The 57,113-nt window shown below is 59.2% G+C and carries 51 protein-coding genes and 3 rRNA genes (1 of these 54 only partly in view); 29 read left to right on the top strand and 25 right to left on the bottom strand.

Features of this window, described 5'->3' with window-relative positions; all coding sequences use genetic code 11:
- Positions 1-132: 132 nt before the first annotated feature.
- Positions 133-1,800, top strand: coding sequence for a methyl-accepting chemotaxis protein (locus R5M92_RS00525; protein ID WP_346797067.1), 1,668 nt, complete (start codon positions 133-135; stop codon positions 1,798-1,800).
- Between the two features lie 221 nt (positions 1,801-2,021).
- Entirely contained in the window at positions 2,022-2,390 is a 369-nt protein-coding gene (locus R5M92_RS00520) for a flagellar protein FlaG (RefSeq protein WP_346797066.1), read from the top strand.
- Between the two features lie 15 nt (positions 2,391-2,405).
- Here the strand turns inward: R5M92_RS00520 and fliE are convergent, their stop codons facing one another.
- Entirely contained in the window at positions 2,406-2,735 is a 330-nt protein-coding gene (gene fliE / locus R5M92_RS00515; protein WP_346797065.1) for a flagellar hook-basal body complex protein FliE, read from the bottom strand.
- A gap of 256 nt (positions 2,736-2,991) precedes the next feature.
- Here fliE and fliF point away from each other — a divergent pair, with 256 nt between their 5' ends.
- The 13 genes from fliF (at position 2,992) to fliR (ending at position 14,435) form a co-directional block, all read left to right on the top strand.
- A complete protein-coding gene (gene fliF / locus R5M92_RS00510) occupies positions 2,992-4,773 on the top strand; it encodes a flagellar basal-body MS-ring/collar protein FliF (RefSeq protein ID WP_346797064.1) in 1,782 nt (593 codons plus the stop codon).
- A gap of 6 nt (positions 4,774-4,779) precedes the next feature.
- Entirely contained in the window at positions 4,780-5,787 is a 1,008-nt protein-coding gene (gene fliG / locus R5M92_RS00505) for a flagellar motor switch protein FliG (protein WP_346797063.1), read from the top strand.
- Positions 5,780-6,544, top strand: a complete 765-nt coding sequence (locus R5M92_RS00500; protein ID WP_346797062.1) for a flagellar assembly protein FliH — start codon at positions 5,780-5,782, stop codon at positions 6,542-6,544. The genes fliG and R5M92_RS00500 overlap by 8 nt, the downstream gene beginning before the upstream one ends.
- A 16-nt stretch (positions 6,545-6,560) precedes the next feature.
- Positions 6,561-7,955 (top strand): flagellar protein export ATPase FliI, encoded by a 1,395-nt coding sequence (gene fliI / locus R5M92_RS00495; RefSeq protein ID WP_346797061.1) that lies wholly within the window; start codon positions 6,561-6,563, stop codon positions 7,953-7,955.
- Positions 7,952-8,407: a flagellar export protein FliJ gene (fliJ, locus tag R5M92_RS00490; RefSeq protein ID WP_346797060.1), complete on the top strand. Its 456-nt coding sequence runs from the start codon at positions 7,952-7,954 to the stop codon at positions 8,405-8,407. Before fliI ends, fliJ begins: the two co-directional genes overlap by 4 nt.
- Before the next feature lie 17 nt (positions 8,408-8,424).
- Positions 8,425-9,816, top strand: coding sequence for a flagellar hook-length control protein FliK (locus tag R5M92_RS00485; RefSeq protein ID WP_346797059.1), 1,392 nt, complete (start codon positions 8,425-8,427; stop codon positions 9,814-9,816).
- Positions 9,817-9,960: 144 nt separating this feature from the next.
- A complete protein-coding gene (gene fliL / locus R5M92_RS00480; RefSeq protein WP_346797058.1) occupies positions 9,961-10,437 on the top strand; it encodes a flagellar basal body-associated protein FliL in 477 nt (158 codons plus the stop codon).
- A gap of 20 nt (positions 10,438-10,457) precedes the next feature.
- Positions 10,458-11,516 (top strand): flagellar motor switch protein FliM, encoded by a 1,059-nt coding sequence (gene fliM, locus R5M92_RS00475; RefSeq protein ID WP_346797057.1) that lies wholly within the window; start codon positions 10,458-10,460, stop codon positions 11,514-11,516.
- Positions 11,509-12,036, top strand: coding sequence for a flagellar motor switch protein FliN (fliN, locus tag R5M92_RS00470; protein ID WP_346797056.1), 528 nt, complete (start codon positions 11,509-11,511; stop codon positions 12,034-12,036). The genes fliM and fliN overlap by 8 nt, the downstream gene beginning before the upstream one ends.
- Positions 12,033-12,554, top strand: coding sequence for a flagellar biosynthetic protein FliO (gene fliO / locus R5M92_RS00465; RefSeq protein WP_346797055.1), 522 nt, complete (start codon positions 12,033-12,035; stop codon positions 12,552-12,554). Before fliN ends, fliO begins: the two co-directional genes overlap by 4 nt.
- A gap of 8 nt (positions 12,555-12,562) precedes the next feature.
- Entirely contained in the window at positions 12,563-13,342 is a 780-nt protein-coding gene (gene fliP, locus R5M92_RS00460) for a flagellar type III secretion system pore protein FliP (RefSeq protein WP_346797054.1), read from the top strand.
- A gap of 28 nt (positions 13,343-13,370) precedes the next feature.
- The gene (fliQ, locus tag R5M92_RS00455) at positions 13,371-13,640 is read left to right on the top strand and encodes a flagellar biosynthesis protein FliQ (RefSeq protein WP_346797053.1); all 270 of its coding nucleotides are present in this window, start codon (positions 13,371-13,373) and stop codon (positions 13,638-13,640) included.
- A 3-nt stretch (positions 13,641-13,643) separates the two neighbouring features.
- A complete protein-coding gene (gene fliR, locus R5M92_RS00450) occupies positions 13,644-14,435 on the top strand; it encodes a flagellar biosynthetic protein FliR (protein WP_346797052.1) in 792 nt (263 codons plus the stop codon).
- Positions 14,436-14,513: 78 nt separating this feature from the next.
- Here the strand turns inward: fliR and flgL are convergent, their stop codons facing one another.
- From flgL to flgB, 11 genes are all read right to left on the bottom strand, one after another.
- Entirely contained in the window at positions 14,514-15,803 is a 1,290-nt protein-coding gene (flgL, locus tag R5M92_RS00445) for a flagellar hook-associated protein FlgL (protein WP_346797051.1), read from the bottom strand.
- An 18-nt stretch (positions 15,804-15,821) separates the two neighbouring features.
- A complete protein-coding gene (gene flgK / locus R5M92_RS00440; RefSeq protein WP_346797049.1) occupies positions 15,822-17,717 on the bottom strand; it encodes a flagellar hook-associated protein FlgK in 1,896 nt (631 codons plus the stop codon).
- A 70-nt stretch (positions 17,718-17,787) separates the two neighbouring features.
- Complete coding sequence (gene flgJ / locus R5M92_RS00435) at positions 17,788-18,828, bottom strand: flagellar assembly peptidoglycan hydrolase FlgJ (RefSeq protein WP_346797048.1); 1,041 nt, start codon at positions 18,826-18,828, stop codon at positions 17,788-17,790.
- On the bottom strand, positions 18,828-19,958 hold the full coding sequence (locus tag R5M92_RS00430) for a flagellar basal body P-ring protein FlgI (RefSeq protein ID WP_346797047.1): 1,131 nt from the start codon (positions 19,956-19,958) through the stop codon (positions 18,828-18,830). Before R5M92_RS00430 ends, flgJ begins: the two co-directional genes overlap by 1 nt.
- Before the next feature lie 17 nt (positions 19,959-19,975).
- Positions 19,976-20,665 carry a flagellar basal body L-ring protein FlgH gene (locus R5M92_RS00425; protein WP_346797046.1) on the bottom strand — a complete coding sequence of 230 codons (690 nt, stop codon included), beginning with the start codon at positions 20,663-20,665 and terminating at the stop codon, positions 19,976-19,978.
- A 25-nt stretch (positions 20,666-20,690) separates the two neighbouring features.
- Positions 20,691-21,473 carry a flagellar basal-body rod protein FlgG gene (gene flgG / locus R5M92_RS00420; protein WP_346797045.1) on the bottom strand — a complete coding sequence of 261 codons (783 nt, stop codon included), beginning with the start codon at positions 21,471-21,473 and terminating at the stop codon, positions 20,691-20,693.
- Positions 21,474-21,506: 33 nt separating this feature from the next.
- Positions 21,507-22,265: a flagellar basal body rod protein FlgF gene (locus tag R5M92_RS00415; RefSeq protein ID WP_346797044.1), complete on the bottom strand. Its 759-nt coding sequence runs from the start codon at positions 22,263-22,265 to the stop codon at positions 21,507-21,509.
- Between the two features lie 25 nt (positions 22,266-22,290).
- Positions 22,291-23,610: a flagellar hook protein FlgE gene (gene flgE, locus R5M92_RS00410; protein ID WP_346797043.1), complete on the bottom strand. Its 1,320-nt coding sequence runs from the start codon at positions 23,608-23,610 to the stop codon at positions 22,291-22,293.
- Between the two features lie 55 nt (positions 23,611-23,665).
- On the bottom strand, positions 23,666-24,355 hold the full coding sequence (locus R5M92_RS00405; protein WP_346797042.1) for a flagellar hook assembly protein FlgD: 690 nt from the start codon (positions 24,353-24,355) through the stop codon (positions 23,666-23,668).
- A 3-nt stretch (positions 24,356-24,358) separates the two neighbouring features.
- Positions 24,359-24,766 (bottom strand): flagellar basal body rod protein FlgC, encoded by a 408-nt coding sequence (gene flgC, locus R5M92_RS00400; RefSeq protein ID WP_346797041.1) that lies wholly within the window; start codon positions 24,764-24,766, stop codon positions 24,359-24,361.
- A gap of 15 nt (positions 24,767-24,781) precedes the next feature.
- Positions 24,782-25,207, bottom strand: a complete 426-nt coding sequence (gene flgB, locus R5M92_RS00395) for a flagellar basal body rod protein FlgB (RefSeq protein ID WP_346797040.1) — start codon at positions 25,205-25,207, stop codon at positions 24,782-24,784.
- A 257-nt stretch (positions 25,208-25,464) separates the two neighbouring features.
- On the opposite strand from flgB, the gene flgA reads away from it, so the two are divergent.
- The 3 genes from flgA (at position 25,465) to R5M92_RS00380 (ending at position 26,935) form a co-directional block, all read left to right on the top strand.
- Positions 25,465-26,118, top strand: coding sequence for a flagellar basal body P-ring formation chaperone FlgA (flgA, locus tag R5M92_RS00390; protein WP_346797039.1), 654 nt, complete (start codon positions 25,465-25,467; stop codon positions 26,116-26,118).
- An 86-nt stretch (positions 26,119-26,204) separates the two neighbouring features.
- Positions 26,205-26,489, top strand: coding sequence for a flagellar biosynthesis anti-sigma factor FlgM (flgM, locus tag R5M92_RS00385; protein WP_346797038.1), 285 nt, complete (start codon positions 26,205-26,207; stop codon positions 26,487-26,489).
- A complete protein-coding gene (locus R5M92_RS00380) occupies positions 26,486-26,935 on the top strand; it encodes a flagella synthesis protein FlgN (RefSeq protein ID WP_346797037.1) in 450 nt (149 codons plus the stop codon). Before flgM ends, R5M92_RS00380 begins: the two co-directional genes overlap by 4 nt.
- Positions 26,936-27,274: 339 nt before the next feature.
- On the opposite strand, the gene rrf is transcribed toward R5M92_RS00380, so the two are convergent.
- From rrf to R5M92_RS00350, 6 genes are all read right to left on the bottom strand, one after another.
- Positions 27,275-27,390: ribosomal RNA gene (gene rrf / locus R5M92_RS00375) — 5S ribosomal RNA — on the bottom strand.
- Between the two features lie 172 nt (positions 27,391-27,562).
- Positions 27,563-30,453 (bottom strand): 23S ribosomal RNA (locus R5M92_RS00370).
- A gap of 309 nt (positions 30,454-30,762) precedes the next feature.
- Positions 30,763-32,295 (bottom strand): 16S ribosomal RNA (locus R5M92_RS00365).
- The 16S, 23S and 5S rRNA genes sit together here, the layout of an rRNA operon.
- A gap of 457 nt (positions 32,296-32,752) precedes the next feature.
- On the bottom strand, positions 32,753-33,406 hold the full coding sequence (locus R5M92_RS00360; RefSeq protein ID WP_346797036.1) for a lactate utilization protein C: 654 nt from the start codon (positions 33,404-33,406) through the stop codon (positions 32,753-32,755).
- A complete protein-coding gene (locus R5M92_RS00355; protein ID WP_346797035.1) occupies positions 33,403-34,827 on the bottom strand; it encodes a LutB/LldF family L-lactate oxidation iron-sulfur protein in 1,425 nt (474 codons plus the stop codon). The genes R5M92_RS00360 and R5M92_RS00355 overlap by 4 nt, the downstream gene beginning before the upstream one ends.
- A complete protein-coding gene (locus R5M92_RS00350; RefSeq protein WP_346797034.1) occupies positions 34,824-35,579 on the bottom strand; it encodes a (Fe-S)-binding protein in 756 nt (251 codons plus the stop codon). The genes R5M92_RS00355 and R5M92_RS00350 overlap by 4 nt, the downstream gene beginning before the upstream one ends.
- A 278-nt stretch (positions 35,580-35,857) precedes the next feature.
- Here R5M92_RS00350 and R5M92_RS00345 point away from each other — a divergent pair, with 278 nt between their 5' ends.
- From R5M92_RS00345 to R5M92_RS00335, 3 genes are read left to right on the top strand one after another with little or no spacing between them, the layout of a single operon-like run.
- A complete protein-coding gene (locus tag R5M92_RS00345) occupies positions 35,858-36,625 on the top strand; it encodes a GntR family transcriptional regulator (RefSeq protein ID WP_346797033.1) in 768 nt (255 codons plus the stop codon).
- Positions 36,622-38,574 carry a sensor histidine kinase gene (locus R5M92_RS00340; RefSeq protein WP_346797032.1) on the top strand — a complete coding sequence of 651 codons (1,953 nt, stop codon included), beginning with the start codon at positions 36,622-36,624 and terminating at the stop codon, positions 38,572-38,574. The genes R5M92_RS00345 and R5M92_RS00340 overlap by 4 nt, the downstream gene beginning before the upstream one ends.
- Positions 38,567-39,949 (top strand): sigma-54 dependent transcriptional regulator, encoded by a 1,383-nt coding sequence (locus tag R5M92_RS00335; RefSeq protein WP_346797031.1) that lies wholly within the window; start codon positions 38,567-38,569, stop codon positions 39,947-39,949. Before R5M92_RS00340 ends, R5M92_RS00335 begins: the two co-directional genes overlap by 8 nt.
- Here the strand turns inward: R5M92_RS00335 and R5M92_RS00330 are convergent.
- The 3 genes from R5M92_RS00330 to R5M92_RS00320 all read right to left on the bottom strand — a co-directional run bounded on the left by R5M92_RS00330 (position 39,925) and on the right by R5M92_RS00320 (position 42,617).
- The gene (locus tag R5M92_RS00330) at positions 39,925-40,596 is read right to left on the bottom strand and encodes a metal-dependent hydrolase (protein ID WP_346797030.1); all 672 of its coding nucleotides are present in this window, start codon (positions 40,594-40,596) and stop codon (positions 39,925-39,927) included. The genes R5M92_RS00335 and R5M92_RS00330 overlap by 25 nt on opposite strands.
- Positions 40,597-40,687: 91 nt before the next feature.
- Positions 40,688-41,236, bottom strand: a complete 549-nt coding sequence (locus R5M92_RS00325; protein ID WP_346797029.1) for a gamma carbonic anhydrase family protein — start codon at positions 41,234-41,236, stop codon at positions 40,688-40,690.
- A 40-nt stretch (positions 41,237-41,276) separates the two neighbouring features.
- The gene (locus tag R5M92_RS00320) at positions 41,277-42,617 is read right to left on the bottom strand and encodes a sodium-dependent transporter (protein ID WP_346797028.1); all 1,341 of its coding nucleotides are present in this window, start codon (positions 42,615-42,617) and stop codon (positions 41,277-41,279) included.
- A gap of 187 nt (positions 42,618-42,804) precedes the next feature.
- Between R5M92_RS00320 and prlC the strand changes: the two genes are divergently transcribed.
- The 4 genes from prlC to R5M92_RS00300 all read left to right on the top strand — a co-directional run bounded on the left by prlC (position 42,805) and on the right by R5M92_RS00300 (position 48,715).
- Entirely contained in the window at positions 42,805-44,853 is a 2,049-nt protein-coding gene (gene prlC / locus R5M92_RS00315) for an oligopeptidase A (RefSeq protein ID WP_346797027.1), read from the top strand.
- Positions 44,854-44,961: 108 nt separating this feature from the next.
- Positions 44,962-45,213 (top strand): YheV family putative zinc ribbon protein, encoded by a 252-nt coding sequence (locus R5M92_RS00310; RefSeq protein WP_346797026.1) that lies wholly within the window; start codon positions 44,962-44,964, stop codon positions 45,211-45,213.
- A gap of 235 nt (positions 45,214-45,448) precedes the next feature.
- Complete coding sequence (locus tag R5M92_RS00305) at positions 45,449-46,429, top strand: TAXI family TRAP transporter solute-binding subunit (protein WP_346797025.1); 981 nt, start codon at positions 45,449-45,451, stop codon at positions 46,427-46,429.
- Positions 46,430-46,522: 93 nt separating this feature from the next.
- On the top strand, positions 46,523-48,715 hold the full coding sequence (locus R5M92_RS00300) for a TRAP transporter permease (protein ID WP_346797024.1): 2,193 nt from the start codon (positions 46,523-46,525) through the stop codon (positions 48,713-48,715).
- Between the two features lie 121 nt (positions 48,716-48,836).
- Here the strand turns inward: R5M92_RS00300 and sodC are convergent, their stop codons facing one another.
- Positions 48,837-49,373 carry a superoxide dismutase [Cu-Zn] SodC gene (gene sodC, locus R5M92_RS00295; protein ID WP_346797023.1) on the bottom strand — a complete coding sequence of 179 codons (537 nt, stop codon included), beginning with the start codon at positions 49,371-49,373 and terminating at the stop codon, positions 48,837-48,839.
- 73 nt (positions 49,374-49,446) lie between these two features.
- A complete protein-coding gene (gene metF, locus R5M92_RS00290; protein ID WP_346797022.1) occupies positions 49,447-50,286 on the bottom strand; it encodes a methylenetetrahydrofolate reductase [NAD(P)H] in 840 nt (279 codons plus the stop codon).
- Positions 50,287-50,428: 142 nt separating this feature from the next.
- On the opposite strand from metF, the gene R5M92_RS00285 reads away from it, so the two are divergent.
- Positions 50,429-51,367 (top strand): AEC family transporter, encoded by a 939-nt coding sequence (locus R5M92_RS00285; RefSeq protein WP_346797021.1) that lies wholly within the window; start codon positions 50,429-50,431, stop codon positions 51,365-51,367.
- 7 nt (positions 51,368-51,374) lie between these two features.
- Here R5M92_RS00285 and ligB read toward each other — a convergent pair whose 3' ends face one another.
- Positions 51,375-53,060, bottom strand: coding sequence for an NAD-dependent DNA ligase LigB (gene ligB, locus R5M92_RS00280; RefSeq protein ID WP_346797020.1), 1,686 nt, complete (start codon positions 53,058-53,060; stop codon positions 51,375-51,377).
- A gap of 158 nt (positions 53,061-53,218) precedes the next feature.
- On the bottom strand, positions 53,219-54,439 hold the full coding sequence (metK, locus tag R5M92_RS00275; protein WP_346797019.1) for a methionine adenosyltransferase: 1,221 nt from the start codon (positions 54,437-54,439) through the stop codon (positions 53,219-53,221).
- Between the two features lie 225 nt (positions 54,440-54,664).
- Between metK and tkt the strand changes: the two genes are divergently transcribed.
- The 3 genes in view from tkt to R5M92_RS00260 are tightly spaced (at most 2 nt apart) and all read left to right on the top strand, a layout consistent with a single transcriptional unit that may run on beyond the window.
- On the top strand, positions 54,665-56,653 hold the full coding sequence (tkt, locus tag R5M92_RS00270; protein ID WP_346797018.1) for a transketolase: 1,989 nt from the start codon (positions 54,665-54,667) through the stop codon (positions 56,651-56,653).
- 2 nt (positions 56,654-56,655) lie between these two features.
- Positions 56,656-57,012: a CidA/LrgA family protein gene (locus R5M92_RS00265; protein ID WP_346797017.1), complete on the top strand. Its 357-nt coding sequence runs from the start codon at positions 56,656-56,658 to the stop codon at positions 57,010-57,012.
- Positions 56,999-57,113, top strand: the 5' portion of a protein-coding gene (locus R5M92_RS00260) for an LrgB family protein (protein ID WP_346797016.1). The gene runs 644 nt beyond the window's last position; 115 of the gene's 759 nt are visible here — the first part of the coding sequence; its start codon is at positions 56,999-57,001; its stop codon lies beyond the right edge, outside the window. Before R5M92_RS00265 ends, R5M92_RS00260 begins: the two co-directional genes overlap by 14 nt.

Raw genomic sequence — 57,113 nt, 5'->3', positions numbered from 1 at the left:
CCACGTTTTTTTGCGCATAATTACTTAATAGTTACTATCTAATGCTTGCCGACACTCACGGCTAAGCCTGTTTTCTTTCCGTTACCCACAACATGCCAGCATCAGCTTGGCGGCTATCAGGATGGTTCGCTCATGCCACGTAACGACCAGGACACCTTTTCGCTGCGGGAATTGCGCGACGATGACGTACTGATATCCAAGACGGACCTACAAAGCCGGATCACCTATGCCAACCAGCGTTTCATAGAGATCAGCGGCTACAGTTATCAGGAACTTCACGGCTCTCTGCACAATATCGTGCGTCACCCCGACATGCCCAAGATGGCGTTCGAGGACATGTGGAGAGACCTGGAATCGGGTAAATACTGGTCGGGACTGGTAAAGAACCGACGCAAGGATGGTAGCCACTACTGGGTAAGAGCCAATGTGGTGCCGGTTCGAGAGAACAATCGAACTACCGGCTACGTTTCGATACGCGTCAAGCCCGATGCCCACGCCGTGGCGCAAACGGAGAAGGTGTACCGCAGCCTGCAGAATGGGGAACAGCGCTATCGTATTCGCCACGGCAGCGCTTACCGCCGCGGCATGATCCATCGTCTGCTACAGGCTTCCGGGGGGAATCAGCATGCCCGCGCCGCCCTGGCCAGCCTGACGATCGTCTCGTTGGTGACTGCCATAGGGACAGGCAGCAGCCTCACGACACTCACCAGCCAGGGGAGCTTGGCCTTCGCGGGGCTTGGCCTGCTGACGGGAGGCCTGCTCGGCTACAATCACTGGCATCAGCACAAGCGGCTACAGCGACTGCTTCACCTGACTACCGATTTCTCTCTCCAGTTGGCGGCCGGTAATCTGGCGGCCCAGCCCCAGCAGGCTGGAAGAAAAGCGACCCGACACACCTTCGCCACGATGGGGTTCATGCGCCAATCGCTGGAGGCGTTGATCAGTAACATCAGTCATCGAGTCGATGTCGTCAGGCCATCAGTGGAAGCGCTAGTGGCAAGCAACGCCGCCATGGCGGCCCGTATAGAGCAGCAGGCTTCTGCCGTGCAGCAGACTGCGGCCAGCACGGAGCAGATATCATCGACCGTCGCCCAGAGCGCCGATAATGCGCAATTGGCCAGCCAGGCCTCGCTGAACAACGTGCAAGAAGTGGATCATGCCAATCGCATCATTCAGCAGCTGACCTTGTCGATGGAAAGCATTACTCAACACACCGACAACATGTCCGGCATCATCAGCACGATCGACGATATTGCCTTTCAAACCAACATCCTGGCCTTGAATGCTTCGGTGGAAGCGGCACGTGCCGGAGAGCATGGTCGCGGCTTTGCCGTGGTCGCCCAGGAGGTGCGCAAGCTGGCAGAGCAATCGGCCCAGGCGGCACAACAGGTTCAGCAGTTGATACTGCAATCGCAGCAAGGAGTACATACCGGCAGGGAAAATGCCCAGGAGGCGGAGCAGGCCATGAACAGCATTCGCCAAGCCAGTCACCGGGTCAATGATCTGATGGGAGAGATCAGCGCCGCCGCCAGAGAACAGAGCGAAGGCATCGCTCAGATAAGCCAGGCCATCACGGAAATCGATCGCGCCACTCAGGATAGCGCTCTCAGCATGCAGGGATACAACCGTGCGGCCCGGTCGCTGCGAGACGAGATCAATGGCCTCGCTCACAGCACCTTCGCTTTCCTGCCGGGAGAAAAGCTCCTTGATGCACACTCCTTGCTGGCACCTCCCCCGCACCGTCGCGCCATGGCTCCACCGTCACTTCCCGCCGCTGACACAACCGAACAAGATTTCTAAAGCTTTTTCCTGAGGCGCCGAAATAATTAGAAGAGGTCCGCCAAAAGCGATAGGCGGCGACTTCGATCCGATAATGAAACCGGCTGAAGACTAGTACACAGACAACAGCTGAATGAGACACAAACACAAGCTGATGGCCTGGACAAGAATGGTAAGAGTCGTTTCGCGTAGCTGGTTTCTCCCCATCCGCTAAAGTAAAAATTAAAATAGGGAATACCACCATGAGTTCACCTTTGACCGATGCGACATCCAACCTGGCGTCATCCGCTCTGCACGACCTGTCACCCCGCCAGCGACTGGAAAGTGCACTGGAAAAACTTCCGGCTCCCGGCAGCGTATTGGGCCAGGCGCAGGGCAACACCAAGGCAGTTACCCCTGGCGAACTGGTCGAGCCCATTCAGCGTATCAATGAAGTCATGCGCAAGCATGGTATCGAGTTCGACATGAGCGAGGGTTCCTCGCGAGTGATAACGCGTATCGTGGATCGCGACTCGGGTGATGTGATTCGCCAGATTCCCGCCGAGGAAGTACTGCGAGTGGCGGAACATCTCGATGAGCTCCAAGGCCGGCTGCTTCATCTCCAGGCCTGAACAGAACCGGTAGGCTTACACCTGCATGTTCATTACGTCCCGGTAAGACGTCACGAGGCGGTTACGCACTTGTAAGCCCATCTGGAACGCGACGCTGGATTTTTGCATATCCACCATCAGGTCATTCAGCTCGATATTGGGATCGCCAGCCTGGAAAGCCTCGGCCTTGGCGTTTGCGCTTTTCTGCAACTGGTTGATGCGCTGAATGGAAGCCTGAAGTTCGCTACCGAACCCTCCTTGCCCCACCGCAGCGGCCGAATGCGCCCCATTTAGCTGCTGTCCCGCCGCCTGCGAGGCCAATCCTTGCATTTGTTGCAGTGCCGCCTGAATTGCGGGTGAGCTCATTTGCATGCCTCAGTAGCAGAAAAATGAAATAATGGCAGAAGATTAACATTAGAAAGCTAAGCCCCATACGCGCAAATACGTGTAGAAAGCCAAGCTTTTCTTTCCTTTAGGGTGGACTCAGCAACGGATAATGGCGTCCATCATAATTCCGCCTCATCCTTTTGGCGGACAACCGCGATTGACGGATGCAGCCTATGCCTTCTTTGTTGATGTGCCTGGGCCGCCTGCTCGCTTGTAATACCCCCGGGAGGGCTGCATGAGCGAGGCCAGCGCGGCGACGGGCCGTCAGAGTAGCACGACCAATATCCCCCCCAGAGATGGGGCGAATGATAGCGACAAGAACACTGCCGGCTTCAACCGTTTTTCCCAACAGTTACGCGGCAATCCATTAGTCGCCCTGTTGATAGCAGGGGCGGCGAGCATCGCTATCGTAGCCGCCCTGTTCATGTGGGCGAGCAGTCCCGATTATCGCGTGCTCTACAGCAATCTGGACGAAGCTGACGGTGGCCGGATCATTACCGAGCTGGACAGCCGGGCCATCCCCTATCGCTTCAGCGAAGGGGGACAGGCGCTGCTGGTGCCCAGCGAGCACGTCCATACGCTGCGCTTGCAACTTGCCGAGCAGGGGCTTCCCCGTGGCGGAAATGTCGGTTTCGAGCTGATGCAGGATCAAGCCTTCGGCATCAGCCAGTTCGCCGAACAGGTCAATTTTCAGCGCGCCCTGGAAGGGGAGCTGTCTCGTTCCATCGAATCCCTGGGGCCGGTGGAGCGCGCTCGCGTCCATCTATCGATGGCCAAGCCATCGGTATTCGTGCGCGACCGCGAACCCGCCAAGGCGTCCGTGGTGCTGACCATGCGATCCGGCCGAGTACTAGGAGAAGGCCAGGTCAGCGCCATGGTCCACATGGTGTCCAGCAGCGTACCTGAACTGGCTGCGGAAGACGTCACCATCGTCGACCAGGATGGTCGCCTGCTGTCCACCAGCTCCAGAGGCAACAACGACCTGGATGGCTCCCAGCTGGAGTACATCGCCGAAGTCGAACGCTCTTATCAGCGGCGCATCGAACACATTCTGACTCCCATCCTGGGAAGAGATAACGTGCGAGCGCAGGTTGCGGCACAAATCGACTTTTCGCGTCGCGAAGCCACATCCGAGCGCTATGGCCCCAACCAGCCACCCAATGAAGCGGCCGTTCGTAGCCGTCAGTCCAGCCTCTCCTATGATGGTGAAGACCCGACCGGCATGGGCATTCCCGGCGCCCTGAGCAATACACCGCCGGGCAGCGCCCTTTCCATGATCAACCTTCCCGGCGCGGAAGCAGAGGAGGGAGAGGAAGGCGAGAGCGAAAACAATGCCCAGCAAGACAACCTGGAAACCCTGCGCAACCTCCGTCAGGACGATGTCATCAACTACGAGGTAGATCGCAGCATCGAGCATGTCCAGCACCGGCTGGGCCAGGTCGAACGCCTGACCGCCGCCGTCGTGGTCAACTTCCGCGATGAAATCAATGAAGAGGGCGAGTGGGAGCGCATCCCCTTGAGCGAGCTGGAAATCCAGCAGATCGAAAGCTTGACCCGCCAGGCCATGGGCTTTTCACCCGGGCGGGGCGATGCGGTGGAAGTGGTCAACAGTCCCTTTACCCGGGACGAGGAAGAAGCGCCTGTGGAGTGGTGGGAGCGCCAGGACGTTCTCGAACTGGCCGCCACCCTGGGACGCTACTTGCTCGTGGCGCTGGCCGTTCTGCTCCTGTATCTGCTGATCCTGCGCCCGCTGATCAAGCGCTACACCCAGCAACCGGTGATAGCGACCGCCCCTGTCGGCAGTTTCAAGGCTAGTGTGGGCGATGAGACCAACGAGGAAAGCGAACGTGCCGGCGAAGGGGAAGAAAGCGGCGATGAGACCTATACCAAGCCGCCGCGTCGTCGCCGCAAGACCTCGCTGTACGAACATAATCTCAATGATCTGCGCGAAATGGCACAAGAAGACCCACGCATGGTCGCGATGATCATTCGCAGCTGGATGGGCAAGAATGAGTAATCAAGCATGAGTAGCTCGATCGCGGAAATGAGCGGCGTACGCAAGAGCGCCATCCTTCTGTTGGCACTGGATGAAGACAGCGCCGCCGAAGTCTTCAAATACCTGGGCGCCAATGAAGTCCAGGAAATCAGTATGGAAATGGCGCGACTGCAGCAGGTCTCCCACGAGGAGATGAAGAAGGTTCTCGAAGCGTTCCATAACGAAACCGAGGAATTCGTGGCGCTCAATCTCAATTCCAGCGACCACATTCGTTCGGTGTTGACCAAGGCCCTGGGCAGCGAGCGCGCCACCAGCCTGATCGAGGATATTCTCGAGACCACCGGCAGCAACTCCGGCATCGACGCGCTGAATCTGATGGAAGCGTCAATGGTGTCGGAGCTGATACGCGACGAACACCCACAGATCATCGCCACGATCCTGGTCCACCTCGAGCGCCATCAAGCTGCCAATATCCTGGAGCTGTTCGACGACAAACTGCGTAACGACGTGGTGCTTAGGGTGGCGACCTTCAGCGGGGTCCAGCCGGCGGCATTGCAGGAACTTACCGAAGTCCTGTCCAGCATGCTCGAAGGCCAGAACCTCAAGCGCAGCAAGATGGGTGGCGTGAGAACCGCGGCCGAAATCCTCAACCTGATGAATTCCAGTCAGGAAGAAGTGGCGATCGAGACAGTCCGGGCACACAGCGAAGACCTGGCCCAGCGCATCATCGACGAGATGTTCCTGTTCGAGAACCTGCTCGACCTGGACAACCGTGCGATTCAGCTGGTGCTGCAGGAAGTGGATACCAACTCCCTGGTAATCGCCCTCAAGGGAGCCCAGGACGCGCTCGTCGACAAGTTCCTGCGCAACATGTCCCAACGTGCCGCCGATCTGGTGCGCGAAGACATGGAAGCCCGCGGTCCGATCCGGGTTTCACAGGTCGAGACGGAACAGAAGACCATCCTCCAGGTGGTGCGCCGCCTGGCCGATGCCGGCGAGATAGTGTTGGCCGGTGGAGACGATGCTTATGTCTGAGACGCGCTCACCCAGCTTCGATCGCCGCAACGACTGGCGCCGCTGGCAGATGGAGGAATTACCGCGCTCGGAGTCGGGACGCAATCCGGATGCTGCGGAAAGCCCGACGGCCCAGCAGCGCAAGGCCCAGGCCGCCAAGAAAGCCGCCGAGCAGGCCCGCCAGCGCGAACAGCAGGAGCTGCGCAAGCGCTACGACGAGATACGCCGCGAGGCGCAGGAGAAAGGCTATCACGACGGCTTTTCCCAGGGTCACGGCGAAGGATTGAATCAAGGACTCGAAGAGGGGCGCCAGCAAGCCAGGAAAGAATTGGATGCTCAGATGAAGGCGGCGCTGGCTCCTATCGAGGCCTTGGCAAAACATTTCTCTCAAGCACTGGAAAAGCTCGACGAAGAAATTGCCCATGACCTGGTGGAACTGGCGTTGGCAACGGGGCGCCAACTGGCCGAAGACGCACTCGAGGCGTCGCCGGAGCACATCCTGGACGTCGTGCAAAAGCTGCTGCACACCGATCCCCCCTTGACCGGCCAGCAACGGCTCTGGCTCAACCCCGAGGATTGCCAGCGAGTGGCCGAGCATCTGGGCCAGGAACTTGAAGCCGCAGGCTGGAAACTGCAGCCCGATGCCCAGCTGGGGCGTGGAGGATGTCGTATAACCAACGCCAATGGCGAATTGGATGCCACCTTCGAGAGTCGTTGGCAGGCCGTGAAATCGCAGGCACGGCAACGTCCTCCTGCCGTCTCATCGGCCAGCTCCTAGCCTCATGGAAACGCTCATGCCGGATATGTCCTCAAGCTTTCACCATCAGCGTTGGCAACAAGCACTGCGCCGCACGCGCCAGCGGGTGGCCGGCCTGCCTGGCCACCAGGTCAGCGGGCGGGTCATCCGGGCTACCGGCATGGTGATCGAAGTCGTCGGTCTGCGGGTTGCCGTAGGCAGCGCCTGTCGCATCGAGCTGCCACACACCGAAACCGTGGCTAGTCACGCAGTGTATGCCGAGGCCGAAGTGGTGGGGTTTGCCGGTGAGAAGCTGTTCCTGATGCCCCTGGAGGAGATCTCGGGGCTGATGCCCGGTGCGCGAGTGACGCCGCTCAGCGAAGGCAGCGGGCTCAGCGCCCGACGCTTTCCGCTCGGCGAAGCATTGCTGGGAAGAGTGCTGGATGGCAACGGTAACCCTCTCGATGACCGCGAAAGCGTGGAGGAGTGTCCGCGGGCAACACTGACGACCGCTCCCTTGAATCCCCTTTCGCGGGCTCCTATCGAGGATCAGATCGATGTCGGCATACGCGCCATCAATGCCTTGTTGAGCGTTGGTCGTGGGCAGCGCATGGGGCTTTTCGCCGGTTCCGGGGTGGGTAAATCGGTGTTGCTGGGGATGATGGCACGCTATACCCAGGCGGATGTCATCGTCGTCGGGTTAATCGGCGAACGCGGCCGCGAAGTGCAGGATTTCATCGATAATATTCTTGGCCCCGAAGGTCGTCGGCGCGCCGTGGTAGTTGCCGCACCGGCGGACACGTCGCCACTGCAACGCCTGCAAGGGGCCTCTTATGCCACGCGCCTGGCGGAGGGTTTTCGCGACGAAGGCCGCAACGTGCTGTTGATCATGGATTCGCTGACGCGCTACGCCATGGCCCAACGTGAAATCGCCCTGGCCATCGGCGAGCCTCCCGCCACCAAGGGCTATCCGCCCTCGGTCTTCGCCAAGCTGCCGGGCCTGGTGGAGCGGGCCGGCAATGCCGAGCGCGGCGGCGGCTCCATTACCGCCTTCTATACGGTTCTTACCGAAGGGGACGATCAGCAGGACCCGATAGCGGACTCGGCCCGCGCCATTCTCGATGGCCATATCGTGCTTTCCCGCACCCTGGCCGAAGCCGGACACTACCCGGCAATCGATATCGAGGCGTCCATCAGCCGTGCCATGACCGCCATCACCGATACGGACCAGCAGCGCTGGTCCCAAGTATTCAAGCGTCTGTTTTCCCGCTACCAGCGCAATCGCGACTTGATCAGCGTGGGTGCCTACTCCCCGGGGCACGATCCCCAACTGGATGAGGCCGTGCAACGCTTTCCGGCGCTGGAAAGCTTCCTTCAACAAGGCATGGAAGAATGTGCGACCATGCAGGAGTCGCGTCAAGCTCTGGCAGCCGTCGTCGGAGGACATAAATGAGTACATCGCAACTTGACATGTTGATTGGCCTTGCCCGTGATGCCCGTGACCAGGCTGGGCAAGCCTTGGCCAGCGAAAGGCTCACGGAGAAACAGACCCTTTCGCAGCTGGACTCGCTGGGACGTTACCGACAGGAATATGCGCAACGCCTGCAGTCGGCCATGAGCCAGGGAATCGACCCGGCGAGCATGTACAATTACCAGCAATTTCTCGCCTCGCTGGATGCCGCCCTGGTTCGTGCGCGCCAGGCCCTGGCATCCCAGCAGCAACGCGTCTCCCAGAGTCAGAATCAGTGGCGTCAGGAGCAGCAACGCCTCTCCTCCTACGATACACTGGCGACAAGACGCGCCTGGCAAGAGCAGCATCGCGAAAACAAGCTTGAGCAGAAAACCAACGATGATCTGGTCAACAGCCGTTTGGCACGTCATCGCACCCACTCCAACGACCATTAATGCGCCAGGGGACTGACATGGATATTCAACAGTTGCTTTCAGCCACCCAAGGTCATACCAAGACCCTGGCCTCTCGCAATGGGAGCGGTGAACCTGCGGGACAGTTCTCGCAGGCGCTGAGTCAAGCCTCACGGGTTGGCAGCCAGGCCGAGCCTCAAGTACTGGGCTACATTCGCCTGGGCGAGGCGACCGAGGGTATCGATCAAGCTTCGGTAACGCTTGGCGCGGACGAGCTGGCCGCTCATCTCGAGTCCCTGGGGCTCAAGCTCAGTGAAAAGCAACTGCAGGCACTGCTCGAACAGCCGGTCCAGTCCCTGGAAAACCCGGTGCTCGAATCCTCGGCCGCCGTTGACGAAGTACGCACGGCCTTGGCTGAAACCGCTTCACGATTGAACTTGCTGGCGCAATTCAGCGAGCTGGAAGCGAATCCAGAAGCCTTGCCGGTCTCTCTGGAAGAGCTTGCTCTCTTGGCTTCCCAGATGAAAGAAGCTTCTGCTGCGGAAGGCACCCGGATCGACTTGCCAAGCGCTGGTGATGCGGCGGAAACGACAATGATGGCGCTACAGCCTCTGGTTCAGCAGCTCTCGGGGCAGACGCTTGCCGCCACGTCCGCCGATACAGCGAGCACGCTGAATGTTCCAGCGTCATCCGCCAACCCGGCCCAGCGTCTCGCCTCGATGCTGGAATCTCTCGCGGCGACGCAGAGAGGCAACGCCAACGATGGCAAGGCAGCCCAGGCCAGCGCTCCGCTCGAATGGCAGAACACGCCACTGCTCCGCCCCGGCAGCGAGCCCATGACGGCATCCGTCGCCGCGGCCCTGACGGGCAACTCTTCATTGCCTGGCAGTGGTCCGGGAGCAAACAGCACGGCCAGTAGCGGGTCCGCAGGAGAAGGCTCGCTGCTGCCAGGCGCTGCGCCATTGGCCTCTGCTCCGAGCGCCACGTCGCCAGCCTTGGCCACAACCGCCACGCTTTCCACCCCTGTGAATCAACAAGGCTGGTCCCAGCAGCTAGGCCAGCAGTTGGTGCAGTTCGCTCAACGCGGGGGTGAGCAACAGATCAAGATGCAGCTGCACCCGGCAGAACTGGGTCCGCTTTCGATCTCCTTGAAGATGAGTGAACAGGGCGCGCAGGCGCATTTCGTCTCCGCTCATGCCCAGGTGCGTCAAGTGCTTGAACAGGCCATACCTCACCTACGTGAGGCCTTGGCCGAACAAGGCATCTCGCTGGGAGAGACATCCGTGGGCGACCAATCCGGCGAGCAGGCGCAGTCTTTCGCCGAACAGCACAAGCTGGCCCAGGGAAGTGCTAGCGCAGGCAATGGCGGCACGGTCGAGCTGGAAAACCCGCCCCGGCCACCCTCCATGGCAAATGTGGCTCTGGATGGTCGCGTGGATCTCTATGCCTAAGCCGAGTGCAAGCGAACCATTAAAGATATGTAGTTAAAACTTGAGATAGGCTGGCCCCTCCGGCCTGTTCGTTTCATCATCAACAATTTTATTCGGCATAATGCGCCCTCTTAAGCGCCGCTTGTGCAGCAACGGGAACAGCAAATGGCAGATACAAGTACTGGGTCCAAAAAGCTTCTCTGGGTAATGATCATACTGGTACTGCTGTCTTCAGCGGGCGCCGCTGCAGCCATCTATATGGTGATGAACCAGAACGGTGCCGGCGAGTCAGGTGGCTCGAGCCAGCAGATGGTCGAGCATCAATCCCCCATATTCCTGCGCATCGAGCCATTTACGGTCAATCTTGCCGATGACTCCCATGGCTCACGCCTGCTCTATGCGGGGTTGACCCTGCGCGTCGGCAACGAGGAGACCAAGGGAATCCTGGAGGAGCATATGCCCCAGGTACGTAGCCGTCTGCTGATGCTGTTTTCCGGCAAGCAGGCGCGCGAGCTGACGTCTCCCGAAGGGAAGCAGCTGCTGACCCAGGAGGTCATCAGCAGCCTCGATACGCCGATGACGGAAAATCAGCCAGAGCTGGATTTACGTGATGTGCTTTTCACTGAATTCATTGTGCAATAACCCAGGAATTCGGAGCCGTCATGTCGCAGGACGATCTACTGTCCCAGGAAGAAATCGATGCCTTGTTGAAGGGCGTCAGTGGAGATGAAGATGCTTCGGCTTCCTCGTCCCACTCTGCAGATGGACCCAACATTCGGCCGTACGATCCCACCACGCAGCATCGCGTCATACGGGAGCGGCTGCATGCGCTGGACTTCATCAACGAGCGCTTTGCCCGCTACTTTCGTACCGGGCTGTTCAACTTGATCCGCCGCAGCGCCGACATTACCGTCGAGTCCGTACGCTATCAGAGTTTCAATGACTTCTCGCGTAACGTCCCGGTACCGACCAACCTCAACCTGGTTTCCATGAAGCCGTTGCGAGGCTCGGCGCTGGTGGTCTTCCCACCCAACCTCGTTTTCATGGTGGTGGATAACCTGTTTGGCGGTGACGGTCGCTTCGTCACCAAGTCCGATGGTCGGGAATTCACCAATACCGAGCAGCGCATCATTCAGCGGCTGTTGAACCTGGCGATCGAAGCCTACCAGGAGGCCTGGAAGGTCGTGTATCCCCTGGAAGTGCATTACATGCGTTCGGAAGTCCAGGCGAAATTCGCCAACATCACCAACTCGCCGAACGAGATCGTGGTCAATACCAAGTTCAATCTTGAAGTCGGCAACCTGTCCAGCAACTTCCAGGTCTGCATGCCCTACGCCATGATCGAGCCGTTGCGCGATTTGCTCGCCAATCCGATCAATGACAGCAACCATGATCAGGATGGTTCCTGGTCGCGCCGCATGGCAACCGAACTGCGCCATTCCGAGGTCGAGCTGATCGCCGAATTCGCCCAGATTCCCAGCCGCATCGCCCATGTCATGTCCCTCAAGGAGGGTGACGTGCTGCCCCTGGAATTGCCCAGCGTCGTTACCGCCAGCGTCGACGGGGTGCCCGTCATGGAGTGCGATTACGGGAGCCAGCATCAGCAGCGTGCGCTGCGAGTGTTACGCATGTTCGATCATGCTGCCATGAACAACTTATCGTCCAAGGACTTCATCAAAGGGTCTACGCCGAAGCAAGCCAAGGAATCCAAGCATGACTGATCCCAACAAGCCCGATCAGAATATTTCTGACGATGACTGGGCTGCCGCCATGTCCGAACAGGAATCAACCGCGCCGGACGAGGCAACGACGCCCGGTGAGGAGGAGGATCCGTGGGCGGCGGCCATGGCCGAGCAGCAGGCTGTCGAAGCACAGGAATCGAGCGCCGATGAGCCGGCCGAAACGGCTCCCGCTGCGGTCAAGGCCGCCAGCGACGATATCTTTCGTCCATTGAATCAGGAGGCTGGCGAGGGAGAGCCGCGTGATCTCGAGATGATCATGGATATCCCCGTCAAGTTGACCGTGGAGCTCGGGCGCACCCGTCTTACCATCAAGCAATTGCTGGAACTGGCTCAAGGCTCGGTAATCGAGCTGGAGGGTCTGGCCGGGGAACCCATGGATATCCTCATCAATGGCTATCTTGTGGCACAGGGCGAAGTCGTGGTGATCGAAGACAAGTACGGTATCCGTATTACCGAGATCATCACGCCATCCGAGCGTATCCACAAGCTGAACCGATGAGCGAAACCTCTTCTCCCGAGGTGCAGACCTCGGGCTCCCTCGACGCTATCGGAAGCGGTAGCGATGCGCTGCTGGGGATGGCTGCACTCGGCAAGACGGCCGCCGCCCTGGCGCTGGTCATCGCCATCATTCTGGCCTGCACGTACCTGCTGCGCCGCTGGAACAACTACCAGCAACGCCATGGGGCTCGCCTTGGCATCGTGGGTTCCACAGCGGTTGGCAACCGCGAGCGCGTGGTTGTCGTCGAGATCGAGGGAGTCTGGCTGGTACTCGGGGTCGGCAATGGCAACATCAGCAAGCTGCATGAGCTTCCCGCTCCGCTAGACCGCACGCCCCCGGCATCCAGTCCGCCTGACGGGCAAAGCCCTGATGTGAAGAGCTTTGATGTGAAGAGCTCTGTCATAAAAAGCTCTGTCATGAAAAGCTCCACTGACGCAAAGACCAGCTTTTCCACTCGCCTGGCAACCGCGCTGAGGCAGGGCAAACGTTCTTCCAACCGACATCGTGACTCGTCTTGAGACCTTGCATGCGGCACCACGTTTCGTTTAATCGCCTCGCTCTCGCCCTGCTGTTGGCTGTACTGCTACTGAGCACCCTGCTGTTGTGGCCGGCTACCGCCTGGGCCCAGCAGATACCGGGGCTGCAGAGCCAGCCGATGGAAGATGGTGGCCAGCAGTGGTCGTTATCGCTGCAGACCCTGCTGCTGCTGAGTTCGCTGGCGTTCTTGCCCGCCCTGCTGCTGATGATGACCAGCTTCACCCGTATCATCATCGTGCTGAGCCTGCTGCGCACCGCCATGGGCACTCAGGCCACACCGCCCAACCAGGTGCTGCTGGGCCTCGCCCTGTTCCTGACGTTTTTCGTCATGTCACCGGTACTGGCGCAGGTCTACGATACCGCTTGGGTTCCGCTGACTGACGAAACGATCAATTTGGAGGAGTTCGTGGTGCTGGCCCAGCAGCCCTTTCGCGAATTCATGCTGGCCCAGACCCGGGAACCGGATATCGCCATGTTTGCTCGCCTGGCGGATGTCGGCCCCCTCCAGGGACCCGAGGATCTGCCCATGCGTGTGCTGCTGCCTTCCTTCGTCACCAGTGAGCTGAAGACGGCTTTTCAGATCGGCTTCACGGTCTTCATTCCCTTTCTCATCATTGACCTTGTTGTGGCCAGCACCCTGATGGCCCTGGGGATGATGATGGTGCCGCCCATCACCATCTCGTTGCCGTTCAAGCTGATGCTGTTCGTGCTGGTCGACGGGTGGCAATTGATCATCGGCTCGCTCGCCGAAAGCTTCTACATGATCTAGTCCGTGACAATGCGGAAGGAGTTAGCGTATGACACCTGAAATGGTCATGAACATTGCCTACCAGGGAATGCGTGTCACCTTGCTCCTGGCAGGCCCTTTACTGCTGGCTGCCCTGCTGACGGGGTTGTTGATCAGTCTTTTCCAGGCCGCTACGCAGATAAACGAAATGACGCTTACCTTCATCCCCAAGATCCTGGCGGTCTTTGCGGTTCTGGTCTTCGCCGGGCCGTGGCTGTTGGGGTTGATCACCGAATTTACCCGCGAGCTGATCGCCAATATCCCGCGCATGGTGATGTAGGCCATGGTCGAGGTCACGTTTACCCAGCTACAAGCCTGGCTGGTAGCTTTTCTGTGGCCTTTCGCCCGGATTACCGCTTTCATGGCGGCATCGCCCCTGTGGGGCCATTCCAGCATCCCCAACCAGGCCAAGGTGGCTCTCGCCGCTGTCGTTGCGGTGGTGATCGCGCCTGTCCTGCCCGCGATGCCCGAGGTGGCTGTCATGTCCTGGGCGGGGCTGGGCATCATGGTCGAGCAGATACTCATCGGTCTGGCCATCGGTATGGTCATGCACATTGTCTTTGCCGTGGTCCAAGCGGCGGGGGAATTCATCGGCTTGCAGATGGGGTTGGCCTTCGCCAGTTTCTTCGATGCCGCCAGCGGCACCAACATCATGGTGTTGTCACGCATCCTGTATATGGTGACCTTGCTGATGTTCCTGGCCTTTAACGGCCACTTGATGGTACTCGAAACGCTGATCATGAGCTTCCAGGCCCTACCGATAGGGATCGGCAGCTTCAACCCGGATGCCTTCATCATGCTGGCACGCTACGGCGGCACGATCTTCGCGTCCGGCATGCTGATGGCCTTGCCCCTGGTGGCGTCGCTTCTGATCATCAACCTGGCTCTGGGGATACTGAACCGCTCCGCTCCGCAGCTGACGGTCTTCAATATCGGCTTCCCTACCTCCCTGACCGTGGGTCTGATACTGATGATGGTGCTGATGATCGATATCGGCCGCTTCCTGCAGCGGCTATTCAGTCAGGGGGTGAGTTTCATGCAGCTCTTGATCGAGACGTTGGCACCCTTGGGTTGAGCCCCAACGACAACGCCCCGGCATAAGCCGAGGCGCATCGTTCGGGCGTGGCATGGGGTAGCCACAACATCGCAAGCTTTACATATAGTTGAAGAGCGACAAGCCCTTGACGTCGACGAAGGCTTTCTGCGCCGCCTGCATGCCTACCTGCCGCAGGCTGTACTCGGAGATGGCGGCGTTGTAATCGAGGTCCACCAGATCCGACAGGGTCTGCTCGTAGTTGAGCATGCGATTGCTGCCCACGGCGTCGACCACATCGAGCTCATTGAGCCGGGCGCCGGCCGAGGCACGTACCGTCAGGACATTATCCAGATTGTTGTCCAGGTCGCGCATGGCGGTATTCAAAGTATTGCGCAGGTCGGCCTTCTTGGCGGGCGTATCGGCCGGGTTTTCCAGCACCCGAATGGCTTCCTCCATGGTGCGGAAGAGGTTCGGTTCGCGCTGTTCGCTGCCGGCTTGGGCCACGAGGATTTCGTCGCCTTCAGCGGGTATCCCTTCCAGAGTGATATTGACACCACCAAACGTTAACGGCTGTCCAGTGCCGGTATATACACCCGAGTCAACCAAATCCTCCTCAGTTTCTAGCCAGCCACCATCTTCAAATCGCTGTACTTGATAGTCAAAACCACTATCGGGGTCGTCGTTTTCAGTAAATACAATACGATAGCTATCACCATAGCCATCATCATTAACATCACGGATTTGCGGCCCGCTGAAAGTCACATTGCCTTTGTTTCTAGCAGCATCATCTACCAAAGGCTTTCCATCAACGCCTGTTTTAATCGACTCAGCCACGTAGCCTGCTCCGCTGGGCACGCTCTTGAAGATGGTTTCGCCGTTGTCGGCGACCGGCATCAGGCGCGAGGCGTCGATACGCTGTTCACGGGCGTTGCTGTCTCCCTGGTACTGCACACTATCGCCTACCTTGACGAAAGGCGGCGCATTGTCCTTATAGCCACCGAACAGATAACGACCGTTGCCGTCGGTGGCGTTGGCCTGGCCCAGCATGGTTTCGTAGATACCCTTGAGCTCGCTGGCGATCGATTCACGGTCGACGTCGCTCAGGGTATCGCTGGAAGCCTGCACCAATAGTGTCTTGGCGCTGATATTGGCATCGCTGATGCTGTTGAGGATGCTCTCTTCCTGGGCGAGGGAATTTCGGGCGGAGACCCGGGCATCGGTATACTGCTGCGTTACCGCCCTTGCCTGGTCCACGCCCACGGCACGCGAGGCCGCCTGGGGATCATCGGAAGGATTCACTACCCGGCGCCCGCTGGCGATCTGCTGGCTCACCTTGAGAAACTCGCCCTGCTGGCGGTTCATCGAAGCGCTACCCTGCTCGAACATGGTCACGGTGCTGATACGCATGATTTAGTCTCCTCTCGTTCAGCCCCGTAGGCCCAGGATGGTATCCATCAACATGCCAGCCGTGTCGATCACACGAGCATTGGCCTGGTAGTACTGCTGGTAGCGAATCAGGTTGGCGGCCTCTTCATCCAGATTCACCCCCGATTCCGACTGCTGTACGGCTTTCAGCTGGTCGGTCAAGCCCTGGCGAGCGTCCAGATTCACCTGGGTAATGTTGGTCCGGTTGCCCACATCGCTGACCATAGCCCCATAAGCGCCACTTACCGAAGCACTGCCACCGACAATCGATTCGGCCTGCAGGTTCTGCAAGGCGAGAGCGTTGCGGTTATCGCCGGAGCCGGATTCACTTAGGGTAATAGAAAGATTCGCTTCCACCACCGGCAGCTCATTGAGGGTAAACTCAATATCGCCAATTTTAATTCGAGCACCAGCCTCTAATGGATTCGTTGGATCATAAGTTTCGCCGTTGACCGTCATCGCCGCTGTCTCTGGCTTCACTTCACTAACGCCACCATTCTCGTCGATGGTAATCGAGTACTCTTCATTGACATCCGCGAAAGCGCCATCAGCAACACTTACTTTGCCAATATTTAAGTCACCTTCAACTTCAATCAGACTACCCGCCGCGATCTTGTCCAGGTCGGCGATATTGGTTTCCATGCCGTTGGCGGCTCGCCGCACCGGCTGAATTTCAAAGCGGTCGCCATCGGCCGGCTGCTCGCTGAAGGTCAGCGTGACGCCACCGAATGTCAGCGTCCTGTCGGCATCGTCCCAGGCCATGTCCTCCTCATCGAGAATCTGGCCATTATCGTTTCGCGTTACCACCGGATCGTCACCTTCGAAGCGCACGGTATAATCCGTCGCCTTGAGCTCGTCGATAGTGGCGGCATCAAATACAGCCGTCACGTCGGCATCGCTGGTGTTGGCATCGTTGGCGTAGCTTTGCGGGGCACGCACCTTGAAAAAGTCTTTACCCTGCGCGCCATCCAGGTCCACCCCCAGCTTGTGCTGCTCGTTGAAGGCGACAGATAGTGACACGGCCAGCTGGCCGATCTGATTCTGGGTCTTGTCCAGTGTTTCCTGGCGGAAGGTCATCAAGCCGCCCAGCGCCCCGCCGGTGATCGTATTCTCGCTCAGTTCAACAACATTACCGCCGCCATCCTTGTAGCCGACCACGGTGCGCTGAGGGTCGGTACCGGACTGAACCGGTTCCAGGGTAAAGGAGTTCGTACCGGAAACCAGCGGCTGGCCATTGGGCAGACTGATGTTGTAGGTCTTGCCGTCCTGGATATTCAGGCGCAGATTCATCCGCTCGTTGAGCTCGGAAACCATGTGGTCACGCTGGTTCAACAAGCTGTTGGGGGCTTCCCCCGTGCGTGCGCGAGCCAGGGCGATCTCCCGGTTGAGGCCGGCGATCTGCTCGGTGGTGTTATTGACCTGAGTGATCTCGTCCTTGATCTGGCTGTTGATATTGCTCTGCATGTCCTGCAGATAACCATCGAAGGAGCGGAACTGAGCGCTCAGCGTATCCGCCGTTCCCAGCACGCCCTGGCGTGCCGCCGGGTCCGATGGGGCACTGGCCAGGTCTTCCAGCGACGAGAAGAAATTCTGCATCAAGGGCGCCAGGCCAGCATCGCGATCCGCCAGCAGGTTATCGATCTGCGTCACCTGATTGTGATAGGTCTCCAGCGCGCTGGACTGCGTCTTGGCGCTGTTCAACTGGGCCGCCACGTACTGGTTGAACTGGCGTTCGATATCATTGACCTGAACACCGCCGCCGGCACGGCCCTCGCCCACCTGGGTCAGCTCGCGATTGTAGCCGGGCGTGAAAACGTTGCTGATGTTATTGCTGGTGGTGTTCAGGGCGTTCTGCGCCGTGTTGAGGCCGCTCAACCCGATAGAAAACATGCTCATGGTGTCAGTTCCTTAAGCCGATGGGTCAACTATCGGCATGGCGCGGAAAAACTTGAGGGCTCAGAACGGCTCAGCGGATGTCCGCGAGGAAATTATCGCCCGCCTCAAGCGGCCCCATGGAGTTCATGATGGCCACAAGCTTTTGCGCATAGGCCGGGTCGGTGGCGTAGCCGCCTTGTTGCAAGGCATGCGCAGCCTGCCTGGCATCGGGCGCGCTCAATACCGCCGCATAACGCGGATTGTTACCGATCAGGTTCGCGTAGTCGGTAAAGGCGTGCTCGAAAGACTCATAAACACGGAAGGTGTCCTTCATCTGGGTGCGCCGACCATTGAAATACTCGTGCGTCACGATATCCGTCGTGGCGCCCTGCCAGTGGCTTCCCGCCTTGATACCGAAAAGGTTATGGCTATTGGCACCACTGGCCGTGGCGATTTCGTGTCGTCCCCAGCCCGTCTCGAGGGCTGCCTGGGCCAGTATCAACTCGGCCGGCACACCGGTCGCTTTGCTGGCTGCCCGAGCGGGTTCGGCCAGTTTGTCGATGAACTGCTCGACATGGCCTGCCACCGCCACTTCGCGCTCAACTCGAGCTGCCGGGGAAATGCTCTCGACCGCTTCCGGCTCGCTCGTTGCCTGACGAATCGCTTCCAGTTGATCCAGGAACGAGCCCTGCTCGGAAGCGGCGGGGCTAGCCCCTGGCTTATCGGCGCCAGGTATCAAGGCGTCATCGAGCACCCGTGGAGTACCGCGGGGAATGCCGGCAATAAGCGTCTGGGTTTCACTATCTACAGACGCATCCGATCGCTTGAAGGCGCCTTGGCGCTCCAGTTGTTCAACCAGGGCATCGGCAAGACCGATTCCCCGGGACGCCATGGTTTGCGACCACTGCTGATCCAGCATCGACTGGTAGAAATCGGTATCGCGACTGTTCATGAGCCCGGAGGTGGGAATGGCATCGCGCATGCTCTTGACCATCATCTGAATGAACAGCGCCTCGAACTGCTGTGCGGCACCTTTCACACCAGCCTCGGGATTCTGGCGGGCTGTGTGCTGCATGCGCTGCAACCCCTGCATGTCCAGCGCAAACTGGCTGCTGACGTCTTGCATACTCATCAGATAATCTCCAACTCAGCGCGTAGCGAGCCAGAGGCCTTGAGCGCTTCCAGAATGGACATCAGGTCCTGGGGCGTTGCGCCCAGTGCATTCAGCGCATTGACCACTTCGTTGAGTTGCGCTCCTTCCACTATCTGCAGGTAGGCTTCCTGCTGTTCGATATCGATATCGGCATCCGGCACCACCACCGTCTCGCCTTCACCGAAGGGTGCCGGCTGGCTCACGCCGAAGTTCGCGTCGATCATGATCGAAAGATTGCCATGCGCCACGGCAGCCTCGCGCAAGGTGACGGCACGGTTGAGTACCACCGATCCTGTTCGGGCGTTGAGTACCACACGAGCCGGCGCCTCTGTCGGTGTGACCTGCACACTTTGCACACGAGCAATGAAATTGACTCGGGCGTTGTCCTCGGGGGGTCCATCCAGCGCGATCACTCTGCCGTTGCGCGCATACGCCACCGTCTGACCGAACTCATTGTTGATTGCCGCCACTACCCGCTGTGCCGTGCCGAAATCGGTCTCGTTGAGTTCCAGCTCCAGCAACCCGCCGTTGGCGCCCAGATCGAGAGGCACTTCCCGCTCCACCAAGGCGCCGCCGGGAATTCTACCCGACGCCTGCTGGTTGATCTGGACGCTGCTTCCACCCGCTTGAGCGCCTGCGCCGCCGACCAGCATGTTGCCCTGGGCGATGGCATAGGTGTCCCCGTCCGCGCCCTTCATTGGCGTCATCAACAAGGTGCCGCCGCGCAAACTGCTGGCGTTGGCAATGGACGAGACCACGATATCCAGACGTTGGCCGGGACGCGAAAAGGGAGGCAGATCCGCCGTCACCATGACGGCCGCGACGTTGCGCAGCTGCATGTTGGTGCCCGGCGGGATGGAAACGCCCAGTTGGGAAAGCATATTGGCCAGGCTCTGACTGGTAAATGGCGCCTGGGTGGTCTGGTCGCCGGTGCTGTCGAGGCCGACCACCAGGCCGTAGCCCACCAGCTGGTTGTCCCTGACCCCGGAGAAACCGGCGATCTCGCGCACGCTCTCGGCATGCGCCGGCACCGTCAGCAATCCCGTCAGCAGCAAGGCGACAAGCCAGATCGACCATTGCCGGCCGTGGAAGATTCTAGGAGTGGCCATGAAATATCCGCCGTTAATCAGAACGGTGAAACGTTGAGGAAGAAACGCTGCAACCAGCCCATGTGCTGAGCTTCGTTGATGTAGCCGTCGCCGACGTATTCGATACGCGCATCCGCCACCCGGGTGGAAGGTACCGTATTCTGCGCGGTGACGGTACGGGGATTCACGACCCCCGAGAAGCGGATGAATTCCGTTCCTTGGTTGATCGCGATCTGCTTTTCCCCGCGTACCCGCAGGTTGCCATTGTTCATCACCTCCAGCACCGACACCGTGATCGTGCCGGTGAAGGAATTGTTAGCTTGGGCGCCGCCGCCGCCGGTGAAATTGCTTTCTCCGGAAACATCGAAGCCATATTCCGCCAGTACATCCAGCACGTCCGGCAGCTGAGCCAGTTCCAGGCTCGAGCTGCCACCGCGATTGGCGTTGGCCTGCGAGTTCTTGGAAGCGCTTACTTCCTCGTCCAGCACGATGGTCAGAATATCGCCGACTGCACGCGGTCGACGATCCTCGAACAAGGGCTGATAGCCGCGTCGCGCCTGGTAGATCGAGCCGTTGGGAACCGGAGGCGGACGATCGACGACGGTGATCTGCTCTTGCTCGCCGACCACGGAGGCACGCGGCACCTGGGCACACCCCGCCACCACCGCGAAAAACAGCACCACCAGTACCAGCCTTAACCACCGCGGAGCGAGAAGGCGACCCTTCATAGCTTGACCTGCATCGACCATCCCCTTACAGCTGGCTCAAGCGGGCCAGCATTTCATCACTGGTCGAGACGGCGCGGCTATTGATTTCATAGGCACGCTGGGTCTGGATCATGCTGACCATCTCTTCCACCACGTTGACGTTCGAGGTTTCAACATAACCCTGGAAAAGACGTCCGGTGCCATTCATGCCGGGCATGTTCTCATTGGCAACGCCGGAAGCCCCGGTTTCCAGGTACAGGTTCCCGCCGACGCTTTCCAGACCCGCCGGATTGATGAACGTCGCCAGGTTCACTTGACCCACGACATTATCTTCCGCAATGCCCGGCTGGCGTACGCTGACGGTACCATCTTCACCTATGCTCACCGAGAGAGCGTTCTGCGGAACGAAGATAGCCGGCTCCAGGGGATAGCCGTTGGCGGTAACCATCTGGCCGTTCTCGTCGAGCTGGAAGCTACCGTCCCGGGTATAACCGACGGTCCCGTCCGGCATCAGCACCTGGAAGAAGCCGTTGCCGTTGATGGCCATATCGCGGGAGTTTTCGGTCTGCTCCAGTCCACCCTGAGTGTGCAACCGTTCGGTTGCCACCGCGCGGACACCGGTACCGACCTGCATGCCCGAGGGCAAGCGGTTCTGCACATCGTTCTGTGCACCCGGCTGGCGCATGTTTTGATAGAGAAGGTCTTCGAATACGGGACGTGAGCGCTTGAAACCGTTGGTACTCACGTTTGCCAGGTTGTTGGAAATCACATCTAGCTTGGTCTGTTGCGATTCCAGGCCTGTCTTGGCCGTCCACAGGGACTTAATCATTAAGTTATTTCCTCAAGTTACGTGGCGGCTGGATCAGCCCTGCAGCGCCAACAGGTTATTGGCCCGTTGGGCGTTTTCATCGGCGGTACTGATGACTTTCATCTGCATGTCGTAGCGCCGTGCCACGTCGATCATCGAAACCATGGCATCCACGGGGCTCACGTTGCTTCCCTCGAGAGCCCCGCTGACAAGCCGGGCGCCCTCGTCGGCCGGCAACATGCCCGGCTCTCCCTCTTCATTAGGGGGAGCACGAAACAGGCCGTCCTCGCCCCGCACCAGCTCACCTTCTTCAGGCGTCACCAGCTTTATCCGCGCCACTTCCACCAGAGCCTCGGGGCCTTCTCCCTGGCCGATGGCGCTGATGGTGCCATCGGCGCCGATCGAAACCTGGGAGCCTTGCGGCACCGCAATTGGGCCGGCCTCGCCCATTACCGGCCGGCCGACATTCAGCAGCACGCCGTTACTATCCAGTTGCAGGTCGCCACGACGGGTATAGGTTTCCGTACCGTCCTCGGCTTGCACCGCCAGCCAGGCATTGCCCTGCATGGCCACATCCAGCGTCCTGCCAGTGCGCGAGATAGGGCCTTGGGAGTAATCCGTTCCCGGTGTGGTGGTGACGGCCGAGACGCGCGTGGGTAGCAGCGCATCACCCTGGGTGGGCACCGAGCGTGCCGCCTGCAACTGGGCACGGAAACCGGAGGTGGATACGTTGGACAGGTTGTGGCTGACCACGGACTGTTGGTCCATGCTCTGTTTGGCACCGCTCATGGCGGTATATAGCATACGATCCATAGATAGCTCTCTACACTGCCATTAATTAGATATTGATAATGGTTTGCAGGAGCTCATCCTGGGTGCTGATGGTTTGCGAGTTGGCCTGGTAGGCACGCTGGGCAACGATCATATCCACCAGCTCACGCGCCAAGTCCACATTAGAAGTTTCAATCGCACTGGCTTGAACTAACCCTCGCTGACCGGTACCCGGCGCGCCCACCAGCTCAGGGCCAGAGGAGCCTGTCGCCGACCACAGGTTATCGCCTGAAGGGTTCAAGCCTTCGGGATTACGGAAGCTCACCATGGCGACCTGGCCTGCAGCAACTGTCTGCTCATTGGAGAAGTTCCTCATAACGGTACCATCCTCTTCGATGGTAACTCCTATAAGGGAACCGGATGTGTAACCATCTTGACTAAGAGTGTTATTAGTAGAGCTATTTGAAAACTGTGTTGTTCCAGCTAAACGAAAGTTGAATGTTAAATCATTGGCACCGGTACCTAACGCATCTGCGCTAGTGATTGTAATTGCCGACCTATCGCTGCCTTCCACACCTATAATATCCCCATCACCATTTCTTTCAAGCGTACCGTCACTTTTAAATTTAAGAGCAAAGTCGTTAGCTATTCCTGTGTAAATTCCGTTTACTGCTGTCTTTACTGACCACGCATTTTCCCCTGTTTTTTCAAAATACGCTGTCACACTTTGCGCAGTACCTAATGAGTCGTATACAGTAAAAGAGTTTGAGTAATGGTAATTAATTTCTGTTACTGCATCGTTATCTTCATCTTGCTTTGCTTCTAAGCTATTGAACACTTCAGCTTGATTGCGAAGGTCAGCATTATTAACGTCGATACTGGCATCTAAATTATAGACCGCTTGGACACCCGAATTCTCTCCCTCGCTAGAACCTGTTGCACGAGCTGGCATATCATCAGCCGGCACGCTGATAGGTACTGGTGCTCCGCCTTGTGCAATTGGTGAGAAAAGATCATTAGCGTCACTAAGTCCATACCCCATAATCTGGGCCCCCTGGGAGTTGATTAAACGCCCATCGGCAGTCAAGTTTAGCTGGCCGTTGCGGGAGTAGCCGATATCGCCATTGGGGAGCTGAAAACGGAAGAAGCCTTCACCGGCAATCGCCAAGTCCAAGTTACGGCCTGACGACTCTATGTTGCCCTGGGTGAAGTCCTGCATGGTTGCGGCAACACGGGTACCTAGGCCGATCTGCTGGGCATAAACATCGGCGAACTGTACGTTAGACCCTTTAAATCCCACTGTTTGGGAGTTGGCAATATTGTTACCGGTGACGGCGAGCTTAGCTTGCTGTGCGCTTAGACCACTGAGTGCTTGTGAAAAGCTCATGTAATTCCCCTGAATATAACAATGTGATGCGTCGTTAGCGTTGAACGCCGCGAGATCAAAGAATCTGTTTAATTTGGTTAAGCGTGACCTGACCATAAATAGCGCCTAAGTCCAAGCGCACCTCTTGGCCTTTCACTTGCGGCGTGACACCTTCCACCAAGGCATAATTCAACGGCTGAGCACTGATCTCATTGCCTTCTGCATCTTTGGCAGCGTAGCTAACACGGTAATCACCAGCAGGTAGCGCTTCACCGTCATTGGTTTTCCCATCCCACTGGAAAGACTCAACTCCTGCACTCACTGCGCTTACTTCGTTGCGGTACACCACTTCGCCTGCACGACTGCGCACTGTGATTTCTACGCTATTGGCTGGTTTTTCGAGCTCTATGCCAAACGGTGTGGCATAGCTGTTACCTTCGTCATCTATGTTCACTTTAACGTTGTTACCAGGCACGAGTACGGCATTACCAATCAAGCCAGACGCCTGAATCATCTTAGAAGCGTTCATCTGCTCGGTAATGCCGTTGAGCGTTTCATTGAGGTCTTCGATGCCATTGACGGTGTTGATCTGCGCTAGCTGAGAAGTCATTTCCGCATTTTCCATGGGATTGAGCGGATCCTGGTTCTTCAACTGCGTGATCAACAGTGTCATGAAGCTGTCCCGCAGCTCTGCGGATTGGCTCGCTGACTTGGCCGCCGCACCACCGGAGTTGATGCTGCTGATCACACTGGTATCAATGTTCATGGCTTATCCTTCTCCCAGAGTGAGCGTTTTCATCATCATCTGCTTGGTGGTGTTCATGACTTCGACATTGGCTTGATAGGAGCGCGAAGCCGAAATCATATTGACCATTTCATGAACCGGCTCCACATTGGGTTTGGTAACGTAGCCTTGTTCATCAGCGGCGGGATGGCCCGGTTGATAATCCATGCGCAGCGGCGATTGGTCTTCCACCACTTCGGTGACACGAACGCCGCCGATTCCATAGCGGTTCTGCGCCTGGGTCTGGAACATGACCTGCTTGGCACGATAGGTCTCGCCATCCGGCCCGGCGACGCTGTCGGCATTGGCCATGTTGCTGGCGGTTACGTTCATCCGTTGGGACTGGGCGCTCATTGCCGAACCGGCAATATCAAAGACGGAAAACATCGACATTTAATTATTCCTTGGTTATTCCGGCTGCATGGCGTTTTTCAGCCCCTGGATGCGGCTATTGATAATCGTCAGCCCCGCCTGGTAACGCACGGCGTTATCCGCGAACTGGGTACGCTCTCGATCCATGTCCACCGTATTGCCATCGAGACTGGGTTGATCCGGGATGCGGTAAAGCAATTCACTACGTCCCGCTCCCGTGGGTGGGCCTTCTCCTTGAAGATGCCGCTCCGAGGTACGAGCCAAGCTCAACCCGCCGGAAGCGCCTCCTGGAGACCCTTGAGATACCGCCTTTTCCAGTTCGCTGGCGAAGTCCATGTCCCGCGCCTTGTAGTTAGGCGTGTCAGCGTTTGCAATATTGCTGGCCAGCACCTCGTGACGCGCTTGTCGAAGGCCCAGAGCCTGCTGGTGATAGTTGAGCGATGCCGCTAGCTGATCGATCATGCCAACCCTCTCTCAGGAGGTAAAAATTCGAAGATAATTTTGATGATGAAGAATAGCGCGGGCCTTGCCAGCCTAAAGCATGGAACAACCCCGGTTTTCACCAGTATTTCTAATGCTGTATCGCACTGCAAAAAGCTACAATAACACGTTCTCAATCTCACCTTTTCTCATCACTGCGGGCCGCTCTTATGTGTTTGCCTCATACATATTGCTTAGTTCTTCGTTTAGCCCGTGGTTTTTTATTCAAGGTGGGCTTGATGTTATTGCTGGCTCCAAGCGTGGCCCTTGCCTCTTCCGATAACGAAGAACTCATGCAACAGGTCCATGCCTTTCTCTATGAACAGGCGAGTCCGCTAGGCGAAGAAATTCTTATCGAAGTACAGCCACCCTCCCCCCATCTACCGCCTTGCGTGGCTCCCGAACCATTTCTGACCAACACCAGCCAATCACCGCTAGGCAGAGTCTCGGTTGGGGTACGCTGCGGCGACACGGGGCGCCAGGTACGCTACCTGCAAGCGGAAGTCGGCGTTATCGGCAATTTCGTCAAGGCTGCCTCGGCCATCGAGCGTGGCACTCTCGTCACGGCCGACATGCTGGAAGAGCATGCCGGCAATTTGAATGAACTTCCGTCCCAAGCCCTGCTGGAAGCGGCTGACATCGTCGGTCAGGTAGCGCGTCGCCCAATACGCGCCGGCAGCGTCTTTCAGTCACACTACCTCCAAGCACCCACCGTAATTGAACGCGGCCAGCGCGTCGTAGTCGAAGCACGTGGAAGCGCCTTTCGGGTTAGCCGTGAAGGTGAAGCATTGGAGAGTGGCGGCGTGGGAGATCGTGTCCGCGTGCGTTTTGGTGCACGGGAAGTATTGACCGCACGTGTCGCCGAAGAAGGGACTCTGATAATAGATTTTTGATCGACCCCTAAAGTCTCTCCGCCGAAGGCCGATAGTGATACCAACTGGCATGAGTGCTATTAAACGGCGACGATGAGGCAAGCGACGTGAAAATTGACAATCTCAATCCACTGCTGCGCAACAACCAGCCACAGCAGCGGGATGAAACGCAGAAAGCGGGCTCGTCCCCTACCACAGAGCCCAAGACTGAAAGCCGAGCCACGACACAGCTCAGCCAGGCTTCCATTGGCGATCAGCAGGATATCGATACCGCCAAGGTAGAGGAAATACGCAGTGCAATCCGCGAAGGGCGCATGGAAATCCGCGCCGACCGTATCGCGGATGGTCTGATCGAAAGTCTCCGCGAAACGGGAGGAAGCGACCTGTCATGAGTCTTGCCCGTATGCTTGACGACCAACTTGCACGCCTGACATCCCTGATGCGATTGCTCGAGCACGAGCAACAACTGCTGACAAGCGGAAGCATCGACGGGGACGCCCTGGCCAGTGTCGCCGAGCAGAAACAGACATTGCTTGCTGATCTCGAGCGTATGGAGACTTTACGTCGCAACGTGCAGCAGCGCCTGGGTTATGCCGCCGGAATCAGCGGTGCCACACAGGCAGCCAAGGACGCCGGTTGCCATGAAACGTGGGCTGAGCTGTTGAACAATAGTGAACGTACGGCGCGCATGAACCAGTTGACGGGTCAAATGCTCTCGGTACGCATGAAGCACAACCAGCATATGCTGGACTATATCCGCCAGATCGCGGAAAAAACTCTTTACCAAGCCGATGGACGTAATGGTCCTCAATCAGGCCGCATCAACGCCTCTGCCTGAAAACAAGGTTGTCTTCCCTTTCACGCGCTACTTTCCCGTTTCCATGTCACGCTGATCATCCCCCCAGGCATTTGCCGTGGGGATATCGTATGACACACAGGATGTTCTCTTTTTAGACGCCCCCAAACGTAAAAACCCCAGCTCATGCGAAGCTGGGGGGCGGGATAGGTGCTGACGACGACTGCGCCGGGCTCCGGCTGACCTTTCCCCTTGAACATTATAAAGCTGAAAACGGTTAAGCTAGAGGGGAGCAGGTCACCATTGAGCGCCCTTGTGGCTGGCTTTCTCTCCCGCACACAAAAAACCCAGCCGGGTGGCTGGGTTCTCTGCAGGATAGGTGCCTGACGATGACCTACTCTCGCATGGGGAAGCCCCACACTACCATCGGCGCTAAGCGGTTTCACTGCTGAGTTCGGCAAGGGATCAGGTGGTTCCCACTCGCTATGGTCGTCAGGCGTAACGGGTAATGCATATCATGCTGTGTCGTCCTGGTGTGTTGCCATTGACGTGTTTTGTGAGCGTCTCTGTCACTTCAAGCAAGCGTGTCGCTTACTCGTTGCGTATCCGGTTCTCTGCGTGTGTTCACACGCGATCGTTATCATTTTGAGCAGACCCCTTGGGTGTTATAGGGTCAAGCCTCACGGGCCATTAGTACACGTTAGCTCAACGCCTTGCAGCGCGTCCACACCGTGCCTATCGACCAGCTGGTCTCGCTGGGCCCTTCAGGAGGCTCGAGGCCTCGGGGATGTCTCATCTTGAAGGGGGCTTCCCGCTTAGATGCTTTCAGCGGTTATCCCGTCCGACCATAGCTACCCGGCAATGCCACTGGCGTGACAACCGGAACACCAGAGGGTCGTCCACTCCGGTCCTCTCGTACTAGGAGCAGCGCTTCTCAAACATCCAACGCCCACGGCAGATAGGGACCGAACTGTCTCACGACGTTCTAAACCCAGCTCGCGTACCACTTTAAATGGCGAACAGCCATACCCTTGGGACCGACTTCAGCCCCAGGATGTGATGAGCCGACATCGAGGTGCCAAACACCGCCGTCGATGTGAACTCTTGGGCGGTATCAGCCTGTTATCCCCGGAGTACCTTTTATCCGTTGAGCGATGGCCCTTCCATACAGAACCACCGGATCACTAGAACCTGCTTTCGCACCTGCTCGACGTGTCTGTCTCGCAGTCAAGCACCCTTATGCTCTTGCACTCATTGCACGATGTCCGACCGTGCTGAGGGTACCTTCGTGCTCCTCCGTTACGCTTTGGGAGGAGACCGCCCCAGTCAAACTACCCACCACACACTGTCCTCGATCCGGATCACGGACCTGAGTGAGAACGCCAATGATGCCAGGCTGGTATTTCAAGGTCGGCTCCCTGCGAACTGGCGTCCGCAGTTCCAAGCCTCCCAGCTATCCTACACAGGCAACAACAGCGTCCAGTGTGAAGCTATAGTAAAGGTTCACGGGGTCTTTCCGTCTAGCCGCGGGTACACCGCATCTTCACGGCGATTTCAATTTCACTGAGTCTCGGGTGGAGACAGCGTGGCCATCATTACGCCATTCGTGCAGGTCGGAACTTACCCGACAAGGAATTTCGCTACCTTAGGACCGTTATAGTTACGGCCGCCGTTTACCGGGGCTTCGATCAAGAGCTTCGGCCGAGGCCTAACACCATCACTTAACCTTCCGGCACCGGGCAGGCGTCACACCCTATACGTCCGCTTGCGCGTTAGCAGAGTGCTGTGTTTTTACTAAACAGTTGCAGCCACCTGGTATCTTCGACCGGTTCTCGCTGAAGCCGCGGGGGCTCTCACGATACGCCGGCGTGCCTTCTCCCGAAGTTACGGCACCATTTTGCCTAGTTCCTTCACCCGAGTTCTCTCAAGCGCCTGGGGATTCTCACCCTGACCACCTGTGTCGGTTTGGGGTACGGTCGCACATGATCTGGTGCTTAGAGGCTTTTCCTGGAAGCGTGGCATCAGTGACTTCCAGCCCGTGGGCTGTTCGTCTCGTGTCTCGGCCTTGAGGAACCGGATTTGCCTGATTCCTCAGCCTACTCACTTTCACCAGGACTACCAACGCCTGGCTCACCTAGCCTTCTCCGTCCCCCCATCGCAATCATGTCCGGTACGGGAATATTGACCCGTTTCCCATCGACTACGCCTTTCGGCCTCGCCTTAGGGGCCGACTCACTCTGCTCTGATTAGCATCGAACAGAAACCCTTGGTCTTCCGGCGAGGGAGTTTTTCACTCCCTTTATCGTTACTCATGTCAGCATTCGCACTCGTGATACCTCCAGCAGACTTCTCAATCCACCTTCATCGGCTTACACGACGCTCCTCTACCGCTCATCCTGAGGATGAACCCGTAGCTTCGGTACCTGGTTTAGCCCCGTTACATCTTCCGCGCAGGCCGACTCGACTAGTGAGCTATTACGCTTTCTTTAAAGGATGGCTGCTTCTAAGCCAACCTCCTAGCTGTCTGAGCCTTCCCACCTCGTTTCCCACTTAACCAGGATTTGGGGACCTTAGCTGACGGTCTGGGTTGTTTCCCTTTTCACAACGGACGTTAGCACCCGCTGTGTGTCTCCCACGCTGGCACTCACCGGTATTCGGAGTTTGCCTCGGGTTGGTAAGTCGGGATGACCCCCTAGCCGAAACAGTGCTCTACCCCCGGTGGTGATACGTGAGGCGCTACCTAAATAGCTTTCGAGGAGAACCAGCTATCTCCGGGCTTGATTAGCCTTTCACTCCGATCCACAAGTCATCCAAATCTTTTTCAACAGATCCTGGTTCGGGCCTCCAATTGATGTTACTCAATCTTCACCCTGCTCATGGATAGATCGCCCGGTTTCGGGTCTATTTCCAGCGACTGGTGCGCCCAGTTAAGACTCGGTTTCCCTACGGCTCCCCTATACGGTTAACCTCGCCACTGAAAATAAGTCGCTGACCCATTATACAAAAGGTACGCAGTCACCCAACAAGTGGGCTCCTACTGCTTGTACGCACACGGTTTCAGGATCTATTTCACTCCCCTCTCCGGGGTTCTTTTCGCCTTTCCCTCACGGTACTGGTTCACTATCGGTCAGCCAGGAGTATTTAGCCTTGGAGGATGGTCCCCCCGTCTTCAGTCAAGGTTTCTCGTGCCCCGACCTACTCGATTTCACATGATCAGATTTTCGACTACGGGGCTATCACCCGCTACGGCCGTGCTTCCCAGCACGTTCGTCTAATCAGTCTCATGCTTAAGGGCTACTCCCCGGTCGCTCGCCGCTACTGGGGGAATCTCGGTTGATTTCTTTTCCTCCGGGTACTTAGATGTTTCAGTTCCCCGGGTTCGCCTCGTACCCCTATGGATTCAGGATACGATACTCACCTGATGGTGAGTGGGTTTCCCCATTCAGAGATGTCCGGGTCGCAGGTTGTTTGCCACCTCGCCGAACCTTATCGCAGGCTTCCACGTCTTTCATCGCCTCTGGCTGCCTAGGCATCCACCGTGTGCGCTTCATTGCTTGACCCTATAACCCGAAGGAGTCTGAATCTCGCAATGATAACGATTGCCGGATACGCTTGAGACGTATCACAAAACAATTTACGTATAAACGTCTTAAAAAGACGTTTATGTCAGCATGATATACATTGTTAAAGAGCGACTGCTATGCGCAGTGATAAGGGTTCTTTCACGTTGAAAAAAGGAGAATATCTTTAAAAGACTTTTCTTTTTTCTTTTTAACGTGAGAAGAGCAAAACCCCTTATCACTGCGTATCAACAGCATTCTGATCAGGTAATTCATTGTGAGCGCTTGCCGCGAGGATGACGCATCGTTTAAGGAGGTGATCCAGCCGCAGGTTCCCCTACGGCTACCTTGTTACGACTTCACCCCAGTCATGAACCACACCGTGGTGATCGCCCTCTTGCGTTAGGCTAACCACTTCTGGTGCAGTCCACTCCCATGGTGTGACGGGCGGTGTGTACAAGGCCCGGGAACGTATTCACCGTAGCATTCTGATCTACGATTACTAGCGATTCCGACTTCACGGAGTCGAGTTGCAGACTCCGATCCGGACTGAGACCGGCTTTTCGGGATTGGCTGACTCTCGCGAGCTCGCAACCCTTTGTACCGGCCATTGTAGCACGTGTGTAGCCCTACCCGTAAGGGCCATGATGACTTGACGTCGTCCCCACCTTCCTCCGGTTTGTCACCGGCAGTCTCCTTAGAGTTCCCGCCATTACGCGCTGGCAAATAAGGACAAGGGTTGCGCTCGTTACGGGACTTAACCCAACATTTCACAACACGAGCTGACGACAGCCATGCAGCACCTGTCTCTGCGTTCCCGAAGGCACCCCGGAATCTCTTCCGGGTTCGCAGGATGTCAAGGGTAGGTAAGGTTCTTCGCGTTGCATCGAATTAAACCACATGCTCCACCGCTTGTGCGGGCCCCCGTCAATTCATTTGAGTTTTAACCTTGCGGCCGTACTCCCCAGGCGGTCGACTTATCGCGTTAACTTCGCCACAAAGTGCTCAAGGCACCCAACGGCTGGTCGACATCGTTTACGGCGTGGACTACCAGGGTATCTAATCCTGTTTGCTACCCACGCTTTCGCACCTCAGCGTCAGTGTCAGTCCAGAAGGCCGCCTTCGCCACTGGTATTCCTCCCGATCTCTACGCATTTCACCGCTACACCGGGAATTCTACCTTCCTCTCCTGCACTCTAGCGTGACAGTTCCGGATGCCGTTCCCAGGTTGAGCCCGGGGCTTTCACAACCGGCTTATCACGCCGCCTACGCGCGCTTTACGCCCAGTAATTCCGATTAACGCTTGCACCCTCCGTATTACCGCGGCTGCTGGCACGGAGTTAGCCGGTGCTTCTTCTGCGAGTGATGTCTTTCCTCCGGGGTATTAACCCGAAGGCGTTCTTCCTCGCTGAAAGTGCTTTACAACCCGAGGGCCTTCTTCACACACGCGGCATGGCTGGATCAGGGTTGCCCCCATTGTCCAATATTCCCCACTGCTGCCTCCCGTAGGAGTTCGGGCCGTGTCTCAGTCCCGATGTGGCTGATCATCCTCTCAGACCAGCTACGGATCGTCGCCTTGGTGAGCCTTTACCTCACCAACCAGCTAATCCGGCATAGGCTCATCCGATAGCGGGAGCCGAAGCCCCCTTTCTCCCGTAGGACGTATGCGGTATTAGCCTGGGTTTCCCCAGGTTATCCCCCACTACCGGGCAGATTCCTATGCATTACTCACCCGTCCGCCGCTCGTCAGCGGGAAGCAAGCTTCCCCTGTTACCGCTCGACTTGCATGTGTTAGGCCTGCCGCCAGCGTTCAATCTGAGCCATGATCAAACTCTTCAGTTTACAATCATTGCGGTTCTTGCTCTCCCGAAGGAGAAAGCGAACCAATCTTGGCTCAAGGTTTCAAACGAATTCACTGTGATACACCTAAGTGTATCTTGGTGTTCGCTTGCCTTGATATTTGGTGATTTATCACCCTCATCGGCAAGCGCCCACATGAATTACCTGATCAAATTGTTAAAGAGCTGTTTCGCTGCTGAACTTCAAGAGAAGTCACTGGCTTGCCGTTGAACTGGCTTGCCTCAGCGAGGAAGGCGTATTCTACGCATTTCCTGGTGATTGTCAACCGCTGATGTCAGCGCGTGAAGCGAGCGATCAAAACTTCGCTAACTTCCTGACAATCCGAAGGTTTTCACCTTCATCCACCGCTGGAAACGCTTGGCGTCCCCGGCAGCGGATGCGTACTTTACGGATTCGCGGCGGGGTTGGCAAGAGGTTTGTAAAAAAATGACAAGCGACTTTAATGGCGCACGATCACGACCAACTCTTTCGGCCCGTGCACTCCATAAGCCAGGGTCTGCTCGATATCCGCCGTCTTGCTCGGCCCTGAAATCAACAGCGCATTGGTCGGCATCTGTTGCGACCAACCATGTGCCTCGATCACATCGAAGAGAGTGTCCTCGATGCTGGATGCATCAAGCACGGCGATATGGATGGGAGGCACCAGGCTAAGCTGGCGTGGCTCGTCCTGCGTCGGCCACAGCCAGAGGCTGCCTGTCTCGGCAATAGCGCCCCGAACCGAGGTTAGCCCTGCATCCACCTGCTCGAAAAGCTCACGCTGCCAGCCCTCCACGTCCCGGTCGGAGTCCACCAACTTCAACTCGCTGGCGGCAAGCTCCATGCGCACTTCAGCCGCGACCGGGTGCTCTCGGCCCAGCGCCAGCCGGCGAATGGATTTTGCCGAGACGACTTGGCTCAACACCTCAAGCCAGTTGTCGCGCTGGGTGTGGATCACTTCACCATGCACCGAAGTGATCCAGCGCTCGAAACGCTCCAGGCGTTCGTCATGGCTCCAGCCGCGCCCCGTGACCACGGCAAAATCACTTTTCGGCGCAGCCAACGGGCCGTCGGTACGCTCGCGCAAGCGCCTGAGAATCGTATCGCGTGCGCTCATGACTCTTTCTCCTGACGGTGTCGCTTCATCAAGGCATGCAGCGACGTCTTGGCCGGTTTCGGCATGGTGCGATAATCGGTCCAGGGGCCGAGCTTGGCCGGCATCATCACTTGCAACTTGCCGGCAATAGCCGTGCCGCCGCGCCAGGCACCGGGATGGGTCGCCATCCACTGCCAGCTTTTCCAGGCGGCAACTTCCTTCTTGTTACGTTTGACACCGGCACCGAGAACGTTTCCTCGCCCCTCTCCTACGGCCTCCTTGCGCAGACGCACCAGCAGGTCCGGAATGGGAATCTTGACCGGGCAGACCTCACCGCAAGCGCCGCAAAGGCTGGAGGCACTTGGCAAGTCCTGGGTCGCCTCCAGCCCCAGCATGTGCGGCATCAGGATACTGCCGATCGGACCGGGATAGGTGGTACCGTAGGTATGCCCGCCCACCCGCGTGTAGACGGGGCAATGATTCATGCAGGCGCCGCAGCGAATGCAACGCAACGTATCGAGCAGCTCGTCATCCTGATAAATGCTGGAGCGGCCGTTGTCGACCAGCACCAGATGAACCTCCTCGGGCCCATCGCGCTCTCCCCGCTTGCGCGGCGAGTTGATCAGGTTGAAATAGGTGGTGACGTGTTGGCCGGTGGCCGAACGGGTCAATAGCGCATAAAGCGGCGCCACGTCGCGCAGATGTTCCACCACTTTCTCGATACCGGTCACGGCGATATGCACCGGCGGCACGGTGGTGGTCATGCGCCCGTTACCTTCGTTCTCCACCAGGCACAGCGTACCCGTTTCAGCCACCGCGAAGTTGACGCCGGAAACCCCCACATCGGCGGACATGAAACGTTCACGCAACTGCTGTCTGGCTGCCGCCGTCATGTAGTCGACATCGCGGGTGCGCTCGGTACCCGTCTTGTCATGCAGGATGTCGGAAATCTCATCGGTATTGAGGTGAATCGCCGGCATGATGATATGCGACGGCGTCTGTTCATTGAGCTGTACCAGGTATTCGCCGAGATCCGACTCCAGCGCCTCGATGCCCGCCTCTTCCAGATGCGCATTCAGGTGCATCTCCTCGGAAACCATCGACTTGCCCTTGATCACCGACTTGGCACCGCGCGCCTGGCATATTTCGCGGATGATACGACACGCCTGGTCGCCATCCTCGGCCCAGTGCATCTGGATTCCGTTGGCCTGGCAGTTGGCCTCCAGCTGCTCGAGAAGGTCGGGAAGCTTGGCCAGCGCCCGCAGGCGAATATTCGCCCCCAGCTCACGCAGCGTCTCCAGGTCCCAGTCGTTGAATATGTCGCGCCGCTTGGTCATCAGACCATCCATGGCCTTGCGGAAGTTGCCCCGTATCTGCGGATTGCCCAGGGCGTCGTGGGCCTGACGATGGAAGGCCTGCGGCGTATAGATTTCGACGCTCATGAAGTTCTCCGCCATAGATAGCTGGCAATATGCTCACCCTGCACCGGCTTCTCCTGGTGCTCGAAACGGCCGCCGATGTTCATCAGGCAACCACAGTCAGAGGTCACGAAGCGTTTCGTGCCAGTCGCTTCGATTGCCTGGGTCTTGTCTTCGACCATGGCCGCCGAGACCTCGGGATGGCGTACCGCGAAAGTGCCGCCGAAACCGCAGCACTCAGCCGCCCGCGCCTGTTCGACCAGCTCCACATGGCCCAGCTTGGCGAGCAGGGCCGGGCCGGTTTCCGCCAGACCCATCTCGCGCCGGGCACTGCAGGAGGTATGCATGGCAACCTTTTCCGGCGCTCCGCGATCCTCCAGCTGAAGATGGCAGACATGAACCAGAAATTCGGTCAGCTCGAAGATGCGTCCAGCGACTTCCATCGCTCGTACTTCACTGTTTGTACCAGCAAAAAGTGCCGGATAGTGAGTGCGCATCATGCCGCCACAGGAACCGGATGGCACCACGATGGGCCATGGCTCGGGAAACAGCGCCAGCTGCGATTCGGCCACTGCCCGCGCCTCGCTCTCGTATCCTGACGTATAGGCGGGTTGGCCACAACACGTCTGATCCTCGGGAAAAACCACTTCGATACCTTCTCTCTCCAGCAAGCGCACACCATCCAGGCCGGCCTCGGGAAAGAAGATGTCCACCAGACAGGTTCCGTAGAAATAGACCTTTTCCGGCTTGGGGGGATACAGCTTGACGGGAGTCATGGCGAGCGCTCGTCTCCTATCGCTGCCTTTTGTGGCAACGAAACAAGAATAATTGGTAAAACCAATTGACATATAATATTTCGACAACACTAGGGAGCGGAGGAAGCGCTGTCAAATGCAAAGCGCAGATAGCGGCACTTTGCTTGTTTATACTTTAGTGAAAGAGCGCTGGTAATAAGGTAATGAAGTCAGGGATGGCGTCGCGAAATGCCGGGGTAGATATTGTTTGCCTTCAAAACACACGTTAATATTGGTCTTACCAATTAAGAGGGCTTTCCATGGATTATCCGCCACTACGCCAACAACGTCTCGCCGACGTAATCACCGAACGCCTGGAAGGCATGATTCTGGAAGGCAGCCTCAAGCCCGGCCACCGTCTACCGCCGGAGCGCGAGCTGGCGGAACGTTTCGGTGTCTCGCGCCCTTCCTTGCGTGAAGCCATTCAGAAACTGGCCGCCCGTGGGTTATTGAGCAGCCGCCAAGGTGGCGGCACCTTCGTCAACGAGGAACTCAATAGCGGCTATACCGACCCGCTCTTGGAAATGCTCTCCCGCCACAAGGAGTTCGATCTCGACCTGCTCGAATTTCGCGATGCCATGGAGGGTATCTCGGCCTATTATGCCGCGCTGCGCTCCACGCCAGCCGATAAATCCGTGCTTATCCAGCGTTTCGAGGAACTCGATAGCGGCTTCGCCGGAGCCGACCCCGCCCAGGAAGCGAAACTGGACGCCGCCTTTCACCTGGCCATTGCCGAAGCGGCGCACAACGTGCTGCTTCTGCACACCATACGCGGCATCTTTCATTTACTGGAAAAGAGTATCGTCGATAACCTGGCCCACCTGTTCGCCAAGCCCGGCTCACGCAGCCAATTGATGAAGCAACACCGGGCCCTGCTCGACGCCATTCTCGAAGGTAAGGCGGAAGATGCACGCTTGCGCGCCCATGAGCATCTTGTCTTCGTCGAAGATGGCCTGCTGGAAATGGCGCGTGCCGAAACGAGAGCGCAACGCGCCTTGCGTCGCGCCCAAGGTGCAGCACCGGCATGAATCCGGTATCCCCGTCCGGCAAGGCTGCTACCGGCTTGCGGACACAGCATGTCGCGCTTGCCGGCCTGTCGCGGCGCTGGCGACGTTTATGGCTGGTCGCGATCCCTCTCGGCTTGGTGCTATTCGTTTGGCAAGCCACGCAATTGGCCAAGGAACAGGCGCTCGACACGTTGCACAAGGATGCCGAAAACGAACTTCGCCTATCCGCGGCCAACCTGAACGGCTATCTGCTGCGCTATGACTACCTGCCCAGCATGCTCGCCACGCGCGAAGGCGTACAGCGCTTCTTGGCCTCCCCCGATACCCAGGATGCCATGCCGCTGAACCTGCTTCTGGACCGCTTCCGCTTCACCACCGATGTATCGGATGTGTACCTGCTCGACCGCCACGGCGACACTCTCGCGGCCAGCAACTGGCACCGCCCTAACACCTTTATTGGTCAGAACTACGAATTCAGAAGCTATTATCAGGACGCCATCGCCGGAGGCCAGGGGCGCTTCTACGGCCTGGGCGTGCAATCGCTGGAGCGCGGCTATTACTTTTCCGCGCCGGTATGGCTCGACGATACCGCACCTGATGCGCGCCCCGACGGGGTCATGGTGGTCAAGGTCCTGCTGGATGGGGTGGAGGACAGCTGGGCGGAGCAGGATGCCGAACTGCTGGTCTCGGACGGCGATGACATCATTTTCATGGCCAGCCGCCCCGAGTTGCGCATGACGGCACTGCACCCGCTCTCGGAAGAAGAACACCAGGCACTTTTACAAACTCGCCGTTACGCCAACGAACCCCTCCCACCCTCGGGCATTGAAGCAGGAGACACCTACGGCAAGCAGAGCCGTATCGTCAGTTTTGCCCATGGCCCGCTCAGCGAAGGCAATTACCTGAGCCTGAGCCGGCACATCCCCGAGTTCGGTTGGCAGATGCATATTCTCAAGCCGCTGACACCAGTGATCCGGGCCCAGTGGATCGCCGGGCTGATGGCTGGCGGTCTTTATGGGGTAATCCTGCTGGGAGGCGGCATTGGCTGGCAACGCCTGCGCCTGCGCCGGGAGCGGGAGGAATTCGCCGAGCGTGAACGCAAGACGCTGGCGCGCGTTCGCGACGAACTGGAAATCAGCGTCAAGCATCGTACCCGCGACCTGGTGTCGAGCAATGAACGGCTGTCAGCGGAAATCGAAGAAAGACGGCGTGCGGAAGATAATCTTCGCCAGACCCAGGATGAATTGATCCAGGCGGCAAAACTGGCGGTGCTGGGGCAACTTGCGGCCGGCATCAATCACGAGCTCAACCAGCCGCTGGCGGCCATTCGCGCCTATGCCGAGAATGCCCGCAGCTTCATTGCGCGCGAGCATCCGGCGCGGGCGGATACCAACCTGGAGCAGATCATCGAGCTCACCAAGCGCATGGCGGATATTAGCGCCCAGCTGCGTCAGTTCTCGCGCAAGAGCGGCGAGCGGGAGGAGACGGTATCGCTGCAAGCCTGTACCGAGTACGCCTTGCGCTTGTTCCAGAGCCGGCTTTACGACAGTCGGGTACGCGTGGAACACGCCTGGCCGGAGCATACGATATGGGCGAAAGCGGATCTCGTGCGCCTGGAACAAGTGGTGGTCAACCTGATCAGCAACGCCTTGCAGGCCATGAAGGAGACAGCCGCCCCGCGTCTGTCCATCAGTGGCGAGGAGCGCGGCGACCGAGTCACGATCCGCGTGGCGGATAACGGCCCGGGGATACCCGACGCCCACCTGGGCCGGGTGTTCGAGCCGTTTTTCACCACCAAGGCGCCGGGCAGCGGCCTGGGGCTGGGCTTGTCGATCTCTTCGCGTATCGTTGACGATCTGGGCGGCAAGCTGCAAGTCTACAATCGGCCCGAGGGCGGGGCCTGCTTCACGCTTACCCTGGCCCGCGCTGCGCCGCCTCCTTCCCACCAGGAAACCCTTACCCATGCATGAACCGGCGACCTCTCCCGTAATGGTGATCGACGACGAGGCTCACTTGCGCATTACCGCGAGCCAGACACTGGAGCTTGCCGGTTACACTCCCCATTGCTACGACAATGCCGAAGAGGCGCTGAGCCAACTCCCGCTGGATTTCCCCGGCGTGGTAGTCAGCGATATTCGCATGCCCGGCATGGATGGCATGGCCTTGTTGCGCCAGCTGCATCAGCGCGACCCCACCCTGCCGGTCATCCTGATCACCGGACACGGTGACATCTCCACCGCGGTGGAAGCCATGCGCGAAGGTGCCTGGGATTTTCTGGAAAAGCCCTTCGCCGGCGACCAACTGGTGGAAGTGGTCCGCCGGGGCCTGGAGAAGCGCCAACTGAGCCTGGAAAACCGCCGCCTGAAAGCGGAACTGGAAGTGCAACAGGCGGCGCTGGGGCCGCGGCTGGTGGGGCGCACTGCGGTCATTTCACGCCTGGCTGCCATGATCCAGCGCATCAGCCAGGTGGAAGCCGATGTGCTGCTCTTCGGTGAAACCGGCACCGGCAAGGACCTGGTGGCGCGCGCCATCCACGAACGCAGCTCGCGGCGCGGCAAACCCTTCATGGCCATCAACTGCGGCGCAGTACCGGAGAGCACTATCGAGTCCGAGCTGTTCGGCCATGAGAAGGGCGCGTTCACCGGCGCTGTCGAGCGGCGTATCGGCAAGTTCGAACACGCCAATGGCGGCACCGTGTTCCTCGACGAGATCGAGTCGATGCCGCTGGCCCTGCAGGTCAAGCTGCTACGGGTATTGCAGGAGCGCTCGGTCGAGCGCCTGGGCGCCAACGAGACGGTGCCCCTGGATCTGCGCGTCATCACCGCCACCAAGGTCGATCTGAAAACCGCTGCCGAAAACGGCGATTTTCGCGAAGACCTCTATTACCGGCTCAACGTGGTGACCCTGGCGCTGCCGCCCTTGCGCGAAAGGCGCGAAGACATTCCGCTGCTGTTCCAGCACTTTGCCGTGGTGGCGGGCAATCGCAGCGGACTCGAAGTTCCCAGCCTGGACGCCAGCGGCATCGCCGTGCTGCTGGCCCATGACTGGCCGGGCAACGTGCGGGAATTGCGCAACCTCGCCGAGCGCTACGTGCTGCTGGGCGCGGCGTTCGACTACCGCCTCGACGCACTGCTGGAAGGAAGCGCCACCGATACCCGTGAACCCAACCTGCCCCGCCAGGTGGAGCTGTTCGAGAAAAGCCTGATCAGCCAGGCCCTGGCCCGTCATCGTGGGCGGGTCAGCGACGTTTGCCACCAGCTGGGCATTCCGCGCAAGACACTTTACGACAAGCTCAAGAAACACCAACTGAAAGCCGACGATTACCGCCACAACAGTGATCCCTGAACCAGAATATCCCCCAGTACATGCCATGGCGGCACCCAGGGCAGTAACGCCCCAGTGGCGATCAGCATCAGCAGCGAGGAGACCGGCCGGCGGCCATCGCAGAGCTTCAAGGCGGTACCGAAAGAGCGCTTCAGCCGCGCGCCCTCGAGATCCACGCTATACAACTCGTCGAGCAGCAGATGAATCAGAAACCCCAAGCCTACTGCCACGCCATGGCACCAGGCCAACCATGATTCCTGGCCCAGTAGCTGAAAGCTCAAGGCCGCCGCTATGAAACTGCACAGCATCCCCGCCATCAGCGAGTGCCAGATACCTCGATGCACCGTCAGGCGAGCGAACAGCACTCCTCCCAGATAGCGCACCGAAAAATAGATGGCGCCGCAGCTCAGCAGTAACACCCCAGGGGTCAGCCAGGGCTGCAGCAGCAGTGCGCCCAGCACCAGGGCGGGTACGGAAAGCAGGTTGAAAATCAACCGGATGGAGCGCGACCGGTCGGCATCGATATCCGGCAGGATGCCGCCGAACGCCACCAAGGCCGGCATCAACAGCGCCTGGGAGCCCGGCCACCACTGCGCCTGCCAGCCGCCATAGGCGAACAGCGCGCCGCCGACGGTGGCGATGGTGATGTGGGTACGAAAATCGGCCATGTCGCGACAGCTCTGAAAAACTGTATAAATTATCAGAATATAGCGTGTCGCAACATAGATTCTTGAGAAAAAACGTTGGCTAAACGGTAGTTTAGGTCACCGTTTGTTGCAGATACTGATCCTTGAGCTTCACATAGTTGCCGGCGGTATAGGGAAAGAAGGCACGCTCCTTGTCCTTGAGCGGGCGTAACGCCTTGGCTGGATTACCGGCATAGACGAAACCGCTGGGCAAGTGCTTGCCGGGAGTGACCACGGCTCCCGCAGCGATGATGACTTCGTCCTCGACCACCGCCCCATCCATGACTACCGATCCCATTCCCACCAGAATACGGCTACCCAGGGTGCATCCGTGCAGGATCGCCTTGTGGCCGATGGTGACGTCGTCGCCGATGGTCAGCGGGAAGCCGTCGGGATTGAAGTCGCTGGCATGGGTGATATGCAGGACACTACCATCCTGAACGCTGGTGCGCGCGCCGATGCGGATACGATGCATGTCACCGCGGATTACCGTCATCGGCCATACCGAACAGTCATCGCCCAGCACCACATCCCCCAGCACCACGCTCGCCGGGTCGATGAAGACACGCTCGCCCAATTGCGGCGTATGGCCCTGAAACGAGCGAATGGCTGCATGGCTCATTGCATTTCTCCTGTCATTGGTGGGTTCCGTCTTCCTCACTCTACAACAAGGCGCTCAGCAGCACGACGAACGTCAGCGGTATCGAAATCCAGCGCACCACGCCCCGCCACAGGCGAAAGCGCCCTTCGCCAACTCCGAGTGCGCTGGCGGCGGCTGGCTGGGGCATGACCCAGGCGGCAAAAATGGCGATGAGCAACCCGCCCAGGGGCAGGAAGATATCCGGCGGAATGCTGCTCACCAGCTCGAATACGTTGCGCCCCAGCAGCGGGCGGAAATCCGCCAGTACGGAAAACGACAGCGCCGACAGCAGACCGAGCAGCCACACGCTCAAACCCACCGCCGCCGCCGACAGGCCCCGGCCCCACCCCAGCCCCTGCAAGGTGGCCACCATCGGTTCGGCCAGGTTGATGGCGGAGGTCCAGGTCGCCAGCAGCAGAAGCAAAAAGAAGATGCTCAGCCACAGTGCTCCCCAGGGAATATGCGAAAAGGCGATAGGCAGGGTGACGAACATCAACCCCGGCCCTTCGGCGGGGTCGAGCCCTTGAGCGAATACCACCGAAAAGATGGCGATTCCCGCCAGCAAGGCCACGCTGATATCCAGCACCGCCACCGCGGCGGCCGCCTTGGGCAGGCTCTGCTCTTCGGGCATGTAGGCACCATAAGCCATCAATGCACAGGCACCGACCGCCAGGGTAAAGAAGGCATGGCCCAGGGCATGCAGCACCACCTCGGGTGTTATCGCCGCAAGGTTGGGAGTGAACAGCCATGCCAGGGCCGGCCCGAACCCTTCGGTGGTGGCGGCATAGCCTGCCAGGAGCAGCAACAGCAGGTACAGTAGCGGCATCAGCAGGTTGTTGAGCTTCTCCAGGCCCTTGGCCACTCCCGCCGCCACCACGGTCATGGTCATGAACAGGAAGAGCGAATGGTTGAACACCAGCAGCCAGGGATTGGCAAGGAAAGCATTGAAGCCCGCGCCCACCTGCTCGGCGCTGGCCCCGGTAAACTGACCGTTGATGGAAGCCACCAGAAACTCGATCGACCAGCCGGATACCACCGAATAGAACGACAGGATGCAGAACACCGTGAACGCCCCGAAGGCACCCAACCAGCGCCAATGGGGCGAGGCCCCGGCTTCGGCCGCCAGCGTTCCCAGCGACTGCATCGGTCCGCGCCGGCCGGCACGGCCGATGAGGATTTCCGCCATCATCACCGGCAATCCCAGCAGCAGCACGAAGGCGATATACACCAGCAGAAAAGCAGCGCCGCCATTTTCTCCGGCGATATAGGGAAAGCGCCAGATATTACCCAGGCCCACCGCGGCTCCGGTCACGGCCAGGATAAAGGCGCGTTTCGACCCCCATCGCTCCAGCGTCTCGCTCATTGCTTGCTCCTGCCTAGCGGCTATAAAAGCCCGCAAGACTAGCAGGGCGCCGCCTTGCGGCCAAACCTCCATTGAAACTCGAAGCTCTCGCCCGCACCTAGCAAAGAGCTATTTCAAGAGCCACCCAGAGAATCATCGAGTGTAGAATGGTCCTATGCCTGCACTCCGCCAACCCCAAGAGGTGCGTATGCCCCGTAACCCGTTGCTTGAAAATGACGAACTCCCCGCGTTTGGCGAGATTCGTCCCGAGCATGTCGTACCAGCGCTTGATGCCTTGTTGGCAGAAAGCCGCGGCGGCATCCAGCAACTTGCCGACCAAGCCTCTCATACCGCGCCCACCTGGGAGAGTTTCGCCGCGCCGCTGGAAGCGCTCAACGACCGGCTGGCGCGAGCGTGGTCGCCGGTGTCGCACCTCAACGGCACCATGAACACGCCTGCCCTGCGCGAGGCCTACCAGGCCTGCCTGGGTAAACTTTCCGAGTACAGCACTTGGATGGGCCAGCATGAAGGCTTGTTTCACGCCTGGCAGGCAGTGAAGGACGGCCCGGCCTGGGCGGAGCTGGATAGCGCGCAACGACGCACAGTCGAACAGACGCTACGCGATTTTCATCTGGCGGGGGTCGATCTCGCCCCGGAAAAGAAGGCCCGCTATGGTGAAATCCAGGCACGCCTTTCCGAGCTGTCCAACCAGTTCTCCAACCATGTGCTGGATGCCACCCAGGCATGGCACAAGGATGTCGCCAACGCCGATGTCCTGGCGGGACTCCCCCAGAGCGCACTCGACACGCTGAAGGCCAACGCCGACGCCAAGGGAGTGGAAGGCTACCGTATCACTCTGGACTTCCCCAGCTTCTTCCCGGTCGTCAGTTATGCCGATGATCGGGACCTGCGCCGCGAGGTGTATACCGCCTTCGTCACCCGCGCCTCCGACCAGGGTCCCGATGCGGGACGTTTCGACAACGCCCCCCTGATCGAAGAGATTCTCGCCCTGCGCCAGGAGCTTGCCGAGCTACTGGGCTTCGCCACTTATGCCGACTACTCGCTGGTCACCAAGATGGCCGACTCCCCCGAGCAAGTGCTGGCGTTCCTCGAGGATCTCGCGCGGCGCGCCGTTCCCCAGGCCCGTGAGGAATTCGCCGAACTGACCGACTACGCTCGGGATCAGCTTGAACTGGACGAGCTGCAGCCCTGGGATATCGCCTACGCCAGCGAAAAGCTGCGCGAGGCGCGTCACGCCATTTCCCAAGAGCAACTACGCCCCTATTTCCCGGCGCCCAAGGTAGTGGATGGTCTTTTCCAGGTGGTCGAGCGCCTCTACGGGGTGCGCTTTGAAGAAGACTTGGATGCCCCCAGCTATCACGAAGATGTGCGCTATTTTCGCATCATGGAAGATGGCAGCCCCATTGCCGGCTTCTACCTCGACCTCTACGCCCGCGAAGGCAAGCGCGGCGGCGCGTGGATGGCGGATTGCCGGGTCAGGCGCCAGACCGAAAACGGTCTGCAGTTACCCGTGGCGTTTCTGACCTGCAATTTCACGCCTCCCGTGGAAGGCCGGCCGGCGCTACTAACCCACGACGAAGTCACCACCCTGTTTCATGAGTTCGGCCATGGTCTCCACCACATGCTGACCAAGCAGCAGATCGCCGATATCTCGGGCATCAACGGTGTCGCCTGGGACGCCGTCGAGCTGCCCAGCCAGTTCATGGAAAACTACTGCTGGGAGCGCGAAGGACTCGACTTCCTGGCAAGCCATGTGGAAACCGGCGAACCACTCCCCACCGAGCTGCTCGAACGCCTCCAGGCCGCCAAGAACTTCCAGTCCGCCATGGGTATGGCGCGCCAGCTGGAGTTCTCCCTTTTCGACCTGCGTCTGCACCATGAGCTGACCGCCCCCACGGCGGCACAGGTACAAGCGCTGCTGGATGAGGTGCGCGAAGCGGTATCGGTGGTACCCAAGGTTGACTGCAATCGCTTCCAGAACAGCTTCGGCCATATCTTCGCCGGCGGCTACGCGGCGGGCTACTACAGCTACAAATGGGCGGAGGTGCTCTCGGCGGATGCGTGGAGTGCTTTCGAGGAAGCCGGGATATTCGACCCCGATACCGGTAAGCGCTTTCGCCAGGAAATCCTGGAACAGGGCGGCGCACGCGATGCCGCCGAGATGTTTCGCAATTTCCGCGGCCGTGAACCCAGCGTCGAACCGCTGCTACGCCATAGTGGCATCCGTGCCGCTTAGTGGCGCTTTCTTGTCTACTTTTTATTAACGACTTTTTATTAACGACTTTCTTCACTACTCATGCTTCACCGCGTCGCAAGGCGCGGTGACATTTTTCCGGAGGCTATCATGGCCGTGACCAAACGCTTCATTGCCGGTGCCATCTGCCCCAGGTGCGCCGAAATGGACCGCATCCGCGCCTGGGAGCAAAACGGTATTCGCTATCGCCAGTGCGTGAACTGCGATTTCTTCGAGCAGCTGCCGATCGAGGATGACGCTCAGGACGAGCTGACCACGCGGGTCAATCAGGTGCGGGACGACCAGAAACGTCAGGAGGTCCAGCCGGTGAGAATTCTCGACCCAGGCAAGCCCTCCCATTGAGCGAAGTGTGCGGAAAACCGCACACTCGATTTTCGTCGTTGTGCGCAACTTCAGACAAAAGGCACTTATTTCGCTTAGACCTTGGTCGCAGACTGATGGCTCAATACTTTGTTTTTAAAAATTAATTAGATTAATGGTGCATTAATTGCTCATTATTAGTGCGACGTTTGATGGCCAACACCAATAGCGACCATCAGTGATCCACACCAATAATGAATCAATGGGGAAACTCGCCATGCGCAACACGATGCCCAAGACCCTTACCGTACTCGCCGGCAGCGCCATGCTGGCTGCGGGAGCCGCTCACGCCGACAGGTCCGATTGGCCCGACAACTTTACCGTGGGAACCGCCAGCCAAGGGGGCACCTACTTCGTCTACGGCTCTGGATGGGCGAATTTCATCGCCGACGAGCTGGGCGTATCCGGGGGCGGAGAAGTGACCGGGGGTCCGACCCAGAACCTGGCACTGGTTCACAGTGGTGATGTGGCCTTCGGCCTGACCACCATGGGTCCGGCATCCGATGCGGTGAAAGGCGAGAGCCCGTTGGCCCCCGGCGTTGCCATGGACAATGTGTGCGCCATGTTCCCGATGTATGAAACGCCCTTCTCGATCACCGCGCTTGCCGATAGCGGCATCGAGTCGATCTCCGACATTCCCGATGGCGCCCGCATTGGCTTCGGGCCGGCAGCCTCCACCTCCGATACTTACTTCCCGGCCATGCTGGAAACCCTGGGCGTGGATTTCGAACGCCGCAACGGCGGCTGGTCGGACCTCGGCGGCCAGCTCCAGGATGGCTTGCTCGACGTGATCGCCTTCGCCGCCGGCATTCCGATTCCTGCGGTCAGCCAGCTGGAAGTGCAGACCGACGTGAATATCATCGAGTTCACCGAAGAAGAACTCGAAACTATCCTGGAAAACTATCCGGTCGCCGAATTCTCCATTCCTGCCAGCACTTACGAAACTCTCGAAGAAGACGCTCGTGCCGTGTCCATGTGGAACTTCGCCATCGCTGGATGTGACCTGCCGGAAGACTTCATCTACGAAGTCACCAAAGTCACCATGGAAAACAACGATCGTATGAAGTCCGTACACCGCAGCGCGGCTACCACCATTCCGGAAAACATCAAGCACAATACCGTGCTTCCCTTCCATCCGGGCGCTGCACGCTGGTACGAAGACAACGGCCACGAAATCGATCCCGACCTGATCAAGTAAACGCCACGCTTGAGTCCCTTGCCCCGTCGCGGCCTGGCCGCACGGGGCATCTTTCGCTTCCCGCTATTTCGCTTTGTTTTGAGGGTGACCTTCATGAGTCACAAATCCGACCAGGATACCGCTGGCCTCAAGGATGACGCCGCACCGGCACCCGACGTGGTTGTCGCCGAGGGTGTCGACGAAGATGTTGTTGAAGCCAACCGCCGTGTATTCTCTGGCTGGCAGTGGTTATTGTTTGCAGCGCTGGCGATTGCGTATTCCAGCTTTCACCTGATATCGCTCAATGTCTATCCGATGGAAACCTGGTCGTTTCGCATCGTACACATTACCGGCGCCTTGATTCTGGGCTTCGGCCTTTACGCCGGTGCGCATTTTGCCGAATCGGAGTCGCGTACATCGCCCGCCTGGCTCACTTGGTTCAGTTACGCCCTGTTGATTCCGGCGCTCTACACGCTCGGCCAAGTGTTTGCCATGCAGCAGACCCTCGCCGGTGGCGCCATGCGGATCGATCCGCAAGTCGAAACCTGGCACTTCGGTTATCCCTTGATGGCCACGACTGCCGTGGGCATCGTCATCTCCTGGGTCTACCGCCAGGCGCGGCATCGCTTCAATCCCGCCGATCTGGTGCTGATGGTCTGCTCTCTCGCCAGCGCCGGCTATCTCTTGCTGGTTTACAACACACCGCTGCGCGCCTCGACGGGGACTGCCTTCGCCCCCATGGGGATCTCCTGGGCGGCCATTGCCGGGTCACTGTTGATTCTCGAATTGACTCGCCGGGTCGCCGGGCTGGCGCTGGTGGTCATTTCGGTCGTTTTCCTGACGTATGTCTTCGCCGGCCCTTATCTACCGGGCTTTCTAGGCTATCCAGGATTGTCACTGCAGCGCTTCTTCAGCCAGGTCTATACCGATGCCGGTATCCTCGGGCCGACCACGGCGGTTTCATCAACCTATATCATTCTGTTCATCATTTTCGCTGCCTTCCTGCAGGCATCCAAGGTCGGCGATTACTTCGTCAACTTTGCCTTTGCCGCGGCAGGGCGCGCCCGTGGCGGCCCCGCCAAGGTAGCGATCTTCGCCTCGGGCCTGATGGGTATGATCAACGGCACCAGCGCCGGCAACGTGGTCTCCACCGGTTCCTTGACCATTCCGCTGATGAAGAAAGTCGGCTATCCGGGCCGCAGCGCGGGGGCCATCGAAGCCGCAGCTTCCACCGGCGGGCAGATCATGCCGCCGATCATGGGCGCGGGTGCGTTCATCATGGCGGAAATCACCGGCATCCCCTATACCGAGATCGCGCTGGCGGCGGTCATTCCCGCCATCCTTTACTTTGCCTCGATCTACTTCATGGTCGACTTCGAAGCCGCCCACAAGGGCATGCGTGGCATGCACAAGGATGAAATCCCGCTGTTCTCGAAGCTCGTCAAGCAGGTTTACCTGTTCGCTCCTATCATCATTCTGATCGTGGCGTTGTTCATGGGTTACTCGGTGATCCGTGCCGGTACGCTGGCCACCGCTTCGGCCGCCGTGGTGAGCTGGATTTCACCCAACAAGATGGGAGTCCGCGCGATACTGACAGCCCTGCAGCTGGCCGGCACCATGGCTATCCAGATCATCGCCGTGTGCGCGTGCGCCGGGTTGATCGTCGGGGTCATCTCGCTGACGGGGGTCGGGGCGCGCTTCTCCTCGCTGCTGCTTGGCCTGGCCGGTGTCAGCCAGCTGCTGGCGCTGTTCTTCGCCATGTGCATCTCGATCCTGCTGGGCATGGGCATGCCGACGACTGCCGCCTACGCTGTCGCCGCCTCGGTCGTGGCACCGGGCTTGATCAATATCGGTATCGATCCCCTGGTGGCACACTTCTTCGTGTTCTACTTCGCGGTGGTATCGGCAATCACGCCTCCGGTTGCGCTCGCCTCCTACGCGGCGGCAGGGATTTCCGGCGACAACCCCATGGGAACATCCGTGGCGTCGTTCAAGATCGGCCTGGCTGCCTTTATCGTGCCGTTCATGTTCTTCTACAGCCCGGCCATGCTGATGGAAGGCTCCTGGATGCAGATCCTGCGCGTCGGCGTGACGGCCACGCTGGGTATCGTCCTGCTATCGGGCATGGTTCAGGCGTGGTTCTTCGGCCCCTTGAAGGCCTGGCAACGAGTGCTGATGCTGGTGGGCGCGCTGTTCATGATCTATGGCGGCATCTATACCGATGTCGCTGGTCTTATCATCGGCGCGGCGCTGGTGGTCATGCAGCGTAGATTGCATCGGGGTCGGGAGAAAGCGACAGCCGCCTGACCGCTCGATTACGGTAAAAGCAGTCTATAAGAGCAATCTTAAAACGCTCTAAAAAACGTTCTTTGAAAACGTTAAAAAGACCGCCGGCAAAACCGGCGGTCTTTTCATGCGCTGAATCGTATTAATCTTTGATGGTGCCGCAGACGATTCGATCACCACCGCCACCGAGCGGTTTGGGTTCGTCGGAATAGTTGTCGCCATTCTCGTGAATCATCAAGGCCCGGCCTTGCATGTCGTCAAGGCTCAAGCGCGGCGCCAGTACCGGCAGGTTGGCTTCACCCTCGTCGTTGACGGTAAGTACCGGCAAGTCGCCCCGGTGTCCTTCGCCATACGGGCCCTCGTGGCTACCGGTGTCGTCGGGGTCGTAGTGACCACCGGCTTGAAGCGCGGCTCCCATCTTGCCCTGGTCGTTTTCCCCGGGTTCGCAAGAGGCGTTCTGGTGGACATGAAAGCCGTACACCCCGGCAGACAAGCCCGTCAAATCGGGGGTCAGCAAGAGGCCGTCGTCATGCTCTTCGAGCGTAACGGTACCGATCGATTCGCCGACACCTTGGGCATTGACCGAATGCATGTCAACTTCATGCTGGTCCTGAGCATGAGCGGTGGCGCCGACAAACAGCAGGGCGACAGCCGCTCCCGGCATAATGGAATTACGCATCGTGCAGCTCCTGTTCCTGGTTCCATGAACATACAGAATTCAGGCTAGTTGCTGGACGATGCGAGTGCCAATCTCACGCCAGGTTATCGACAATGCGCAGCGGTGCCCGCGACTGGTTGAGCGTATAGAAGTGCAGACCGGGTGCGCCGCCATCCAATAGACGCTGGCACAATCGCGACACGACTTCCGTACCGAATGCCTCGATGGATTCGGAATCATCGCCATACGCTTCCAGCTGCTTGCGAATCCAGCGCGGAATTTCCGCACCGCAAGCATCAGAGAAACGAGCCAGCTTGGTGTAGTTGGTGATGGGCATGATGCCCGGCACGATGGGTTGCTCCACCCCCAACGCCCGCGCCTTGTCGACGAAATTAAAGTAGGCGTCAGCAGTAAAGAAGTACTGGCTGATCGCCAGGTTGGCTCCCGCGTTCATCTTGCGGGCGAAGTTTTCCACGTCCTTGTCGAAGCTGGGCGCCTGGGGATGGGATTCGGGATAGGCCGCGACGGCGATCTCGAAATGGTCGCCGGTCTCGTCACGGATGAACTCCACCAGTTCGTTGGCGTAGCGCAACTCGCCGATGCTGGCCATGCCCGAGGGCATGTCGCCGCGCAGCGCCACCAAGCTATCGATGCCTTCTTCACGGTACTGTGCCAACAGGTCACGCAACTGGGCCTTTTCGCTGCCGATGCAGGAGAGGTGCGGCGCCGTGGTGATGCCGCTCAGCCCCACTTCCCGCACCACTTCACGGGTACGGGCCTGGGTAGAACCACCGGCGCCATAGGTGACGGAGAAAAAACGGGGCTTGCGCGCGGCCAGCTCATCCCGTACCCGGCGTAGCTTGTCGCGCCCCGCGTCGGTATTGGGCGGAAAGAACTCGAAACTGATACCTAGCGGATGTTGGTGGGTGCCCATTGTGTTTCCTCATGAAAATCCAGCGTATTTTGGGGTATTCTGACGGGCTCGCCAGCCGAGGGCTAATGAAAGATTTCACGGTCCTTCTTCAATTCGGCTCATGTTTCGCTGAACCGGCATCGCGGCATGCTCAGGAGTAACGATGAATAGCCTTGCCCCCGGCGCTCTGCTTGGGCCACTGATGATGTTGCTGTGCTATGTCGGCCTTGGCTGGCTGGCCGCTCGTCGCCTGGCGGTCGACCCGCGCCCCATCGCCACGCTGCTGATCTACCTGATAGCGCCCTTGACGTTCTTTCGCGCCCTGATGCAAGGCGGGCCGACACCGGACTACCTGCTGCTGACCCTGGCGCTATTCGTCATCTCCAGCGCCATCGCCCTGCTGACGCACCGTCTGGCTCGACGCTTCTTCGGCGCGGAGGAGAGCGCGCTACTGGCGTTCTCTTCGGGGACCGGCAATACCGGCTATTTCGGCTTGCCGGTGGCGCTGATCGTGCTCCCCACCGAGGGCGTCACGCTTTACCTGTTCTGTCTGTTGGGCATCACCCTGTACGAGTTTACCGTGGGTTTCTACCTCAGCGCCCGTGGCCAGTTCAGCGTCCGCCAAAGCGTGGCCAAGATCATCCGCCTGCCGCTGATCTACGCTTTTCTCGCTGCGCTGGTGCTCTCCTCGCTGGGTCTTCGCCCGCCCTTGGCCGTCATGACGTCACTCGACGTGTTTCCCGCCACTTATACCCTGCTGGGCATGATGATCATCGGCATGACCTTGAGCCGCGTGACACTTTCCGCATGGGACACGCGACTGGTGGCCGCCTGCGTCGGGGTGCGCTATATCGTCTGGCCCCTAGCCACACTGGCTACGGTGGTATTGCTGCAGCAGTGGGTGGGGATTCCCCCCTCCTTGGCCATGGCATTGCTGCTGCTGGGGGTGGTGCCCATGGCCGCCAATGTAGTGGTGGTCGCGATGGAGTTGGGTATTCAGCCGCAAAAAGGCGCGTTAGCGGTGCTGGTGACGACGTTGCTCGCACCGCTCCTGATTCCCGTTTATCTTGGCCTGATGCTGCGCCTGGCAGGGCTGGGGTAGTCTAGAGTCAGTTAAAACCTTCGATGCCCGCCTGCTTCAGCTGTTCCGCCATGCGCTGCACTTCCGGGTGGCTGAAAAATGCCACCAGAGCGTCAGCGCGAACCGGGCCAATGCCAGGCACCGCTTGCCACTCCTTCCGCTGGTAGCCCGTCAAACTCGGCCAATCAGCGCGTACCGCCTCACTACCCGGCGGCGCGCCCAAGGCTTTCAGCCAGGCAGCGAACGGCTTGCCCCGGGCGAGCTGAAACTGCTCATTGAGCGCGGCGGCAGTGACCTCGCCAATGCCATGGGCTTGCTGCAGCTGGCGTGGCTCGACGTTCAGCCAATCGAGTAACCGAGTGACGACGCCCGCCTCCAGCAGCGCCTGCCAAGTCCCTTCGCCGATTCCCTGCATCCCCAGCTGCTCGCCGAGGTAGACAAGCCGCGCCAGCAGTTGGCTTTCACAGCCGGACGTCAACTCGAAACAGCTAAGCAGGTGATAGCGCTGCGCTGACGGTGCGGCCAGCGGCGAGCGCTGCTGGGTATGCCACACCACCTCGGTTAGCTGAGGAATCGTCAACCCCGCCAAGGTGACGGCGACCTGGTCACCAGGGCGAATGTCCAGTGACTCCCAGCGCTGCAGCGAACCTAGCGAGACGCGGCTGATACGCCGACCCTCCAGCAGCACGGGGTTGAGCCACACCAGCGGCGTCACGCGCCCGGTTCGTCCCACACGAAATTCCACGCCCCGCACCTCCGCCAATGCCTGGCGTGGGGGATACTTCCAGGCAACGGCCCACTCCGGGGGCGATGACGACCAGTGGCGCACGCCGGGCCGCTCGGCCTGCTTGAGCACCACGCCATCAGTAGCAAACGGCAATGGTCCACGAAACCAGCGTTGGCGCCACCGCGCCGCGTCGTCCTGATCGTCGAGTGCGTGGGTATAGAGCGCCGTATCGAACCCCATCTCGCTGAGCCCGGCCAGGCGCTCCTGCATGGATGCCGGGCCGTCCGGCCATCCCCACACGAAAAGCCCGACTTGCGCCAGATCGCTTGCCGTGGGGTTCTGCTGCGCCATAAGGCCGGCGACCTTGTTACGTGCGTTGGGAAAGCGCGACTGTGCCTGGATATGCTCGTTCAAACGCCAGTAAAGCTCGCCTTGCAATACCCCATCGAGGGGGATGGGCAGCCGGTCCGGCACGGCGGGCAGGATATGGGCTCGTTCCGTCCAATCCTGGCCGTACTCACCATCGCCACGGCTCACGGCCTGGGTCAGCCGACCGTCAACGTAGCGCAAGGTTACGGCCACGCCATCCACCTTGGGTTGAATCCATACATTCTCGCGGCGAGACGACCAGCTCCGAACCCCCGCTTCATCACGCTTGTCCAGCCCGGTCTGGGCCACCGGGTGGGCGATCTCGCCAGGCTCGGCCAGAAGCGGCTGGGGAACGTGCGGCTCACCCAGGCAGGCCCGCCAGCTGGCCAGCCGCGCCACGGCCTGATCGTAAAGTTCATCGGCGACGAGCGCTTCGCCCTGTTGACGATAGGACCGCTCCCAGCGCTGAACCTGCTCCGTCAACGCCTGGGTCTCCTGGGACAGGCGGGGCTCGGGCCAGGCAGGACACGGGGCCTCATCGGCCAATCCAGCGGTGGCAATGGCGAGCGAGGCTAACCCCGAAAGGACATACTTCGCCCCTGGCATGAACCATGGCATGGCAGCGCTCCGGCATCTTTTGGGTCTTGTCAGCCTACCCAAGGCGGCCACGAAAAACGCCCCTTGGCATGGCCGAAGGGGCGTTCTCCTACAACATGACGAGCCGATGGCTTACCCAACCCAATGTCGCGGGCAACGTTCAACCGGCGGCTCTCATCTTACAGACCGGCGGCCTGGCGCAGAGTATCTGCCTTGTCGATCTTCTCCCACGGGAAGGCGGTGAAGGTTTCCAACTGCTCTTCGCCGTTGGCGTCCAGCCAGCGATAGCTGGTCTCGAACGGTTTGCGGCCGAAGTGACCATAGGCGGCCGTCAAGCGGTACATCGGGTGAAGCAGGTCGAGCATGCGGGTGATGGCGTTGGGCCGCAGATCGAAGTGCTCGCGAATCAGTTCGATGATGCGCGCGTCGTCGATCTTGCCGGTGCCGAAGGTATCGATCGCCACCGAGGTCGGCTCCGCCACGCCGATGGCGTAGGAAACCTGAATTTCGCACTTGTCGGCAAGGCCGGCGGCGACCAGATTCTTGGCCACGTAACGTCCGGCATAGGCCGCGCTACGGTCGACCTTGGAGGGGTCCTTGCCGGAGAATGCACCGCCGCCGTGGCGCGCCATGCCGCCGTAGGTATCGACGATGATCTTGCGTCCGGTCAGACCGCAATCGCCCACCGGTCCGCCGATGACGAACTTGCCGGTGGGGTTGATGTGGTATTGGGTGTTCTCGTTCAGCCACTCCGCCGGGATAACCTGCTCGATGATCTCGCGCTTGACCATCTTGCGCAGCTCATCCTGATCGATGTCCGGGTCGTGCTGGGTGGAAAGCACCACGGCGTCGACGCCGCACGGTTTGCCTTCGGCATCGTAGCGGAAGGTGACCTGGCTCTTGGCATCCGGACGTAGCCACGGCAGCAGGCCGTGCTTGCGCAGTTCCGCCTGGCGCTCCACCAACCGGTGAGAATAGTGGATGGGTGCCGGCATGTAGGTGTCAGTCTCGTTGGTCGCGTAACCGAACATCAAGCCCTGGTCGCCCGCCCCCTGATCTTCCGGCTTGCTGCGGTCCACCCCCTGGGCGATGTCCACGCTCTGCTTGCCGATCAGGTTGATCACCCCGCAGGTACCGCCGTCAAAGCCGACATCCGAGGAGACATAGCCGATATCGGTGATCACATCGCGCACCAGGGCTTCAAGATCCACCCAGGCCGAAGTGGTGATTTCACCGGCAATAATCGCCACCCCGGTCTTGACCAGAGTTTCACAAGCGACACGCGCCTGTTTATCCCGGGCGATAATGGCATCCAGCACCGCATCGGATATCTGATCGGCGATCTTGTCCGGGTGACCTTCGGAGACGGATTCGGAGGTAAACAGGGAATATTCGCTCATCGCGCTGACGATCCTCTGTATATCGGCTGTAGTGACCACAGCATCGCAAAAATCATGGCAGAACAGGCCTGCCTGCAAATAAAGCGGGTGCCACCGCTTCGGGGGGCAGAGTCTACACCGAGAAGACTCGGCTTCACAGGATTTGCCGCCATTAAGCAAGTCGGCGACAATAGTTCCTTTGTCTTCAAGCAAACGTTCTTTTTGACTTCAGGCGAGGAGCACCCCATGCCGTCCCGTTTTGAGCTGGCCAACGCCATTCGCGCCCTTTCCATGGATGCCGTCCAGAAGGCCAAGTCCGGCCATCCCGGCGCTCCCATGGGAATGGCGGACATTGCCGAGGTGCTATGGAATGACTACCTCAAGCACAACCCCAACGACCCCCGCTGGGCCGATCGCGACCGCTTCGTGCTGTCCAACGGGCATGGGTCCATGCTGCTCTACTCGCTGCTGCACCTTACCGGCTATGAATTGAGCCTGGAACAACTGCAGTGCTTTCGCCAGTTGCACTCACCTACCGCGGGTCACCCCGAGTTCGGTTATGCGCCTGGGATCGAAACTACCACCGGCCCCCTGGGCCAAGGCCTGGCCAATGCCGTCGGCATGGCGATCGCCGAAAAGACGCTGGCAGCGCAGTTCAACCGTCCCGGGCACACCGTCGTCGACCATTACACTTGGTGTTTCGTGGGCGATGGCTGCATGATGGAGGGCATTTCCCACGAAGTCTCGTCGCTCGCCGGCACTCACCAGCTGGGTAAGCTGGTCGTGTTCTACGATGACAACGGCATCTCGATCGACGGCGAAGTCGAGGGCTGGTTCACCGACGATACCGCCAAGCGCTTCGATGCCTATGGCTGGCATGTGGTGCCCAATGTCGACGGCCACAATGCGGACGAGATCAAGGCCGCCATCGAGCTGGCCAAGAGCCATGACGACAAGCCCAGCCTGATCATCTGCAAGACCATGATCGGCTTCGGTGCGCCCAACAAGCAGGGCAAGGAAGACGCCCATGGTGCGCCGCTGGGCGAGGAGGAAGTCGCCGCCGCACGCAAGCAGCTGAATTGGCCGCATGAGCCGTTCCATATTCCCGAGCCGATCTATCAGGGCTGGGAGGCGCGCGATAAAGGCAAGAAGTGGCAAGAGGAGTGGAATACCCGCTTCTCTCGTTACGCCGAGGCCTTCCCCGCCGAGGCCCGCGAGCTCAAGCGCCGCTTGAAGGGCCAGCTGCCCGCGGAATTGTCCAGCGAATCATTGATCGAACAATCTCAGGAAAAAGGCGAAAGCATCGCCTCGCGCAAGGCCTCCCAGGCCGCCCTGAATGCCTTGGGTCCGCAGCTGCCGGAACTGCTTGGTGGCAGCGCCGATCTGGGGCCGTCCAACCTGACATTCTGGAAGGGTGCCAAGGCCATCACCCCGGAAGACGCCGACGGCAATTACCTGCACTATGGCGTACGCGAATTCGGCATGGGCGCGATAATGAACGGTATCGCCCTGCACGGCGGTTTCATTCCCTACGGTGCGACCTTCCTGATCTTCATGGAGTACATGCGCAACGCCGTGCGCATGGCGGCGCTGATGGGTCAGCGTGCCATCTATATCTTCACCCACGACTCCATCGGCCTGGGCGAGGACGGCCCGACTCACCAGCCGATCGAGCAGCTGGCCAACCTGCGCGCAACGCCCAACCTTTCCACCTGGCGCCCGGCGGATGCGGTGGAAACCGCAGCGGCCTGGGATTACGCCATCAAGCGCCATTCCGGCCCCACGGCACTGGTGCTGTCGCGCCAGAACCTGCCGCACCAGGCGCGCACCCGGGCTCAACTGATCGCCATTCAGCGCGGGGGCTACGTGCTGCAGGATAGCGATACCACCCCGGAGCTGATCCTTATCGCCACCGGTTCCGAGCTGACCCTGGCCATGCAGGCGGCGGAAAAGCTCAGCCAGGCCGGAAAAGCCGTGCGTGTGGTCTCGATGCCCGCTACCGATGTCTTCGACCGTCAGGACGCCGAGTACCGCGAGAGTGTACTGCCGGCAGCCGTTACCGCTCGCGTGGCGGTGGAAGCGTCTCATCAGGACTTCTGGTACAAGTACGTGGGCCTGCAAGGCCGGATCGTGGCGATGAACAGCTTCGGCGAATCCGCGCCGGCGGGAGACCTGTTCAAGCACTTCGGCTTCACGGTGGAGAATATCGTCGCGCAAGCCGAGGCCCTGCTGTAGCGATGCCGGCGCTCAGCGGCTTTCTCTGGCTTCTGGGTTTCTGGCTGATCGGAGAGGCGGTGGTGACACTCACCGGCTTGCCGGTCTCCGCCGGAGTGGTGGGCATGCTGCTGCTCACCCTCACGCTGGCGCTGCGCGGCGGAGTACCCTCGACGTTGGCCGCCGCTGCGCAGCCGTTGATTGCGCTTCTGGCCATGTTGATCATGCCGGGCGTGGTGGGGGTATTCTTCATCATCGGGGAAATGGCGGGGCACTGGACCGCCATTCTCGCCGGCTTGATTCTCGGCACCTTGCTGAGTGTCTTCACCACGCTGTGGCTGATGCAGTACCTGATGCGGCGCTACCATGTCGGTGACTAACTCCTTCGACCAGCTAGCCACCTTGCGAGCCGTCCTGCTTGCCACACCACTGTTTGCGGTAGGCCTCACGCTGGCCGCGTACCTGTTGGGCATCTGCGTAT

The sequence above is a fragment of the Halomonas sp. Bachu 37 genome (assembly GCF_039691755.1).
GTDB classification, from domain to species: domain Bacteria; phylum Pseudomonadota; class Gammaproteobacteria; order Pseudomonadales; family Halomonadaceae; genus Vreelandella; species Vreelandella kashgarensis.
The sequence above is the reverse complement of the archived record's forward strand: the minus strand, read 5'-3'. Positions and strand labels throughout refer to the sequence as shown.

Bases quoted from the DNA above. Each gene is read 5' to 3' on its own strand.
- R5M92_RS00415 (WP_346797044.1), bottom strand. From the start codon at position 22,265: ATGGATCGTATGCTATATACCGCCATGAGCGGTGCCAAACAGAGCATG.
- flgG (WP_346797045.1), bottom strand. From the start codon at position 21,473: ATGATTAAGTCCCTGTGGACGGCCAAGACAGGCCTGGAATCGCAACAG.
- R5M92_RS00340 (WP_346797032.1), top strand. From the start codon at position 36,622: ATGAATCCGGTATCCCCGTCCGGCAAGGCTGCTACCGGCTTGCGGACA.
- R5M92_RS00350 (WP_346797034.1), bottom strand. From the start codon at position 35,579: ATGACTCCCGTCAAGCTGTATCCCCCCAAGCCGGAAAAGGTCTATTTC.
- R5M92_RS00330 (WP_346797030.1), bottom strand. From the start codon at position 40,596: ATGGCCGATTTTCGTACCCACATCACCATCGCCACCGTCGGCGGCGCG.
- tkt (WP_346797018.1), top strand. From the start codon at position 54,665: ATGCCGTCCCGTTTTGAGCTGGCCAACGCCATTCGCGCCCTTTCCATG.
- fliQ (WP_346797053.1), top strand. From the start codon at position 13,371: ATGACACCTGAAATGGTCATGAACATTGCCTACCAGGGAATGCGTGTC.
- R5M92_RS00380 (WP_346797037.1), top strand. From the start codon at position 26,486: ATGAGTCTTGCCCGTATGCTTGACGACCAACTTGCACGCCTGACATCC.
- R5M92_RS00430 (WP_346797047.1), bottom strand. From the start codon at position 19,958: ATGGCCACTCCTAGAATCTTCCACGGCCGGCAATGGTCGATCTGGCTT.
- fliF (WP_346797064.1), top strand. From the start codon at position 2,992: ATGAGCGAGGCCAGCGCGGCGACGGGCCGTCAGAGTAGCACGACCAAT.
- R5M92_RS00305 (WP_346797025.1), top strand. From the start codon at position 45,449: ATGCGCAACACGATGCCCAAGACCCTTACCGTACTCGCCGGCAGCGCC.
- R5M92_RS00335 (WP_346797031.1), top strand. From the start codon at position 38,567: ATGCATGAACCGGCGACCTCTCCCGTAATGGTGATCGACGACGAGGCT.
- R5M92_RS00265 (WP_346797017.1), top strand. From the start codon at position 56,656: ATGCCGGCGCTCAGCGGCTTTCTCTGGCTTCTGGGTTTCTGGCTGATC.
- R5M92_RS00360 (WP_346797036.1), bottom strand. From the start codon at position 33,406: ATGAGCGCACGCGATACGATTCTCAGGCGCTTGCGCGAGCGTACCGAC.
- flgK (WP_346797049.1), bottom strand. From the start codon at position 17,717: ATGAGCATGTTTTCTATCGGGTTGAGCGGCCTCAACACGGCGCAGAAC.
- R5M92_RS00300 (WP_346797024.1), top strand. From the start codon at position 46,523: ATGAGTCACAAATCCGACCAGGATACCGCTGGCCTCAAGGATGACGCC.
- R5M92_RS00525 (WP_346797067.1), top strand. From the start codon at position 133: ATGCCACGTAACGACCAGGACACCTTTTCGCTGCGGGAATTGCGCGAC.
- R5M92_RS00355 (WP_346797035.1), bottom strand. From the start codon at position 34,827: ATGAGCGTCGAAATCTATACGCCGCAGGCCTTCCATCGTCAGGCCCAC.
- fliG (WP_346797063.1), top strand. From the start codon at position 4,780: ATGAGTAGCTCGATCGCGGAAATGAGCGGCGTACGCAAGAGCGCCATC.
- R5M92_RS00405 (WP_346797042.1), bottom strand. From the start codon at position 24,355: ATGAACATTGATACCAGTGTGATCAGCAGCATCAACTCCGGTGGTGCG.
- fliL (WP_346797058.1), top strand. From the start codon at position 9,961: ATGGCAGATACAAGTACTGGGTCCAAAAAGCTTCTCTGGGTAATGATC.
- flgA (WP_346797039.1), top strand. From the start codon at position 25,465: ATGTTATTGCTGGCTCCAAGCGTGGCCCTTGCCTCTTCCGATAACGAA.
- fliJ (WP_346797060.1), top strand. From the start codon at position 7,952: ATGAGTACATCGCAACTTGACATGTTGATTGGCCTTGCCCGTGATGCC.
- R5M92_RS00310 (WP_346797026.1), top strand. From the start codon at position 44,962: ATGGCCGTGACCAAACGCTTCATTGCCGGTGCCATCTGCCCCAGGTGC.
- R5M92_RS00485 (WP_346797059.1), top strand. From the start codon at position 8,425: ATGGATATTCAACAGTTGCTTTCAGCCACCCAAGGTCATACCAAGACC.
- fliP (WP_346797054.1), top strand. From the start codon at position 12,563: ATGCGGCACCACGTTTCGTTTAATCGCCTCGCTCTCGCCCTGCTGTTG.
- prlC (WP_346797027.1), top strand. From the start codon at position 42,805: ATGCCCCGTAACCCGTTGCTTGAAAATGACGAACTCCCCGCGTTTGGC.
- flgJ (WP_346797048.1), bottom strand. From the start codon at position 18,828: ATGAGTATGCAAGACGTCAGCAGCCAGTTTGCGCTGGACATGCAGGGG.
- fliE (WP_346797065.1), bottom strand. From the start codon at position 2,735: ATGAGCTCACCCGCAATTCAGGCGGCACTGCAACAAATGCAAGGATTG.
- ligB (WP_346797020.1), bottom strand. From the start codon at position 53,060: ATGCCATGGTTCATGCCAGGGGCGAAGTATGTCCTTTCGGGGTTAGCC.
- flgL (WP_346797051.1), bottom strand. From the start codon at position 15,803: ATGCGTATCAGCACCGTGACCATGTTCGAGCAGGGTAGCGCTTCGATG.
- R5M92_RS00500 (WP_346797062.1), top strand. From the start codon at position 5,780: ATGTCTGAGACGCGCTCACCCAGCTTCGATCGCCGCAACGACTGGCGC.
- R5M92_RS00320 (WP_346797028.1), bottom strand. From the start codon at position 42,617: ATGAGCGAGACGCTGGAGCGATGGGGGTCGAAACGCGCCTTTATCCTG.
- fliR (WP_346797052.1), top strand. From the start codon at position 13,644: ATGGTCGAGGTCACGTTTACCCAGCTACAAGCCTGGCTGGTAGCTTTT.
- R5M92_RS00345 (WP_346797033.1), top strand. From the start codon at position 35,858: ATGGATTATCCGCCACTACGCCAACAACGTCTCGCCGACGTAATCACC.
- flgB (WP_346797040.1), bottom strand. From the start codon at position 25,207: ATGATCGATCAGCTAGCGGCATCGCTCAACTATCACCAGCAGGCTCTG.
- flgC (WP_346797041.1), bottom strand. From the start codon at position 24,766: ATGTCGATGTTTTCCGTCTTTGATATTGCCGGTTCGGCAATGAGCGCC.
- metF (WP_346797022.1), bottom strand. From the start codon at position 50,286: ATGGGCACCCACCAACATCCGCTAGGTATCAGTTTCGAGTTCTTTCCG.
- R5M92_RS00285 (WP_346797021.1), top strand. From the start codon at position 50,429: ATGAATAGCCTTGCCCCCGGCGCTCTGCTTGGGCCACTGATGATGTTG.
- fliN (WP_346797056.1), top strand. From the start codon at position 11,509: ATGACTGATCCCAACAAGCCCGATCAGAATATTTCTGACGATGACTGG.
- fliI (WP_346797061.1), top strand. From the start codon at position 6,561: ATGCCGGATATGTCCTCAAGCTTTCACCATCAGCGTTGGCAACAAGCA.
- R5M92_RS00425 (WP_346797046.1), bottom strand. From the start codon at position 20,665: ATGAAGGGTCGCCTTCTCGCTCCGCGGTGGTTAAGGCTGGTACTGGTG.
- metK (WP_346797019.1), bottom strand. From the start codon at position 54,439: ATGAGCGAATATTCCCTGTTTACCTCCGAATCCGTCTCCGAAGGTCAC.
- sodC (WP_346797023.1), bottom strand. From the start codon at position 49,373: ATGCGTAATTCCATTATGCCGGGAGCGGCTGTCGCCCTGCTGTTTGTC.
- fliM (WP_346797057.1), top strand. From the start codon at position 10,458: ATGTCGCAGGACGATCTACTGTCCCAGGAAGAAATCGATGCCTTGTTG.
- fliO (WP_346797055.1), top strand. From the start codon at position 12,033: ATGAGCGAAACCTCTTCTCCCGAGGTGCAGACCTCGGGCTCCCTCGAC.
- flgE (WP_346797043.1), bottom strand. From the start codon at position 23,610: ATGAGCTTTTCACAAGCACTCAGTGGTCTAAGCGCACAGCAAGCTAAG.
- R5M92_RS00325 (WP_346797029.1), bottom strand. From the start codon at position 41,236: ATGAGCCATGCAGCCATTCGCTCGTTTCAGGGCCATACGCCGCAATTG.
- R5M92_RS00520 (WP_346797066.1), top strand. From the start codon at position 2,022: ATGAGTTCACCTTTGACCGATGCGACATCCAACCTGGCGTCATCCGCT.